Origin of the sequence: Streptomyces sp. NPDC048295, assembly GCF_040652135.1 — a bacterium.
GTDB lineage: Bacteria > Actinomycetota > Actinomycetes > Streptomycetales > Streptomycetaceae > Streptomyces.
Genome location: NZ_JBEZLL010000043.1, coordinates 1 through 54,393, shown reverse-complemented (window position 1 = coordinate 54,393; position 54,393 = coordinate 1). Strand labels below are relative to the sequence as shown.

44 protein-coding genes and 1 pseudogene are annotated in these 54,393 nt (G+C 70.8%); 19 read left to right on the top strand and 26 right to left on the bottom strand.

Features of this window, described 5'->3' with window-relative positions; all coding sequences use genetic code 11:
• Positions 1-274: 274 nt before the first annotated feature.
• The 3 genes from AB0D53_RS38985 to thyX form a co-directional block, all read right to left on the bottom strand.
• Positions 275-1,960, bottom strand: coding sequence for a ribonuclease J (locus AB0D53_RS38985; protein WP_362454108.1), 1,686 nt, complete (start codon positions 1,958-1,960; stop codon positions 275-277).
• Between the two features lie 129 nt (positions 1,961-2,089).
• Positions 2,090-2,989: a 4-hydroxy-tetrahydrodipicolinate synthase gene (gene dapA / locus AB0D53_RS38980; protein WP_362454107.1), complete on the bottom strand. Its 900-nt coding sequence runs from the start codon at positions 2,987-2,989 to the stop codon at positions 2,090-2,092.
• Between the two features lie 152 nt (positions 2,990-3,141).
• Positions 3,142-3,879 carry an FAD-dependent thymidylate synthase gene (thyX, locus tag AB0D53_RS38975; RefSeq protein WP_072489299.1) on the bottom strand — a complete coding sequence of 246 codons (738 nt, stop codon included), beginning with the start codon at positions 3,877-3,879 and terminating at the stop codon, positions 3,142-3,144.
• 186 nt (positions 3,880-4,065) lie between these two features.
• Here thyX and AB0D53_RS38970 point away from each other — a divergent pair, with 186 nt between their 5' ends.
• Positions 4,066-4,305 (top strand): hypothetical protein, encoded by a 240-nt coding sequence (locus tag AB0D53_RS38970; RefSeq protein ID WP_329813684.1) that lies wholly within the window; start codon positions 4,066-4,068, stop codon positions 4,303-4,305.
• A 94-nt stretch (positions 4,306-4,399) separates the two neighbouring features.
• On the top strand, positions 4,400-4,951 hold the full coding sequence (locus AB0D53_RS38965; RefSeq protein WP_362454106.1) for a hypothetical protein: 552 nt from the start codon (positions 4,400-4,402) through the stop codon (positions 4,949-4,951).
• Positions 4,952-4,993: 42 nt separating this feature from the next.
• Here AB0D53_RS38965 and AB0D53_RS38960 read toward each other — a convergent pair whose 3' ends face one another.
• The 6 genes from AB0D53_RS38960 to eccD all read right to left on the bottom strand — a co-directional run bounded on the left by AB0D53_RS38960 (position 4,994) and on the right by eccD (position 12,099).
• On the bottom strand, positions 4,994-5,452 hold the full coding sequence (locus AB0D53_RS38960) for a tetratricopeptide repeat protein (protein ID WP_072489302.1): 459 nt from the start codon (positions 5,450-5,452) through the stop codon (positions 4,994-4,996).
• 12 nt (positions 5,453-5,464) lie between these two features.
• The gene (gene dapB, locus AB0D53_RS38955; protein WP_362454105.1) at positions 5,465-6,217 is read right to left on the bottom strand and encodes a 4-hydroxy-tetrahydrodipicolinate reductase; all 753 of its coding nucleotides are present in this window, start codon (positions 6,215-6,217) and stop codon (positions 5,465-5,467) included.
• Positions 6,218-6,241: 24 nt separating this feature from the next.
• Positions 6,242-7,621, bottom strand: a complete 1,380-nt coding sequence (locus AB0D53_RS38950) for a pitrilysin family protein (protein ID WP_362454104.1) — start codon at positions 7,619-7,621, stop codon at positions 6,242-6,244.
• Positions 7,618-9,831, bottom strand: coding sequence for a polyribonucleotide nucleotidyltransferase (locus AB0D53_RS38945; protein ID WP_362454103.1), 2,214 nt, complete (start codon positions 9,829-9,831; stop codon positions 7,618-7,620). Before AB0D53_RS38945 ends, AB0D53_RS38950 begins: the two co-directional genes overlap by 4 nt.
• Positions 9,832-10,166: 335 nt before the next feature.
• Positions 10,167-10,457 (bottom strand): 30S ribosomal protein S15, encoded by a 291-nt coding sequence (gene rpsO / locus AB0D53_RS38940; RefSeq protein ID WP_003965855.1) that lies wholly within the window; start codon positions 10,455-10,457, stop codon positions 10,167-10,169.
• Between the two features lie 160 nt (positions 10,458-10,617).
• Positions 10,618-12,099 carry a type VII secretion integral membrane protein EccD gene (gene eccD / locus AB0D53_RS38935; protein ID WP_362454102.1) on the bottom strand — a complete coding sequence of 494 codons (1,482 nt, stop codon included), beginning with the start codon at positions 12,097-12,099 and terminating at the stop codon, positions 10,618-10,620.
• Between the two features lie 186 nt (positions 12,100-12,285).
• Between eccD and eccCa the strand changes: the two genes are divergently transcribed.
• From eccCa to AB0D53_RS38905, 6 genes are all read left to right on the top strand, one after another.
• Positions 12,286-16,245 (top strand): type VII secretion protein EccCa, encoded by a 3,960-nt coding sequence (gene eccCa / locus AB0D53_RS38930; RefSeq protein WP_362454101.1) that lies wholly within the window; start codon positions 12,286-12,288, stop codon positions 16,243-16,245.
• A 139-nt stretch (positions 16,246-16,384) separates the two neighbouring features.
• Positions 16,385-16,837: a hypothetical protein gene (locus AB0D53_RS38925; RefSeq protein ID WP_362454100.1), complete on the top strand. Its 453-nt coding sequence runs from the start codon at positions 16,385-16,387 to the stop codon at positions 16,835-16,837.
• 78 nt (positions 16,838-16,915) lie between these two features.
• Positions 16,916-17,257 (top strand): hypothetical protein, encoded by a 342-nt coding sequence (locus tag AB0D53_RS38920; RefSeq protein ID WP_362454099.1) that lies wholly within the window; start codon positions 16,916-16,918, stop codon positions 17,255-17,257.
• A 35-nt stretch (positions 17,258-17,292) separates the two neighbouring features.
• Positions 17,293-19,593 carry a DUF6571 family protein gene (locus AB0D53_RS38915; RefSeq protein ID WP_362454098.1) on the top strand — a complete coding sequence of 767 codons (2,301 nt, stop codon included), beginning with the start codon at positions 17,293-17,295 and terminating at the stop codon, positions 19,591-19,593.
• Between the two features lie 81 nt (positions 19,594-19,674).
• The gene (locus tag AB0D53_RS38910) at positions 19,675-20,685 is read left to right on the top strand and encodes a hypothetical protein (RefSeq protein WP_362454097.1); all 1,011 of its coding nucleotides are present in this window, start codon (positions 19,675-19,677) and stop codon (positions 20,683-20,685) included.
• A gap of 265 nt (positions 20,686-20,950) precedes the next feature.
• Complete coding sequence (locus tag AB0D53_RS38905; RefSeq protein ID WP_329813693.1) at positions 20,951-21,184, top strand: DUF397 domain-containing protein; 234 nt, start codon at positions 20,951-20,953, stop codon at positions 21,182-21,184.
• 69 nt (positions 21,185-21,253) lie between these two features.
• Here the strand turns inward: AB0D53_RS38905 and AB0D53_RS38900 are convergent, their stop codons facing one another.
• The 4 genes from AB0D53_RS38900 to eccB all read right to left on the bottom strand — a co-directional run bounded on the left by AB0D53_RS38900 (position 21,254) and on the right by eccB (position 25,041).
• Entirely contained in the window at positions 21,254-21,559 is a 306-nt protein-coding gene (locus AB0D53_RS38900) for a WXG100 family type VII secretion target (RefSeq protein ID WP_362454096.1), read from the bottom strand.
• Positions 21,560-21,609: 50 nt separating this feature from the next.
• A complete protein-coding gene (locus tag AB0D53_RS38895; RefSeq protein WP_362454095.1) occupies positions 21,610-21,960 on the bottom strand; it encodes a hypothetical protein in 351 nt (116 codons plus the stop codon).
• A gap of 259 nt (positions 21,961-22,219) precedes the next feature.
• Positions 22,220-23,443, bottom strand: coding sequence for a type VII secretion-associated serine protease mycosin (gene mycP, locus AB0D53_RS38890; RefSeq protein ID WP_362454094.1), 1,224 nt, complete (start codon positions 23,441-23,443; stop codon positions 22,220-22,222).
• A 47-nt stretch (positions 23,444-23,490) separates the two neighbouring features.
• Positions 23,491-25,041 (bottom strand): type VII secretion protein EccB, encoded by a 1,551-nt coding sequence (gene eccB / locus AB0D53_RS38885; RefSeq protein ID WP_362454093.1) that lies wholly within the window; start codon positions 25,039-25,041, stop codon positions 23,491-23,493.
• A 219-nt stretch (positions 25,042-25,260) separates the two neighbouring features.
• On the opposite strand from eccB, the gene eccE reads away from it, so the two are divergent.
• The 8 genes from eccE to AB0D53_RS38845 all read left to right on the top strand — a co-directional run bounded on the left by eccE (position 25,261) and on the right by AB0D53_RS38845 (position 36,613).
• A complete protein-coding gene (gene eccE, locus AB0D53_RS38880; protein WP_362454092.1) occupies positions 25,261-26,592 on the top strand; it encodes a type VII secretion protein EccE in 1,332 nt (443 codons plus the stop codon).
• Complete coding sequence (locus AB0D53_RS38875; RefSeq protein WP_362454091.1) at positions 26,592-27,314, top strand: hypothetical protein; 723 nt, start codon at positions 26,592-26,594, stop codon at positions 27,312-27,314. The genes eccE and AB0D53_RS38875 overlap by 1 nt, the downstream gene beginning before the upstream one ends.
• Before the next feature lie 320 nt (positions 27,315-27,634).
• Entirely contained in the window at positions 27,635-30,421 is a 2,787-nt protein-coding gene (locus AB0D53_RS38870; protein ID WP_362454090.1) for an SCO5717 family growth-regulating ATPase, read from the top strand.
• Between the two features lie 197 nt (positions 30,422-30,618).
• Positions 30,619-32,490 (top strand): ABC transporter substrate-binding protein, encoded by a 1,872-nt coding sequence (locus AB0D53_RS38865; RefSeq protein WP_362454089.1) that lies wholly within the window; start codon positions 30,619-30,621, stop codon positions 32,488-32,490.
• Between the two features lie 91 nt (positions 32,491-32,581).
• Positions 32,582-33,664, top strand: a complete 1,083-nt coding sequence (locus tag AB0D53_RS38860; RefSeq protein ID WP_362454088.1) for an ABC transporter permease — start codon at positions 32,582-32,584, stop codon at positions 33,662-33,664.
• Complete coding sequence (locus tag AB0D53_RS38855; protein WP_362454087.1) at positions 33,661-34,596, top strand: ABC transporter permease; 936 nt, start codon at positions 33,661-33,663, stop codon at positions 34,594-34,596. The genes AB0D53_RS38860 and AB0D53_RS38855 overlap by 4 nt, the downstream gene beginning before the upstream one ends.
• Complete coding sequence (locus AB0D53_RS38850) at positions 34,593-35,621, top strand: ABC transporter ATP-binding protein (protein ID WP_362454086.1); 1,029 nt, start codon at positions 34,593-34,595, stop codon at positions 35,619-35,621. Before AB0D53_RS38855 ends, AB0D53_RS38850 begins: the two co-directional genes overlap by 4 nt.
• On the top strand, positions 35,618-36,613 hold the full coding sequence (locus tag AB0D53_RS38845; RefSeq protein WP_362454085.1) for an ABC transporter ATP-binding protein: 996 nt from the start codon (positions 35,618-35,620) through the stop codon (positions 36,611-36,613). Before AB0D53_RS38850 ends, AB0D53_RS38845 begins: the two co-directional genes overlap by 4 nt.
• A 74-nt stretch (positions 36,614-36,687) precedes the next feature.
• Here AB0D53_RS38845 and AB0D53_RS38840 read toward each other — a convergent pair whose 3' ends face one another.
• The 9 genes from AB0D53_RS38840 to rimP all read right to left on the bottom strand — a co-directional run bounded on the left by AB0D53_RS38840 (position 36,688) and on the right by rimP (position 48,572).
• On the bottom strand, positions 36,688-37,641 hold the full coding sequence (locus AB0D53_RS38840; protein ID WP_362454084.1) for a bifunctional riboflavin kinase/FAD synthetase: 954 nt from the start codon (positions 37,639-37,641) through the stop codon (positions 36,688-36,690).
• Positions 37,642-37,684: 43 nt separating this feature from the next.
• Positions 37,685-41,338 carry a serine protease gene (locus AB0D53_RS38835; protein ID WP_362454083.1) on the bottom strand — a complete coding sequence of 1,218 codons (3,654 nt, stop codon included), beginning with the start codon at positions 41,336-41,338 and terminating at the stop codon, positions 37,685-37,687.
• A gap of 215 nt (positions 41,339-41,553) precedes the next feature.
• Entirely contained in the window at positions 41,554-42,450 is an 897-nt protein-coding gene (gene truB / locus AB0D53_RS38830; protein WP_362454082.1) for a tRNA pseudouridine(55) synthase TruB, read from the bottom strand.
• Complete coding sequence (gene rbfA / locus AB0D53_RS38825; protein WP_362454081.1) at positions 42,447-42,899, bottom strand: 30S ribosome-binding factor RbfA; 453 nt, start codon at positions 42,897-42,899, stop codon at positions 42,447-42,449. Before rbfA ends, truB begins: the two co-directional genes overlap by 4 nt.
• Before the next feature lie 25 nt (positions 42,900-42,924).
• The gene (locus tag AB0D53_RS38820; RefSeq protein WP_362454080.1) at positions 42,925-43,221 is read right to left on the bottom strand and encodes a DUF503 domain-containing protein; all 297 of its coding nucleotides are present in this window, start codon (positions 43,219-43,221) and stop codon (positions 42,925-42,927) included.
• A gap of 167 nt (positions 43,222-43,388) precedes the next feature.
• Positions 43,389-46,481, bottom strand: coding sequence for a translation initiation factor IF-2 (infB, locus tag AB0D53_RS38815; RefSeq protein WP_362454079.1), 3,093 nt, complete (start codon positions 46,479-46,481; stop codon positions 43,389-43,391).
• 147 nt (positions 46,482-46,628) lie between these two features.
• The gene (locus AB0D53_RS38810; RefSeq protein WP_362454078.1) at positions 46,629-46,907 is read right to left on the bottom strand and encodes a YlxR family protein; all 279 of its coding nucleotides are present in this window, start codon (positions 46,905-46,907) and stop codon (positions 46,629-46,631) included.
• Positions 46,908-47,031: 124 nt separating this feature from the next.
• Positions 47,032-48,072 carry a transcription termination factor NusA gene (nusA, locus tag AB0D53_RS38805; RefSeq protein ID WP_329813711.1) on the bottom strand — a complete coding sequence of 347 codons (1,041 nt, stop codon included), beginning with the start codon at positions 48,070-48,072 and terminating at the stop codon, positions 47,032-47,034.
• 2 nt (positions 48,073-48,074) lie between these two features.
• Positions 48,075-48,572 carry a ribosome maturation factor RimP gene (gene rimP / locus AB0D53_RS38800; RefSeq protein WP_362454077.1) on the bottom strand — a complete coding sequence of 166 codons (498 nt, stop codon included), beginning with the start codon at positions 48,570-48,572 and terminating at the stop codon, positions 48,075-48,077.
• Between the two features lie 178 nt (positions 48,573-48,750).
• On the opposite strand from rimP, the gene AB0D53_RS38795 reads away from it, so the two are divergent.
• The 3 genes from AB0D53_RS38795 to AB0D53_RS38785 are packed head-to-tail and all read left to right on the top strand — an operon-like array spanning position 48,751 to position 50,724.
• Entirely contained in the window at positions 48,751-49,278 is a 528-nt protein-coding gene (locus AB0D53_RS38795; RefSeq protein WP_362454076.1) for a hypothetical protein, read from the top strand.
• The gene (locus AB0D53_RS38790) at positions 49,275-49,793 is read left to right on the top strand and encodes a ferritin-like domain-containing protein (RefSeq protein WP_362454075.1); all 519 of its coding nucleotides are present in this window, start codon (positions 49,275-49,277) and stop codon (positions 49,791-49,793) included. The genes AB0D53_RS38795 and AB0D53_RS38790 overlap by 4 nt, the downstream gene beginning before the upstream one ends.
• Positions 49,794-49,821: 28 nt before the next feature.
• Positions 49,822-50,724 carry an aminoglycoside phosphotransferase family protein gene (locus AB0D53_RS38785; RefSeq protein ID WP_362454074.1) on the top strand — a complete coding sequence of 301 codons (903 nt, stop codon included), beginning with the start codon at positions 49,822-49,824 and terminating at the stop codon, positions 50,722-50,724.
• Between the two features lie 74 nt (positions 50,725-50,798).
• On the opposite strand, the gene AB0D53_RS38780 is transcribed toward AB0D53_RS38785, so the two are convergent.
• The 4 genes and pseudogenes from AB0D53_RS38780 to AB0D53_RS38765 form a co-directional block, all read right to left on the bottom strand.
• Entirely contained in the window at positions 50,799-52,493 is a 1,695-nt protein-coding gene (locus AB0D53_RS38780) for a proline--tRNA ligase (RefSeq protein WP_362454073.1), read from the bottom strand.
• 81 nt (positions 52,494-52,574) lie between these two features.
• Positions 52,575-53,144 carry a GNAT family N-acetyltransferase gene (locus tag AB0D53_RS38775; protein ID WP_362454072.1) on the bottom strand — a complete coding sequence of 190 codons (570 nt, stop codon included), beginning with the start codon at positions 53,142-53,144 and terminating at the stop codon, positions 52,575-52,577.
• 64 nt (positions 53,145-53,208) lie between these two features.
• Complete coding sequence (locus AB0D53_RS38770; RefSeq protein WP_362454071.1) at positions 53,209-54,054, bottom strand: GNAT family N-acetyltransferase; 846 nt, start codon at positions 54,052-54,054, stop codon at positions 53,209-53,211.
• A gap of 168 nt (positions 54,055-54,222) precedes the next feature.
• Positions 54,223-54,393 (bottom strand): annotated as a pseudogene (locus AB0D53_RS38765) (4-hydroxy-3-methylbut-2-en-1-yl diphosphate synthase); the annotation flags it as partial.

The following is a 54,393-nucleotide window of genomic DNA, read 5'->3' as shown; positions in this document are numbered from 1 at the left end:
CGCGTTTCCCTTTCCGGCGGTTCCAACCTTACCAGACTCTTTTTCGTTCCGTTTCCGGTCCGAATTTGAATTCCGGTGGCCTTTGGATTGGCCTTTGCCTTTCGGCGAACCCGACTTTATCAGAAGTTCTGAGTCGGAATTCCCGCCCCGTGGGGAGGCTCGCGGCACACAGGTGTGCGCGGCGCTTCCCGGTCAGGCGGAGCCGTAAACGTACTGGAGCGGGGCGCCCCGATGCAAATCGGGGGCCCCGCTCCTCAGTTCACGCCTGGCGGTGTCAGACCTCGACGACCACCGGGAGGATCATCGGGCGCCGGCGGTAGGTGTCGGAGACCCACTTGCCCACCGTGCGACGGACCAGTTGCTGGAGCTGGTGGGGCTCCAGCACGCCGTCCTGGGCGGACTTGTTGATCGCGTCCTCGATCTTCGGCACGACGGCGCCGAATGCCGAGTCGTCGATGCCGGAGCCACGAGCGTGGATGTCCGGGCCGCCCACGATCTTGCCGGTGGAGCTGTCGACCACGATGAAGACCGAGATGATGCCCTCGTCACCGAGGATGCGGCGGTCCTTGAGCGAGGTCTCGGTGACATCGCCGACCGAGAGGCCGTCGACATACACATAGCCCGCCTGGACCTTGCCGACGATCTTGGCCTTGCCGTCGACGAGGTCGACGACAACGCCGTCCTCGGCGATGACGATGTGGTCCTTGGGTACACCGGTGAGTGCGCCGAGTTCGGCGTTGGCCCGCAGGTGGCGCCATTCGCCGTGGACCGGCATCAGGTTCTTCGGCTTGCAGATGTTGTAGAAGTACAGCAGCTCGCCGGCCGAGGCGTGGCCCGAGACATGGACCTTGGCGTTGCCCTTGTGGACGACGTTGGCGCCCCAGCGGGTCAGACCGTTGATCACGCGGTAGACCGCGTTCTCGTTGCCCGGGATCAGGGACGACGCGAGGATCACCGTGTCGCCCTGGACGATCCGGATCTGGTGGTCGCGGTTGGCCATCCGGGACAGCGCGGCCATCGGCTCGCCCTGGGATCCCGTGCAGACCAGCACGACCTCGTCGTCCGGCAGGTCGTCGAGGGTCTTCACGTCGACGACCAGGCCCGCGGGAACCTTCAGATAGCCGAGGTCACGGGCGATGCCCATGTTGCGGACCATCGAGCGGCCGACGAAGGCGACCCTGCGGCCGTACTCGTGTGCCGCGTCGAGGATCTGCTGGATGCGGTGGACGTGGCTGGCGAAGCTCGCCACGATGATGCGCTTCTGGGCGTTGGCGAAGACCGTGCGCAGGACGTTGGAGATGTCCCGCTCCGGCGGTACGAAGCCGGGGACCTCGGCGTTCGTCGAGTCGGAGAGGAGGAGGTCGATGCCTTCCTCGCTCAGCCGGGCGAACGCGTGCAGGTCGGTGAGCCGGCCGTCCAGCGGGAGTTGGTCCATCTTGAAGTCGCCGGTCGCGACGGCCATGCCCGCGGGGGTGCGGATGGCGACCGCGAGGGCGTCCGGGATGGAGTGGTTGACCGCGACGAACTCGCAGTCGAACACGCCGATGCGCTCGCGCTGGCCCTCCGCCACTTCGAGGGTGTACGGACGGATGCGGTGCTCCTGGAGCTTCGCCTCGATCAGCGCGAGGGTCAGCTTGGAGCCGATGAGCGGGATGTCCGGCTTCAGGCGCAGCAGGTACGGGACACCACCGATGTGGTCCTCGTGGCCGTGCGTGAGGACGATTCCCTCGATGTCGTCGAGACGGTCCCGGATCGTGGTGAAGTCCGGCAGGATCAGGTCGATTCCGGGCTGCTCCTCCTCGGGGAAGAGAACGCCGCAGTCGACGATGAGCAGGCGGCCGCCGTACTCGAAGACCGTCATGTTGCGGCCGATTTCGCCGAGGCCGCCGAGCGGGGTGACGCGGAGGCCGCCCTTCGGGAGCTTCGGCGGGGTGCCGAGTTCGGGATGCGGATGACTCAAAAGACTCTCCTTACCACGCACGCCACGTACCGCTTGGGCACGTGGCGCGCATGTCATTCGTGCACTTGCTGTTGTCTGTGATGTCGCTCTTGCGAGTGTTCTTCGCTTATTCAGTTGTGAAGTCTGTGGTTACAGCTCTACCCCGCCGGCCGCGAGATCGATCTTGAGCTGTGCCGTTTCCTGTGCGGTGAGCTCCACCAGGGGGAGGCGCAGCGGGCCCGCGGGGAGGCCCTGGAGGGCCAGTGCGGCCTTGGTGGTGATCACACCCTGGGTTCGGAACATCCCGGTGAAGACCGGCAGGAGCTTCTGGTGGATCTCCGTGGCCTTCTGGATGTCTCCGCCGGTGTACGCCTCGATGAGGGCACGCAGGTCGGGAGTGACGACGTGGCCGACGACGGAGACGAATCCGACGGCGCCGACCGAGAGCAGCGGAAGGTTCAGCATGTCGTCGCCGGAATACCAGGCGAGGCCGGAGCGGGCGATGGCCCAGCTGGCGCGGCCGAGATCGCCCTTGGCGTCCTTGTTGGCGACGATGCGCGGGTGCTCGGCCAGCCGGACCAGCGTCTCCGTGTCGATCGGCACGCCGCTGCGGCCGGGGATGTCGTAGAGCATCACCGGCAGGCCGGTGGCGTCGGCGATGGCCGTGAAGTGGCGGAAGAGGCCTTCCTGCGGCGGCTTGTTGTAGTACGGCGTCACCGCGAGGAGTCCGTGGGCGCCGGAGCGTTCGGCCGTACGGGCGAGCTCGATGCTGTGACGGGTGTCATTGGTGCCGATGCCCGCGACGACATGGGCCCGGTCCCCCACGGCATCCAGTACCGCCCTTACGAGCTGGTCTTTCTCCGCGTCGCTGGTGGTCGGGGACTCGCCGGTGGTGCCATTGACGACCAGGCCGTCATTGCCTGCGTCCACGAGATGGGCGGCGAGCCGCTGGGCGCCGTCGAGGTCGAGTGCACCGTCCGCCGTGAAGGGCGTGACCATAGCGGTGAGGACCCGCCCGAAGGGGGTCTGCGGAGTGGAGATCGGAGCCATGGGTAACACGCTACTCGCTGCTCAGCGCCCAATGCCCCCTCGGGGGGACAAGCGATAGGAGCCCGGCACTGCCTGCTCGGGGGTTCAGGCAGTGCCGGGTCCGTTTGATCAGCCTAGATGAACTTCACGAAACGCCGCAATACGGACACCGCTTACGGGGCTACGCGTCCGTTCTTGTTGAAGGCTGCATGGGTGAGCGGCATGAGCCGGGCCCAGTGCTCCTCCATCTGCTGGCCCACCATCTCGATCTCGCGCTGCGGGAAGGACGGCACCTTCGCCAGCTCGTGCTGGGTACGCAGGCCGAGGAAGTGCATCAGCGAGCGGGCGTTGCACGTGGCGTACATCGAGGAGAAGAGGCCTACGGGGAGCACGGCGCGGGCGACCTCGCGGGCCACTCCCGCGGCGAGCATCTCCTGGTACGCCTCGTACGCCTGGCGGTAGGAGTCCTCCATGACGCGGCCGGTGAGCTCCTGCTGGGCCTGGGTGCCCTCGACGAACTCGTACTTGCCGGGGCGGCCCTGCTGGACGAGCTTGCGGGACGCGTCGGGGACGTAGAAGACCGGCTCCAGCTCCCGGTAGCGGCCCGATTCCTCGTTGTACGACCAGCCGACGCGGTGCCGCATGAACTCGCGGAACACGAAGATCGGGGCACTGATGAAGAAGGTCATCGAGTTGTGCTCGAACGGGCTGCCGTGGCGGTCGCGCATGAGGAAGTTGATCAGCCCCTTGGAGCGCTCGGGGTCCTTGGTGACCTCCTCCAGGGACTGCTCACCGGCCGTGGAGACACGGGCCGCGAACAGGACGTCGGAGTCGCCCGCGGCGTGTTTCACCAGCTCAACGGTCACATCGCTGCGGAAGCTGGGCTTTGCGGGCTCGGGGGTCTCGGTCACCGGCGGGGTCCTTCCAGTTGCGTCGCTCGGGCGGCGCCCACTCTACGGGCCACCACTGACAACCGGGTCGGGAAGGGCCTTCCAGGGATTTCTTCGACGAATTCGGCGATTCGGGGCACCTATCGGGCCTGTTCTGCGTCTGACTCAATAGCAGCATCCGAAACAGAGTTCAAGGAGACCTTCCTCATGTTCCGCCGGCGTGAAGCCGTCCCGTTCTCGTTCGTGGCCGAGAGCGACCGATTCCGCAGCAACGTCACACCGCCCCCGCGGGAGCGCGCCAGCGTCTCCCAGCTGGCCGGCCGCTCCCTCGTCGGGCTGACCATCGTCGCCGGCCTCGTAGGGGCGCTGATCCTCGGCCTGCCGGCGCTCAGCCCCGCCCAGAGCCCCTCGCACGCCGAGCAGACCGAGGCCGCCCACGGGCACTGACTCGTACGGGGCCCCTGGGGTGGTCGGGGCGGTGATCTCCTCGGTAGCCTCACCGGGCACAGCAATCGAGCGTGTTTGTGAGTGAGGATCAGTCGTGCCCCTGCCCTTCCTGACGGCCGACCGCGCGTTTGACGCCAGCGCCGAGGACATCGCGCTGCCGTTCGACGACCATGACAGCTGGCGGCGTCCGTACCGTCCCGGCCCCTGGCGGGTCGCGGCCGCCGCCTTCCTGCTGCTGCTCGCGTCCTTCGTCCTGCTCGCGGGAATGATCATCGCGTTCGCCGGGGCGCTGTCGGGCGCGGTCGTATGCCTGGCGGTCGCCGCCGCGGTCATCGTCTGCGCACTGCGGCTGCTGCGGGTCGGTGCCTGGGTCAGCCGGCACGGCGTACGCCGGGTGGGCTTCTTCGCGACGACGACCGTGCCGTGGAGCCAGGTCACGGCCGTCCGCACGGTGCAGCAGCCCGTGAAGTGGCTCGGGCTCCCCCGCACCGTGCAGGGGCAGGCGCTGATCGTCGTACGCCAGGGTGGCGAGGCGACTGCGCCGCTGCTCACCGACAGCAACGCCGATTTCCTGACGCGGGCCGAGGCCTTCGACCGCGCGGCCGACACGGTGGAGGCGTGGGGAGACGAGTACCGGCGGGTCTGAGCCCCCTTCGTACGACCGGGACGCCCGGTCCGGCACGCCCGTTCAGGACGTGCTGGGCCGGGCGTCCTTCATGTGCAGGGCGATGGCCCGCTGCATGGCCTTCCGGGCCCGCGGGGTGTCCCTGGCGTCCTGGTAGGCGACCGCGAGGCGGAACCAGCAGCGCCAGTCGTCCGGGGAGTCCTCGGTCTCCTCGCGGCGACGGGCGAACACCGCGTCGGCCGAGTCCCGGTCGATACGGCCGGACGGGGTACGGACCAGTTCGTCGACCGGCAGGCCGCCCTCCGCGTCGAGTTCCGCGGCCAGCGCGTTCGCCCGCGACACGAACTGGGTGTTCTTCCAGAGGAACCAGACCCCGATCACCGGCAGGATCAGCACCGCGACCCCGAAGGTGACCGTCAGCAGTGTGCCGTGCCGGATGAGCAGCACGCCACGGCTGCCGACCAGGACGAAGTAGAAGACCAGGACGGCGGCGGTGACGAAGTAAGTGATCTTTGCGCGCATGGCAGGGCTCAGTCAGTTCAGGTCGAGGAAGTGTTCCAGGCCGAACGTGAGGCCCGGAGTGGTCACCACACGGCGTGCGCCGAGCAGGATGCCCGGCATGAAGCTGCTGTGGTGCAGGGAGTCGTGGCGGATGGTGAGGGTCTCGCCCTCGCCGCCGAGCAGCACTTCCTGGTGGGCGAGGAGGCCGCGGAGCCGGATCGCGTGGACCGGGACCCCGTCGACGTCCGCGCCGCGGGCGCCGTCCAGGGCCGTGGTGGTGGCGTCCGGCTGCGGGGCGCAGCCTGCCTTCCTGCGGGCCTCGGCGATCAGCTGGGCGGTGCGGGTGGCGGTGCCCGAGGGGGCGTCGACCTTGTTGGGGTGGTGCAGTTCGACGACCTCGACGGACTCGAAGTAGCGGGCGGCCTGCTCCGCGAACTTCATCGTGAGGACGGCGCCGATGGAGAAGTTCGGCGCGATGAGCACACCGGTCTCCGGGGAGCCGGCGAGCCAGGTGTTCAGCTGCGCGAGCCGTTCCTCGGACCATCCCGTCGTGCCGACGACGGCGTGGATGCCGTGCCGGACGCAGAAGCCGAGGTTGTCCATCACGGACGCGGGGGTGGTGAGCTCGACGACGACCTGGGCGCCGGATTCCGTGAGGGTCTCCAGCCCGTCGCCGCGGCCCAGTGCTGCCACCAGCTCCATGTCGTCGGCGGCCTCGACGGCTCGTACCGCCTCGGATCCGATCCGGCCCTTGGCGCCGAGAACGGCCACGCGCAGCTTGCTCATTGCTCTGCTTCCTTAACGGTGGAGTTAGGAGACCGCTTCTTCGAGGCGGTCGGCCTGCTTGTCCTTGAGCGGCCCGATGACGGAGAGGGAGGGGCGGTGTCCGAGCACCTCGGCCGCGACGGCGCGGACGTCGTCGGGGGTGACCTGAGCCATCCGGGCCAGCATGTCGTCGACCGACATCTGGTCGCCCCAGCACAGCTCGCTCTTGCCGATGCGGTTCATCAGCGCGCCGGTGTCCTCCAGGCCGAGGACCGTGGAGCCGCAGAGCTGCCCGATGGCGCGGCCGATCTCCTCGTCGCTCAGCCCCTCGGACGCCACCCGGTCGAGTTCGTCCCGGCAGATCTTGAGGACGTCGTGGACCTGGCTGGGCCGGCAGCCCGCGTACACCCCGAAGAGCCCGCAGTCGGCGAAGCCCGAGGTGTACGAGTACACGCTGTAGGCGAGGCCACGCTTCTCCCGTACCTCCTGGAAGAGGCGTGAGCTCATGCCGCCGCCGAGGGCCGCGTTGAGGACGCCCAGTGCCCAGCGGCGGTCGTCGGTGCGGGCCAGGCCGGGCACGCCGAGGACGACGTGGGCCTGCTCGGTCTTGCGGTTCAGGAGCTCCACCCGGCCCGCGGTGCGCAGCTTGCGGGAGCCGTGGCGCGGGGCGACCGGGACGGCGTCGGTGCGGGACAGGGCGCCCGCCCGCTCGAACGCCCTGCGGACCTGGCGCACCACCGTGGCGTGGTCGATGTTGCCGGCGGCGGCGACGACCAGGTGCGTGGGGTCGTAGTGCTTCTTGTAGAAGCGGGCGATCCGGCCGCGGTCGAGCGCGTTGATGGTGTCGACGGTGCCGAGGACCGGGCGGCCGAGGGGGGTGTCGCCGAGCATGGTGTGCGCGAACAGGTCGTGCACGCAGTCGCCCGGGTCGTCCTCGGTCATCGCGATCTCTTCGAGGATGACGCCGCGCTCGGCGTCGACGTCCTCGGCGGTGATCAGCGAGCCGGTCAGCATGTCGCAGACGACGTCGATGGCCAGCGGCAGGTCGGTGTCGAGGACCCGCGCGTAGTAGCAGGTGTACTCCTTCGCCGTGAAGGCGTTCATCTCGCCGCCGACCGCGTCGATCGCGGCGGAGATGTCGAGGGCGCTGCGCTTGGCGGTGCCCTTGAAGAGGAGGTGTTCGAGGTAGTGCGTCGCGCCGTTCAGCGTGGGGGTCTCGTCGCGTGATCCGACGTTGGCCCAGATGCCGAAGGTGGCGGAGCGTACGGAGGGCAGGGTCTCGGTGACGACCCGGAGGCCGCCGGGCAGGACGGTGCGGCGGACCGTACCGATGCCGTTGGTGCCCTTGAGAAGCGTTTGGGTACGGGCGACGGCCCGCGCCTCGGAGGAGGCGCGGGCCGTCGTCACGGAACTACGGGACGTCACTTGTCGGCGTCGTCCTTCTTCTCGTCCTCTTCACCCTCGATGACCGGGATCAGGGAGAGCTTGCCGCGGGAGTCGATCTCGGCGATCTCGACCTGCACCTTGGTGCCGACGCCGAGCACGTCCTCGACGTTCTCCACGCGCTTGCCACCGGCGAGCTTGCGGATCTGCGAGATGTGCAGCAGGCCGTCCTTGCCCGGCATCAGGGAGACGAACGCACCGAAGGTGGTGGTCTTGACGACCGTACCCAGGTAGCGCTCGCCGACCTCCGGCATGGTCGGGTTGGCGATCGAGTTGATCGTGGCACGGGCGGCCTCGGCGGCCGGTCCGTCGGCGGCACCGATGTAGATGGTGCCGTCGTCCTCGATCGTGATGTCGGCGCCGGTGTCCTCCTGGATCTGGTTGATCATCTTGCCCTTCGGGCCGATGACCTCACCGATCTTGTCCACCGGGATCTTGACGGTGATGATCCGCGGGGCGTTCGGGGACATCTCGTCCGGGACGTCGATGGCCTCGTTCATCACGTCGAGGATGTGGAGGCGGGCGTCGCGGGCCTGCTTCAGCGCGGCGGCCAGGACCGAGGCGGGGATGCCGTCGAGCTTGGTGTCGAGCTGGAGCGCGGTGACGAACTGCTTCGTACCGGCGACCTTGAAGTCCATGTCGCCGAAGGCGTCCTCCGCACCGAGGATGTCGGTGAGGGCGACGTAGTGGGTCTTGCCGTCGATCTCCTGGGAGATCAGGCCCATGGCGATACCGGCGACGGCGGCCTTGAGCGGCACACCGGCGTTCAGCAGCGACATGGTGGAGGCACAGACCGAGCCCATGGACGTCGAGCCGTTGGAGCCCAGCGCCTCGGAGACCTGGCGGATCGCGTAGGGGAACTCCTCGCGCGTCGGCAGCACCGGCACGATGGCGCGCTCGGCGAGCGCTCCGTGGCCGATCTCGCGGCGCTTGGGCGAGCCCACGCGGCCGGTCTCACCGACGGAGTACGGCGGGAAGTTGTAGTTGTGCATGTAGCGCTTGCGGGTCACCGGGGAGAGGGTGTCCAGCTGCTGCTCCATGCGGAGCATGTTGAGGGTGGTGACGCCCAGGATCTGGGTCTCGCCACGCTCGAACAGCGCCGAGCCGTGCACCCGCGGGATGGCCTCGACCTCGGCGGCGAGCGTACGGATGTCCGTGACGCCGCGGCCGTCGATGCGGACCTTGTCCTTGATGACGCGCTCGCGGACCAGCTTCTTGGTCAGCGCGCGGTACGCGGCGGAGATCTCCTTCTCGCGGCCCTCGAAGGCCGGGAGGAGCTTCTCGGCGGCGATCTCCTTGACGCGGTCCAGCTCGGCCTCGCGGTCCTGCTTGCCCGCGATGGTGAGCGCCTGGGCCAGCTCGGACGTCACGGCGGCGGCGAGCGCCTCGAAGACGTCGTCCTGGTAGTCCAGGAAGACCGGGAAGTCGCCGGTGGGCTTGGCGGCCTTGGCGGCGAGGTCCGACTGGGCCTTGCAGAGGACCTTGATGAAGGGCTTCGCGGCTTCCAGACCGGCGGCGACTACCTCCTCGGTGGGGGCCTCGGCGCCGTCCTTGACGAGCTGGATGGTCTTCTCGGTGGCCTCGGCCTCGACCATCATGATCGCGACGTCGCCGTCCTCCAGGACGCGACCGGCGACGACCATGTCGAAGACGGCGTCCTCGAGCTCGGTGTGCGTCGGGAAGGCGACCCACTGGCCCTTGATCAGGGCGACACGGGTGCCGCCGACCGGGCCGGAGAAGGGCAGGCCGGCCAGCTGCGTGGAGCAGGAGGCGGCGTTGATCGCGACCACGTCGTACAGGTGGTCGGGGTTGAGCGCCATGATCGTCTCGACGATCTGGATCTCGTTGCGCAGGCCCTTCTTGAAGGAGGGGCGCAGCGGGCGGTCGATCAGGCGGCAGGTGAGGATCGCGTCCTCGGAGGGCCGGCCCTCACGACGGAAGAAGGAGCCGGGGATCTTGCCGGCGGCGTACTGCCGCTCCTCGACGTCCACCGTGAGGGGGAAGAAGTCGAGCTGGTCCTTGGGCTTCTTGGAAGCGGTGGTGGCCGACAGCACCATGGTGTCGTCGTCCAGGTACGCCACGGCGGAGCCGGCGGCCTGCTTGGCCAGGCGGCCCGTCTCGAAGCGGATGGTGCGGGTGCCGAAGGTTCCGTTGTCGATAACGGCCTCGGCGTAGTGGGTCTCGTTCTCCACTAGCGTTTTCTCCGATACATAGCGTCTTCGCGCCCCCACGCCCGTGTGGCGGGGGACGGTAGCGGAGAAGCCCTCCATCGGCGGGCCGGTCTTCGATCGAAGCACCCGGGTCGATGAGTCCGGGGGCCACTACCGAGGACCGGCGGCGGGGAGGTCTGCTTCTCGCTCGTCTGTCGGTCGTTCTCCGACCAGGTTACTGAGATTCGGTTCTGCTTGGCATTCCGGCCGTGCGGGCGGGCCCGTCACGTCCCGTACATGCGCGCGTACGCACCATCGTACGTACAGCAAAGGGAGCGGCCCCCCTCAGTGGTGGGAACCGCTCCCTTCACGGCGAACTACTTGGCGCCGCCGGCCGCACCGCGGCGGATGCCGAGGCGGTCGACCAGGGCACGGAAGCGCTGGATGTCCTTCTTGGCCAGGTACTGAAGGAGGCGGCGACGCTGGCCGACCAGGATCAGCAGACCACGACGGGAGTGGTGGTCGTGCTTGTGCGTCTTGAGGTGCTCCGTCAGGTCCGAGATCCGGCGGGAGAGCATCGCGACCTGGACCTCGGGGGATCCGGTGTCACCCTCCTTCTGGGCGAACTCGGACATGATCTGCTTCTTCGTAGCGGCGTCGAGCGGCACGCGTACTCCTCTTGATGTTCGATGCGCCCACGAGTGCCCCTGGTCTTGATCGCAGGGGAGCTTCCATGACTCGGAGGCGAAGGTCCGATGAGCGCAGCTCCCAGCATGATCCGGGAGGGCGTACACAAACGGCCGTCACACAGCGTACCAGCCCCGCGGCTCAGCTCGTCAGGGCCCTTGCCCTGGCGAAGACGTCCAGTACCGCCAGGCAGAGCGGGACCAGCGAGAGCAGGACGGCGCTCTCGGTCAGGTCGAGCAGCCTGCCCCAGAACGGGGAGAGGCCCTTGCGCGGAATGATCAGGCCGATCGCGGTGAGCAGCGCGGCCCCGGCGGCGACGGCCGCGGAGAGCCAGATCGTGCGGATGTCCAGGGAGCTGCGGTCCCCGTACCTGACCAGGTCGAAGAGCAGGTCGGTCGGCGGGTTCAGGGAGAGGCCGAGGACCAGCAGGGCGACCGTGCCGAGGCCCGCCACCAGTACGCAGGCGACCTGTGAGGTGTAGCGGAACAGCCGGGCGCGCAGCAGCATCGCGAGTCCGGCGGCCAGGGCCAGGAGCTGGCCCCAGACGTTGTCCGAGAAGCCGAGCACGGCCCCGCATCCGACGACGACCGCCGCGCAGCCCCCGACCAGGCCGAGCAGCATCTCGTGGCCCCGGCGGGCCTGGGCCGCGATGCGCTCGGCGTCGACGGGGGTGCTCTGGGCGGACGGCTCGGCGTACGGGTCGGCGAGGCTGTCGTCGTAGCCGCCGGGGGCGGTGCGCGGCGACGCGTAGCCGATGGGCAGCCGGGCGAAGCGGGCGGAGAGGCCGGGAAGGAAGGCGACCAGACCGAGGGCGGCCGGGGCGCAGACGGCGGCCGTCTGCGTGGCCGATGCCTCGGTGAGGATGGCGACGAAGGTGGCCAGGGTGCCGACGGTGGCGAGGAAGGTGGCCGCGACGAACGGGGCGTCGCCGCTCGGGGTGAGGGCGACCAGGGCGACCGAGGCGATCAGGACGGCGACGCAGCCGAGCAGGAACTGGAGCCGGCCCGGGCCCTGGCCGGCGTCCGGGCCGATGATGCCGGAGCCCGCGATGAGTACGAGGGGCAGTGCGCCGAGACCGAGGGCGACGGCGGTGGAGCGGTCGGTGTAGACCCGGGCGCGTACCCCCGCGAACGCGGTCAGCAGCAGGCCCGCGGAGCCCGCGATGATGCCGGGCAGGCTGTGCATGTCGTGCCTGAGCGGGTCGGCGAACCAGAGCACGAAGCCCATCAGTACGAGCAGCAGCACACCGCCGACCAGGCCCGCGCCGCGCAGCAGTTCGTCGCTCCACAGGTGACGGTCGCGGGTGACGGCCGAGGCGACGGCGTCGGAGACGTCGTCGAAGACCGCGGGCGGCAGGGACTGGGCGAAGGGGCGCAGGCTGAGGAGTTCGCCGTCGAGGACCTGCTGGGCCGCGAGGGTGCGCGCGCCGTCGAGGACCGTGCCGTCGCGGCGTACGAGGTGGTATCCGGTGGGGCTTCCGGCTGTCTGGGTCTGGCCGGTGAGGCGGAGGATCTCCGGGTAGACGTCGGCGACGGCGATGTCCTCCGGCAGGGCCACATCGATACGGCTGTCGGGTGCCACGACGGTCACCCGGCAGAAGCCCGTCGCTGCAGTCGAACTCACGTGTCTGGTCCCCCTGATTCGCGGTTGCGCACGGTGCGCGCGCCACCCTACCGGGAGGGGGGCAGGTCATCTGCAAGTAGGATCGCCGTCGCGCGGAGTGACGTCCGCGAGCAATGGCAGCCACGGGGGCTTCGGTGCGTATTCGGCCGGTCTTGTGCCCGTCCGTACCGAGGGATTGGTGTTTCGGTGAGCCAGATCGTCGTGAAGCGACCTCCGAGGGCACTGCCACCGGAAGTCCCCATTGACGAGTTGACGTTGGAGTCCCCTCCGGAACTGCCCCGCGGGCAGCAGGAGGGCATGCTGATGCAGATCCTGCCGGTGCTCGGCATGGGGTCGTCGGTGGTCTTCTTCTTCTCGCCGCAGGCACCTCCGTTCATGCGGATCATGGGTGTGCTGATGCTCGTCTCGACCGTCGGGATGGTGGTCGCGCAGCTGGTCCGTCATCGCCGCGGTACGCAGGGGCAAATAGCCGATGTGCGGCGCGACTACCTCAAGTACCTGGCGCAGACCCGGCGTACGGTGCGCCGGACGGCGCGCACCCAGCGGGATGTGCAGCTGTATCTGCAGCCGGCCCCGGAGCAGTTGTGGTCGGTGGTCGCCGAGGGCAGCCGGGTGTGGGAACGGCGCGTCGGTGACAAGGACTTCGGGCAGGTCCGGGTGGGGCTCGGGGCGCAGCAGCTGGCCACTCCGCTGATCGCTCCCGACACCGCTCCGGTGGACGAGCTGGAGCCGATGTGCGCGGGTGCGATGCAGCGGTTCCTCGCCGTGCACGGGTCCTTGGACGGGCTGCCGATGGCCGTGTCGATGCGGGCGTTCTACCACGTGACGGTCTCCGGCCGGCCGGAGGAGGCGCAGTCGGCCGCGCGGGCGCTGGTCGCCCAGCTGGTGACGCTGCACTCCCCCGAGGACCTGATGGTCGCGGTGGTGGCGGCGCGGGGTGCGGTGGAGCGGTGGGACTGGACGAAGTGGCTGCCGCATCTGCAGCTGCCGGGACAGGTCGACGGGGCCGGTACGAAGCGGCTGTTCGGGGACGACCTGGGTGAGCTGGAGCAGTTGCTGGCGGGCCGGCTGGAGGGGCGGCCGCGGTTCGGCCGGGAGAGCCAGCCGCTGCTGGACCAGCCGCACATCGTGGTGGTGCTGGACGGTGGGATGGTGCCGCCCGACTCGCTGTTCGCGGCGGCCGAGGGCATCCAGGGCGTGACGATCGTCGAGGTGGTGCCGGGCGAGCTCGACGAGCCGCGCGGCGGCCTGTCGGTGGTGGCGCGGCCGGGGCTGCTGCGGCTGGAGTCGGGTGCGGGGATGGCCTACGAGGGTGTGCCGGACGGGATGTCGCTGCCCGCGGCCGAGGCGTTGGCCCGGCAGCTGGCGCCGCTGCGGATGGGCGGGGGCGACGACGACGAGCCGCTGCTGGCCAATCTGGACTTCACGGATCTGCTGAACCTGGGCGACGCGGCCGCGGTGGATGTGGCGCGGACCTGGCGGCCGCGGTCGGTCTCCGAGCGGCTGCGGGTGCCGATCGGGATCGGCGAGGACGGTCAGCCGGTGATGCTGGACCTGAAGGAGGCCGCGCAGGACGGCATGGGTCCGCACGGGCTGTGTGTCGGTGCCACGGGTTCCGGCAAGTCCGAGCTGCTGCGGACGCTGGTGCTGGGGCTCGCGGTCACGCACTCCTCGGAGACGCTGAACTTCGTGCTCGCGGACTTCAAGGGCGGGGCGACCTTCGCCGGGATGTCGCACATGCCGCATGTCGCGGCCGTCATCACCAACCTCGCGGACGACCTGACGCTGGTCGACCGCATGGGGGACGCGATCCGCGGTGAGCTCCAGCGCCGGCAGGAGCTGCTGCGCTCGGCCGGGAACTACGCCAACATCCACGACTACGAGAAGGCGCGGGCGGCGGGTGCGGCGCTGGAGCCGCTGGCCTCGCTGGTCCTGGTCATCGACGAGTTCTCCGAACTGCTCACCGCCAAGCCCGACTTCATCGACATGTTCATCCAGATCGGCCGGATCGGGCGTTCGCTGGGGGTGCATCTGCTGCTGGCCTCGCAGCGTCTGGAGGAGGGCAAGCTGCGCGGCCTCGACACCTATCTCTCGTACCGGATCGGGCTGCGGACCTTCTCCGCCGCCGAGTCGCGAACGGCGCTCGGCGTGCCGGACGCGTACCACCTGCCGTCGGTGCCCGGTTCGGGCTATCTGAAGTTCGGTACGGACGAGATGACCCGGTTCAAGGCGGCCTACGTGTCGGGGACGTACCGCACGGGCGTCCCGGATCTTCCGGTGGGGGCGCTGCCGATCGAGCGTCGGCCCGCGCTGTTCAGCGCCCTTGAGGTGCCGGTGGTGTACGCGGCGCCCGACCCGGCGCATCTGACGGCCGCGCGGGCCGGCGCGGACGACGACGCGCTCGCCGACACGGTGCTCGATGTGATCGTGCGCCGGCTGGAGGGGCAGGGGGTGCCCGCCCATCAGGTGTGGCTGCCGCCGCTGGACCGGGCGCCGACGCTGGACCAGTTGCTGCCGGGGCTGGCGCCGACCGCCGAGCGGGGCTTCACGGCCACCGAGTACACCCGTCCGGGCGGGCTGACCGTGCCGCTCGGGCTGATCGACAAGCCCTTCGAGCAGCGGCGCGAGGTGCTGTACCGGGACTTCTCGGGCGCGGCGGGCCACATGATGGTGGTCGGCGGCCCGCAGTCGGGCAAGTCGACGCTGGTGCGTACGCTCATCTCGTCGTTCGCGCTCACCCACACCCCGCACGAAGTGCAGTTCTACGGGCTGGACTTCGGTGGTGGCGGTCTGGTCTCGCTGGCGGATCTGCCGCATGTCGGCGGGATGGCCTCGCGGCTGGACCCGGAGCGGGTGCGGCGTACGGTCGCCGAGGTCGCGGGCGTGCTGAACCGGCGCGAGGAGTTCTTCCGCGCCCACTCCATCGATTCCATCGCCACCTACCGGCGCAGGCGCGCCCTGGGCGATCTGCCCGGCGAGCCCTGGGGCGATGTCTTCCTGGTGGTGGACGGCTGGGGCGGCTTCCGGTCCGAGTACGAGATGCTGGAGCAGGTCGTCACCGACATCGCGTCGCGCGGGCTCGGTTACGGCATCCACGTCGTGATCACGGCCGCGCGTTACATGGAGGTGCGGGCCGCGCTGAAGGACCAGATGCTGGGCCGTCTCGAACTGCGGCTCGGCGACGTCATGGACTCCGAGTTCGACCGGAAGGTCGCGGCCAATGTGCCGGCCGGTGTCCCGGGCCGGGGTCAGGTGGCGCAGAAGCTGCACTTCATGGGTGCGCTGCCGCGTATCGACGGTTCCAGCAGCGCCGCGGATCTCTCCGACGGCACGGCCGCGTTCGTCGCGGCGGTGAAGGCGAACTGGGCGGGTCCCGCCGCGCCGCCCGTGCGGTTGCTGCCGCGCAAGCTGCCGGCCGATCAGCTGCCGAAGGGCTTCGAGTTCCCGCAGCGGGGCATCGCGATCGGTATCGACGAGACCGATCTGGAGCCGGTGTTCGTCGACTTCGAGACCGATCCGTTCTTCCTGGTCTTCGGGGAGAGCGAGTCGGGCAAGACCAACCTGCTGCGGCTGATCGCGAAGCAGATCTCGGAGCGCTACTCCCCCGACGAGGCGAAGCTCGTCGTCGGTGACTACCGGCGGGGTCTGCTGGGTGCGCTGCCGGAGGACCATCTGCTGGAGTACGCGCCGATGGCGAGCTCGATGCAGATGCACATGGAGGCGCTGGCGGGTGTCTTCGCGCGCCGGCAGCCGCCGACCGATGTCACTCCGCAGCAGCTGCGCGACCGCAGTTGGTGGACCGGGCCGCAGATCTTCATCATCGTCGACGACTACGACCTGGTGGCGACGAACGCGGGCAATCCGCTGGCCCCGCTGGCGGAGTACCTGCCGTTCGCCCGGGACACCGGGGTCCGCTTCGTCATCGCGCGGAACTCCGCCGGGGCCTCGCGGTCGATGTACGAGGCGTTCATGCAGCGCATCAAGGAGCTGGGCGCGCAGGGGGTCGTCCTTTCCGGCGACCCGGGCGAGGGCGATCTGATCGGTACGGTGCGCGGGCACGCGATGCCGCCGGGGCGCGGGTACTTCGCCTCGCGGCGCCGGGGCAACCCACTGGTGCAGATCGGGCGGCTGCCGGAGCAGCGCTGAGCGAGGGGAGCCGGGGCGGGATTCTCCCGCACCCCGGCTCCTTGGGTGCGCACAGGTGTACTAGCGTCTACCGGTGTGATCTTCACGCCTTCGGGCAGGGGTCACCAGGTGTACGACAGTCGCTGTTACGGGGAATCTCATGGGTTTTGACGAGGAATGGGGTCTGCTGCGCGGGCAGGCCGCGGAGCGGCAGAGCACCCACATGCAGCTGAACGGTACGGGTGACGGCCCTTTGTCCGGCCCCGGCGGCAAGGACTTCGCCTCGACACCGGCGCAGAAGGCGGCCGCGGCGAACACGATCGAGACCGAGCTGGAGCCGAACACCAAGAAGGCCACCGACCGGGCGGACGAGACATCCGCCGCGGCGGTCAAGGAGTTCGACGGCTGGGACACCGGGGCGGGGCTCAAGAAGGTGATGGAGACCTGGGACAAGCAGGTGAAGGTCCTGATGGGCCGGCTGTCCATGGAGAAGGGAGCGCTGCGCGGCGCGTCCAGTCTCTTCGCCGGCAACGACCAGCTGATCAAGTCCCAGTTCACTCCGTTGCTCAAGCCGCAGCCCGGCCCGTACGCCTCCGGGCTCGACGGACTGTAGAGCCGCAACCGGCGACGTCCGCATCGCGGCCCCGCCTGGAGGCCGCACCGATGGGCTGAGGAAAGGATCTCGACGAGCATGCGCGGGGCCCTGGTCAGCTGCGCCTTCCCTATCGGTGACGAGGCCGTCGAGGTCCATGCGGTCGTCACCGGGAGGCTTCGGGCGGAGCCCGCGCTCACACCGGTGATCACGAGCGCCGGACGGTTGCCGCCGGACGGCGTCGCCTCATGTCCGGAGCGCACCGCCGCCGGGCGAGCCGGTGGTCACCGATTCGGGTGCCTGCGCCACCGTACGGCTGGATCCCGTGAGGCCGGCGATGCCGCCCTCCTGCTGGTGACGGCCGGGGCCGCAGGACGCACCACGTTCACCGCGCGACAGGTCACCGCGCCGGCCCGAGCGCTCCACGCACAGACCGCCTGACGGTACGAGAACCGAACAAGCCACGGGGGACACACATGCTCACCTACCACGACGTGATGACCACCGATCTCAGTCAGTTGACCACGGCCGCGGGCAAGTGGGACGAGATGGCTGCGGAGATCAAGAAGGTGGCTGACCGCTACAAGGACAGCGTCCAGAAGATCACGCTCGGGTCCTCCTGGGCGGGCGTGAGTGCCCAGACCGCCCACACCAACTTCGCGGCCACCCAGTACGAGTACACGGCCGCCCAGACGGAGGCGAAGGCCATAGCCTCGCTGCTGCGCGACGCGCACGAGGACTTCGTGCGGCTCAAGAAGAACCTGGAGTCCAAGCGCGCGGAGGCCGTCAAGGCGGGGATGCGCATCTCCGAGAGCGGAGTGGTCAGTTACGACTACGACAAGCTCACGCCCGGAGAACGTTCCGCCATGCACCACGACCCGGACTTCGCACAGAGCGTCAGCAAGGCAGCGGCGTCGTGGACCGAGGCGATCGACGCGTGCGTCAAGGCGGTGGACGACGCCGACCAGGGGGTGAGGGTCGCACTCGACGCGGTCACCAAGGACGGCTACGGCGACAAGAACGACGAGACCCTGGGTGTCGGCTTCAACAATCACGCGTACGGCGACATCGAGAAGTACGAGGCGGAGAACACGGCGGACATCGCCACCCGGCTCAACAACGGCGAGAAGGTCTCCGCCGCCGACATGGCCGAGTTCCAGCGTGCGGTGCGGGACAACCACGGCGACAAGGCGTTCTCGCAGACACTGCTGAACAGATTGGGTCCGGACGGCCTGATCAAGGTCACCAACCGGCTCAACGACCGCGCCTACGACTCCGACAAGAAGCACAAGGGCCAGTACCTGGAGATCGAGAAGAACCTCGGGAACACGATCGCCACCGCGACCAAGGTGCCCGGTAGTGTCCGGGACGCCCCGCCCGGATCGGCCGCGTTCAAGAAGTGGGTGGACAGCGGGGACGGGAAGTTCTACCGGGAGTGGATGGAGGGGATCGACAAAACCGGCGGCAAGGACTATGGGAACGAGGTCGGCAACCCGCTCTACGGCTATCAGGCCGTCGTCAGCGTGATGCAGCGGGCCGATACGCCGTTCGACGACCAGTTTCTCTACGACATGGGCGACAAGCTCATCGAGGCCGAGAAGAACCACCCCGGGATCTTCGAGAAATGGGGTCACGGTCACGACGGGATCGAGACGGACGCCATCGACGGTGTGTTGGACGTGATGAGCCGGAACCCTGACGCGGCCACCGCGTTCTTCGACCCGGACGGCAACGGGACCGACCCGAACCACGTCAAGAACGACCACCTGAAGTACCTCGCGGGCAGTGGCGACGATTCCCGCGCCTGGCCCCGGAACACCATCACGGGCGTGGCCGTGACCACGATGGACGACCCGACGAGCCGCATGGGTCTCGGCGCTGCGCTCGAAGCCGCCGCCACCGGTCACGTGCCGCTGGGCGCCGGGCAGGACCCGTGGCCGGAGGCCGAGCACAGCGAGGCGCAGGCCCGGGTCATGAACGGCATCCTGGAACAGCTCGCGCCGGGCGAGGGCGAGGGCAACGATGCCACTGTTCCCGACAACATGCGGCAGCCCGTCGCCAATGCGCTGGCCGAGTACGCATCGGACACGCACGAGATCATCGGCGAGACGTCGAGCGACTACATCGACCATTGGGCGGAAGGGCACTTCGCCGACGCGGACGGCCGAGCGCATCTGTCGACGAACCCGAAGGACCTCATACAGGTGATGCGTGGACTCTCCGAGGACGCAGACGCCTATGCCGCGCTGCACAAGGCCGAGGCGCGTCATCTCAACGTTCTGCTCGACGAGATCCCGAACGGGCAGACGGACTTCGAGCACAGCGGCCGCTGGCGGGACGCGGGGTCAGTCCTGGGCGCGTACACGGCGATCCGGGAGGACGTGATCAACGACGAGCGGATGACCGAGTACAACAAGGCCGACTGGAAATCCAAGATCGCGTACCACGTGGTCGGCGGGGCCGTCACACCGCTCACCCTGCCTATAGGCGGTAGGGCGTTGCCTGTTGGTGACATGCTGCAGCGCGGGGTGGACACCTGGGCCTGGCAGTGGGGCAACGAAATGAAGGGGGAGGCCGATGCGAAAGCCGACGCCGCGATTGCCGACAGGTATCTCGACTCGGCCCTGCAGGTCAGCAAAACCGTCGACGGCTGGGCCGCAGGCCGCAGCGACATCGACACAAGTACCGACGACGGCAAGAAGATGGTCGGAACACTGAAGGGGCTCATTCGCGACAGCCACACATCGGGCAGCACCCACGCCCACAAGTACATGTGACCACCCCGGCCAATGGCCGCACGAAGAGACACAGCTCCCAGCCGTTCGACCGCTCACTCACGCACTGAAGAGGACCACCGCATGTCCGGACCATCTGCCGACGCGCCGCGCAGCCGCCGCCTGCTCTACGGGGTCACCGCCTCGTTGATCGCCGTGGCCCTGGCCGGAGGGGCGTGGTTTCTCTTCGGCCGGGGGCAAGCGGCGGTCGGCTGTGACGCGCTCGTCAAGGATCAGCGCGTCAGGTCTGCACTCGGCACGCACTACTCGTCCGGCATGAGCTGCTCGGAGCTCGGCGCGGCGGTGAGGACGAGCACCACAGGCAGCGGTGCCGGGCCGCGCACCAAGGCCCAGGCCGACAGCATGAAGCAGATCCTGCTAGCCGTTAATGAAAGTCTTGACGGGACCGGCCAGTCCATCGCCGCGGACCTCCGGAGACCGCTCGCCGAGTCACTGGCCGGTTACGCGAACGACGTTCAAGAGATTCTGGACGGTCTCACTTCGGCGTACTTCGACGCGGACGGCCAGGACGATCCCGCGTGGCAGGACGAGGCGGGTTACCACTTCTCGGTGTCCTACGGCGACCTCGTCAGCGTACTGCGGGCTGTCTCGCAGGACCCGGCAGCGTACGTGGTGCTGCGCAACGCCCAGACCGAATGGGGGGCAGCTCAGCTCGCCTCACTGCTCAGGGAGAAAATGAACGACACCCTGTTGGTGGCACCCACGCACAACGCATCGGCACTCGGGAACTATGACGCGATCGCGGCCGATGTAGTGCGGCACAAGGGGGCATCGTCCGGAGCACGGTGGGCGGACACGGTGAACACGGAGCTGCGCAGGCCCGCGACAGTCGCACCGGTGACTCCTCGGTCCGCGCTGTCCGACCGGATCACCCGCAGTTGGCGGGCGTCACTGGTGTCGGTGCCTGCCGCCCGGCGGACGGACGAGCTGCGCAATCAGGGACCGTTCATGTTCACCACCTGGGCCGAGGCCGTGGGGTTGAGCCAGGAACGGACGAAGGCCGTGGAAGGTTTGTACCGCAGTAGCAACGAGAGCGGGTACGGCCGGCTGATGGAGCACCTGAAAATGTCATGACAGGACCTGCAAAGGTGCTCGCGGGAATCGGGATGAACGTCATGACGTCATCGTTCCTTTCCCGGAACAGGTGGCTCCGCACTCGGAGAGCGTGCACATGGCCCGGCACCGATCCGAGGCCGTGGGGCGGTGGCGGTGGCGGTGGCGGGGATCGATACCACCGCGACACGGAAGCTGTAAACACCGGGACCGCCGTGCGCGGTGGCGGGGATAGTCTGCTCGCGGGCGACGAACACGTTCCGCCACAGGAGAGGAAAGGCACCTGATGGGCACGCAAGCGGAGAAGGACGAGCTGTACGCACTCGACATCTCGGGGGTGGAGTGGCTGAGCGCGCCCGGCACCGAGGAGGCCGAGGAGCGCGTCGAGATCGCGCATCTGCCGGGCGGTGCGGTGGCGATGCGGTCCTCGCTGGATCCCGGGACGGTGCTGCGGTACACCGAGGCCGAGTGGCGGGCCTTCGTCCTGGGCGCGCGGGACGGCGAATTCGACCTGAAGTAGACGGTGCATACGGCAAGGAGGGGCACGCTCGGGCGAGCGTGCCCCTCCTTGCCGTATGTGTGAGTGCGGTCAGTACGCCTCGGTGAAGCCGAGCGAGGCCTTGTGGTCGGTGGCGCGGTAGCTGTCCTTGCCGTTCTCGACGATCCTCGCGACCTGCTCCAGGCGGTCCTTCATGTGTTCCGCCCGGCTCTTGTACTTGCCCTGCAGGCTCACGTACTTGCCGTGGGCCTCACCGTCCCAGGTGTCGGTGACGACCTTGAGGGCGGCGTCCATCTCCTCGAGGTCCGTGACGATGTTCTTGGACACCGTGCGGATGCGGTTGGCCATCTCCTGGACGGTCTCGTACTTGACCTTGGTGTTCGGGTCGTGCCCCATGTGTGTTCTCCTCGGTGCTCGGCGGTGCGGAAGGCGTGGTGCGGCGCCGGTCAGACGTTGTTGAGTCCGGAGGTGTTGGCGCTCGGCGCCGAGTCCTTGACCGCGTTGAAGGCCGCACGGACCTCTTCGTCGTTGGCGTTGCTGAGGTTCTTGGTGGCTCCCACCGCGTTGAGCAGGACATCGAGGAGCCGACGGATCTGGTCGTGGTCCTCGTTGATCATCAGCTGCGCGGACTTGAACCCCGAGGCGCCGACGCCCGTCCATCCGGCGCCGACCGTCTCCAGGATGTCGGCCAGTTCCCTGGACTGACGGGACACCGCACGGCCCGTCTCGATGATCTTGTTCTTCGCCTGGACGATCGGATCGTCGGCAAGTCCGAAACCGCCTGAGGGGCTGGTCATCCGCAAGTCCTATCTCTCGGTTGCCTGGCCTGTCCGTCCGTCACGGTCAGGATCCTTCCGTTCCCATGTGCTCCGGCAAAGGAATAGGGAAGGTCCGGGCCGGGAAAGCACCGTCTCGGCACACCCGTGGCTCGAACTCGGCGCAGGCCACTTCTCGTTCCCCCGTCACACACGTGAAGTCTGTTACCACCCTAGCCACTTCGCGGCCTCTCCCCAACCGCTCTTCACCGGTGGCCGGCCGCCTCGCCGGGCGGCCGTGTCATCGTGCGGCGCGCCTTCGGCGCGCGTCCCGGACCACCGTCGCGGCCCCGCCGATCACCCCGACCAGGACGGCAGCCGTGGCCAGCGCGTAGGTGGCGTACCGCTCGCTGCGCTCCTGCGGCGTCTCCGACAGGGAGAGCTGTGCGGGCTCGGGGGCCGGTGCCTTCGGCGGCGCCGGGTCCGGATGCGGGGCATCCTGCGGGAGGTCGTCCCCGGACAGGGCACGGACCGGGTCCACGACGCCCCAGCCGACGTAGTCGTCATGGCCGGTGACGGAGCGTTCGGCGGTCTGCTCGATCCGGGCGACGATCTGGGCCGCCGTCCACTTCGGGTACTTGGCCCGCATCAGGGCGGCGACCCCGGCGACGTAGGGCGCCGAGAAGCTGGTGCCGTTGTCGGTGCACTGGCCGTATCCGGGGACGGTGGAGACGATGTCGACGCCCGGGGCGGCGACCCCGACGAAATCGCCGGCCTGGGAGAACGGGGCGCGCTCGTTGTTGCGGTCGGACGAGGCGACGGCGAGGACTCCGTCGAAGGCGGCGGGGTAGGTGCGTTTCAGCCTGCCGTCCATGCCGTCGTTGCCCGCGGAGGCGACCACGACGATGTTCTTGGCGAGCGCCCTGGCCACCGCCCGGCCCAGCGTGGAGGTCTCCTCCAGGGCCTTGGTCGTGTCCTGGGAGATGTTGATGACCTGGGCGCCCTTGGCGATCGCGTGGTCGATCGCGGTGGCCATCGTGGTGTCCTTGCCGCTGTTCTTCTCGTCGTTCTGGCGGATCGGGATGATCGTGGCCTCGGGGGCCAGTCCGACGAATCCGGTGCCCTTGCGGGGGCGGGCGGCGATGATGCCGGCGACCTTGGTGCCGTGGCCGACCTCGTCGACCGTGCCGTCGCTCTTGCCGCCCTTGAGGTAGTCGGCGCCCGCCGATGCGTCGACAGCCGTTTCGAGCTGCGGGTTGTCGTTGTCGACGCCGGTGTCGATGACAGCGACGCGTACGCCCTTGCCCTTGGTGTCCTGCCAGAGTTCGTCCAGCAGGACGCGTTGCAGCGGCCAGGGGCGGCCCTCGTACTGCTGCTTCATCGGGAAGGTGCACTCGCCGCCGCCGTCCAGGCCCGTGTCGCCGGGTTCCCGGGCGCCCTCGGCGGCGTACGCGGCCCCCGGCGCCGCCAGTGCGGTCAGTACGGCGGTGACCGCCATCGCGCGGACCGTCCTGCGGTACCCCATCCGTGTTCCTCCCCCGCGCCGTGCGCCGCCCGCCGTCCTCCGCAACGTCATGAACCCTGGGGCTGACGGGCGCTGTTGGTGTCCAGCCTGGGGCCCTTGGACAGGAAGTCCGACCATTCGATCGGTACGAGGGCGGGCATCACCTTCTCGTATCCGAGTCTGCTCTGCGCCTGGCTGGGCTCGGGGCGGCCGTCCGACTGCTGCTGCTGGTCGCCGGTGCCGATGTCGGAGCGCCTGGCGTCGCTGTCGCCGTTCGCCTGGACCGCGTAGCGCAGTCCGGTGTCGGTCACCAGGAAGAGTGATCCGTCGGGCCTGGTCTGCCGGCCCCGGACCTGGGTGTAGAGCAGGCCGCTGCCGGGCGTGACATAGGTGCTGGTGCCGCCGACGGCGATGGAGGCGGGATACGCGGTGCCCGCCCAGGTGCTCAGGGTGGTCCGGCCCGAGCCGTCCACCTTGCGCAGCACACTGCACACGGTGTCGCGGCCGGTGCCGCCGCTCTCGGCGGAGTTGACCTGCTGGGTCCGGTTCGCCGGCCAGTGTGCGGCCTGGCCGGCGAAGGCGGCGGTGTCGGGCACGAAGTCCTGGAGGCCGACGGCACGTGCCTGGCCCTCCAGGTTGAGCACGGCGGTCTGCGGTGAGCTGATCAGCAGCCAGGCGGTGAACCCGGAGACGCGCTGGACCTTTCCTTCGAGCACCACGTAGTAACTGGTGCCCTCACCGGTCCTGGTCCGCAGGACCGTGCCGATCTTGTTCTCCTCGTCGGAGAGCTGCCCCGCGACGTGTGCCGGGGCGCCGACGTCGCCGGGGATCGCCGGGAAGGCGATCGGGCTGCCGTCGTGCAGGGTGGCCAGCCAGTCGTCGGTGACGGACTGCGGCTGCCTGCTCCCGACCAGTGCGTTGGTCAGATGGCCGCTGTCGGCGGCGGTCTCGGCGATGCGGTACTTGGTGCCTTTCGCATCGACGAGGTAGCGGGCCCGGTCCTGGCCCTGGACGTAGAGCACCTGGTCGCCGCCGAGCTTCTGCCTGCCCTCGGTCAGCCTGTTGTCACGTGCGCCGAAAACGAAGGCGGCCTTCTGCACGGTGTTGCCCTTGCCGCCGGGCTGTACGCAGACGGCCCACCGCTTCGCCGTCCCGGCGTCCGCGGCCTCGGGCAGCCGGTCGGGGGCGTACGGAATGCCGAGGATCGGTCCGCGCGGGGGCTTGCCCGCGTCCAGGACGTCGTCCGCGACCTGGATCACGTCGTACTCGGCCGGGTTGAGCAGCAGCCGGGCCGAGGCGAGGTTGAGCACGGGGTGCAGCAGGGTCTTTTTCTTGTTGCCCTTGCCGGTGGTGAGCACGACGTACCGGGTGGTGGACTTCTTGCCGACGATCACCTTGGTGGCGGGCTTGTCCCAGTCCTTGGGAGCGGTGGGCTTGAACATGCCGACGGCACCGAAGCCCGCGAGGATCAGGGCTCCGACGACCATGCTCGGCAGGACCGCGCGCAAGGGGCGCGGGGCGCCCTCCTCGGTGCCGCTGGACGAGGGTTGGAGGAATGCCGCCACCGTGCGTTTCTTCGCGAAGGTGTATGCGTTGAGCTCATCCCGCCGTGATGCCATGTGTCGCTTCGTCTCCCCGTGTCTCCCCGCGCGGCACCGGAGCGTTCGCGTCGCCGGCCGGGCCGCGATGCCGGACCTCGGTGCCGGACCGGCCCCCTACTATGCCTGCTGACCGCGGGCGGTGGTGGGGCGGGTAGGGTGATCCGGCCGCCAGGGACCCGACCGGGTCGGGCTGCGTACGGGTGGAGTTGGGGACCGATGAACGGGGGGAACGCCGCGATGACGGCTTCCACGACACGGGCACGTCCGGCCGGGAACACACTGGGCCCCGCAGCTCCCGGAGCCGGTGGTCCAGCTGTTCCGCACGGCCCCGCGCAGCGCTTGGCCGGACCGGCCTCCGGCCGCGCCAACGGGCGGGTCGGGAAGCTCGGTTCGTTCCGACTGCAACAACTCGTACTGCTGGAGATCGCGGCCGCGCTGCTGCTCGCGGCATGGGTGGTCGACCCCCTGCTGCTGGCGCCGGCCGTCGTGATCGCCGCGCTGCTGGTGCTGCTGGCCGTCGTACGCCGGCACCGCCGCTCACTGCCGGAGTTGCTGGGCACGGTCCTCTCACTGCGCGCGCGTGCCCGCAGGGCCGCCGCGCTGGAGCTGCCGCCGGGCACGGAGCCGGGGATCGCGCCGGCGGTCGAGTGCGATCCGGCGCTGCGTACGTACTCGTTCAGCGACCGTGACCGGCGGCCGGTCGGCATGATCGGTGACGGTACGTTCGTCACGGCCGTCCTCCAGGTGGAGTCGGACGTCTCGGCGCTCAGGCCGGACCGGTCCGCGCAGCCGCTGCCCCTGGCGCTCGTACGGGATGTGCTCGAAGTCGACGGAATCCGGCTGGAGTCGGCGCAGATCGTGCAGCACACCCAGCCCGCGCCCGCCCCGCATCTGCCCCAGCAGTCCATCGCCGCACGCAACTACGCGCCGCTGCAGGCCCAGACGGGTTCGCCCGCCCTCCGGATCACCTGGATCGCGCTCAAACTGGACCCGGAGCTGTGCCCGGAGGCCGTGCAGGCGCGCGGCGGTGGCATCACGGGGGCGCAGAAGTGCCTGGTGCGCGCGGCCGACCAGCTGTCCAGCAGGCTGACCGGGGCCGGTTTCCGTGCGACGGTGCTGACCGAGCAGGAGCTGACGTCCGCGATCGCGACCTCGGTCTGCGCCAGCGCACCGGCCATGACGCAGGCCGGTCTGAGCGGTACGCCGGCCCGGCGTACCGAGGAGAGCGCGCGAACCTGGCGCTGCGACGACCGGTGGCACACCACCTACTGGGTGGCCCGCTGGCCGCAGTTCGGCGCCGGCGGTGCCGCGATGCCGCAGCTCGTGGCCCTGCTCACCTCGCTCCCGGCGCTCGCCACGACCTTCAGCCTCACACTGGGGCACGGTGAGCGGCAGGGCGCCTCGATCACCGGGCACATCCGGATCACCGGCCGCAGCGACGAGGAACTGCTGGGCGCCCGCCACGAGTTGGAGCGCACCGCCCGCGGGGTCAGGACCTCGCTGGTACGGCTCGACCGCGAGCAGCTGCCCGGCGTGCTCGCCACACTGCCGCTCGGGGGTACCCGCTGATGTCCGCACCCACCAACACGGGGAGCCGGCTCGGCTTCGGGCTGATCGGTCCGCGACGGGCACGGCAGTCGGTCTCGCTCGACCAGCTGGAGTCGCTGGCCCTGCCGGTCGGCGACGACGGCGTGGTGATCGGCGTGGACGCCCACGGCCGGCCCGCCGTGCTGGGGGTCAACCGGCCGACTCCGTACGAGGTCACGCTGATCGGCGGGGTGTGGACGGCACAGGTGCTCGCGCTGCGGGCGGCCGCCACCGGTGCGCGGATCGTCGTGGAGACGGGCCGGGCCCAGACCTGGACGGCCCTCGCGCACGCGGCGGGCGGCGGTCAGCCGTGCATCACGCTGCACGATGTCGGACGGGTGCCGCCGCAGGGGCCGTCGGCCGGTTCACCGGTGGTCGTGGTGCGGGACTGCGGCATGCGGCCACCGCGTGGGCGGGTGGTGTCCGGGCCCTGGCAGTCGGTGCTGACGCTGCTGCCGTACCTCAGCCCGGTGGCACCGAGGCTGATCGAGAAATCGGCCCTGGTCGGCATCCAGCGGGTATCCCCAGATGAAGCGGCACAGATCGGCCGCATACTGCACCTTCCGGTCGCCGAGACCCAGGCGCTGTCCACCCTGGCGGACGGGGTCACGCTGTGGTGCGCGGGGCGCGACCGGCAGTTCGTGATGACTCAGGCGACCGACGCCGAGACCGGACTCCTGGGCGGCGCGCGCAGGATGGACTGACGGGCGCGGCCCGCTCACGGCCGTCCGTACGGAACGTTCGGCTTTCCGTACGCAGATGTACATGTTTGACCGCTTCGCCCTTCACGCTGTGCCGTACTCGGTCCACTTGAGGGCGGCACGTGATGCACGGGACAGCTCTTGCGGTGCCTTACGGCCTGCCGGAGCAAGCCCCATGACGATTAGGGTGGGTCCGGGCGCGGCAGAAGAACCTGCGGGCAGGCAATGCGTGTCCCAGGGGGAGAGCCGGGCGGTCAGGCAGACGGAAACGGTCGCCCCCACCCACTACGGCACAAGGGTGCTCGACCACACCAGGAGGCAAAGTGAACGGCGATCGGGACGAGATCCGCGGGGGCTGGAACAAGCCCGTCGACGAGTCGTCCGACGCGGAGCCCGCCGAGATGACGGGTGAGTTCACCATCGACTACACCCCGCCCGCCTGGTACACGCAGAACGCGCCGGGGGACTCGTCGGGCGGTGCCGGAACGCATCTGGCGCCGCCTCCGCCGCCCAGCGGAGCACCGCTGTCCGTACCCGCGCCCGCGCCGTCGGCCGGGGGCGGTTTCGACTCCGACTGGACTCCGGCGCCGCCCGCGCCCGCACCGGCACCGGCACCGGCACCCATTCCCGCTCCCCTTCCCGCCCAGTCGTCGGCCGGCGACGCGACGACGGGGGACGCCACGCCCGCTCCCGCGGCGAGCGCGGCTGATTCCGGAGGTGCGTCGGACCCGTTCGGGAGCGGCGATGTGGAGAGCGGCACGACCATGCGGTTCTCCCCGGCCTCGCTGAAGCGGCAGATCGCGGAGATCGAGGGGCGTCCGGCGGACGCGGCGGGGGACGGCCCGGTGGCGGATTCGGCCCCGGTCCCGGACTCGGGTTCGGCAGCGACCGACGCCGGTGCCGGTGGTACGGGCGTGGGCGAGGCGCCCGCTTCCGACTCCGCGCAGGCGGCGGACGCCTCCGCCGGTGAGCCCGACGACGCGGCCGTCACGGACTCGGCCCACGGTGCCCGGCCGGATGCCCCGGGCATTGGCGCCGACGGGCCGCAGGACTCGGCCCCCTCCGACGCCGTCCCGGACGCGGCGCCCGGCCACGCGCCGCAGAACGCCCCGGCACCCGCCACACCGAACCCCTGGGCCCCCGCGCCGCCGCAGGGCGGTGGGCTGCCGCAGGGTGCGCTGCCGCCGCTGCCGCCCGCCTTCCAGCCCGCCGCTCCGCAGTCGGCCCCGCAGTGGCCGGCGCCCGGCCCGGCCGGCCAGGCACCCGGCGGTTACGGATTCCCGCAGGCCGGGGCTGCCCAGCCGCAGCAGCCGCAGGCGCCTCAGCCGCCCCAGGGCGGCTACGGCTTCCCGCAGCAGCCCACTCCCCCGGCACAACAGACACCGGCCCAGGGCGGCTACGGATTCCCGCAGCAGCCCACTCCCCCGGCACAGCAGACACCGGCTCAGAGCGGTTACGGATTCCCGCAGGCGCCTCAGCAGCCTCAGGCACCCCAGCCGCCCCAGCAGTCCCAGACGCCTCAGTGGCCCGCACAGCAGGGCGCCCCGCTGCCGCAGCAGGTCCCCAACGGGCCCCAGGCACCGCAGACGCCTCAGCCTCCGGCCCAGGCCACGCCCCATCTGCCCGCCCAGGTGACCCCGCAGCTGCCCGCCCAGCCCCAGCCTCCCCAGCAACAGCAGCAACAGCAGCAGCCGCAGAGCCAGCCCGGACATCCGGGCCAGCCGGGCCAGCCGCCGCAGGGCCAGGCCGTCGACCCCCGCACCGGGGGCGCCTGGCCCACCCCCGTCACTCACGACCAGCGCGAGCGTTCCGTGCCCGGCGCCCCGCTCGGGTACACGGCCGCCGTGGAGCTCTCCTCCGACCGGCTGGTCCGGGGCAAGCAGAAGGCGAAGAGCAGCCGCACCCCCTCCGCCGCGTCCCGCTTCAAGCTGGGCGGCAAGAAGGAGGAGGCCGAGCGGCAGCGCAAGCTCGACCTGATCCGTACGCCCGTGCTGTCCTGCTACCGGATCGCGGTCATCAGTCTCAAGGGCGGCGTCGGCAAGACCACGACGACCACCGCTCTCGGTGCGACGCTCGCCACCGAGCGGCAGGACAAGATCCTGGCCATCGACGCCAACCCGGACGCGGGCACGCTCGGCCGCCGGGTGCGCCGCGAGACCGGTGCCACCATCCGTGACCTGGTGCAGGCGATCCCGTACCTCAACTCGTACATGGACATCCGCCGGTTCACCTCGCAGGCGCCCTCCGGTCTGGAGATCATCGCCAACGACGTGGACCCGGCGGTCTCCACGACGTTCAACGACGAGGACTACCGGCGCGCGATCGACGTGCTGGGCAAGCAGTACCCGATCATCCTCACCGACTCGGGCACCGGTCTGCTCTACAGCGCGATGCGCGGGGTGCTGGACCTCGCCGACCAGCTGATCATCATCTCGACGCCCTCGGTCGACGGCGCGTCCAGCGCGTCCACCACCCTGGACTGGCTCTCGGCGCACGGGTACGCGGAGCTCGTGCAGCGCTCCATCACGGTGATCTCGGGGGTCCGCGAGACCGGCAAGATGATCAAGGTCGACGACATCGTGCAGCACTTCGAGACGCGCTGCCGCGGCGTGGTGGTCGTCCCGTTCGACGAGCACCTGTCGGCCGGTGCCGAGGTCGACCTCGACATGATGCGCCCCAAGACCCGCGAGGCGTACTTCAACCTCTCCGCGATGGTCGCCGAGGACTTCGCCCGCGCCCAGCAGCAGCAGGGACTCTGGACGTCCAGCGGCTCCACCCCGCCTCCGCAGTACGCCCCGCCGATGCCCGGCCAGCAGCAGTACCCCCCGCAGCAGGGGTACCCGCAGCAGCAGCCGTACGGCGGCCAGCAGCCCCCTCAGCCGTATCCGCCGCAGCCCGGTCCCGGGGCACAACAGAACAGCTGGCAGCAGCCGTTGCCCCCGCAGGCCCCTTCCGCCACGGCTCCGGCCGGCCCGCTCCCGCCCCACCAGCAGCAGCCCGCCCTGCCTGGTCAGCCGGGTCAGCCCGGGCAACCGGTCCCGCCCGAGCTCCAGGGGCCCGTTCCGCCCGCGGGATGGCAGCAGCAGCCGCCGTCAGCGCCTCAGCAGTAAGGCGTCAGAGGTCTAAACCAATGAGGGTCCGCACCGTCTCCACGGTGCGGGCCCTCTGCGCATTCCCGCAGACCACACGCCGTTTCGATGACCGTTGACGTGGCTCGACCCCCGCTGATAAACCTTCGCTTCACCAGCTGGCGAACCACAGATCAACCCGCCTTCTCCGTGCGAGTCATGACGCGAGGTCCCTGACCATGGTCGAAAGAGTTCCACCACGCTCCGCCCAGCCACGCTCACGTCTGCGTGTCCTCCTGGCCTCCGGTGCCGCCGCACTGGCGCTGGCCGCCGGGTCCGTCGTCCCGGGTGTGCCGCTCGGCGCCGCGCCCCAGCAGGCGCAGGCCGCCGACAGCGGAAAGTCGACACTGACCGTCGCCGTCGCACAGAGCGTCGACTCGTTGAGCCCGTTCCTCGCTCAGCGGCTCATGAGCACCAGCATCTCCCGGCTCATGTACGACTTCCTCACCAACTACGACCCCAAGGACAACCACGCGATCCCCGGCCTCGCCACCAAGTGGGAGCCGTCCGCGGACAAGTTGACCTGGACGTACACCATCCGGTCCGACTCCAAGTGGTCGGACGGGCAGCAGGCCACCGCCGAGGACGCGGCCTGGACGTTCAACAAGATGATGACGGACGAGGCCGCCGCGCAGGCCAACGGCAACTTCGTCGCGAACTTCAAGAAGGTGACGGCTCCCAGCCCCACGCAGCTGGTCATCGAGCTCAAGGAGCCTCAGGCCACCATGGCGGCACTCGATGTGCCGATCGTGCCGAAGCACGTCTGGGAGAAGGTCGGCGACTTCTCCAAGTTCAACAACGACAAGACGTTCCCGATCGTCGGCAACGGGCCGTTCGTCGTCACCGACTACAAGGTCGACCAGTATGTGAAGCTCAAGGCCAACAAGGACTTCTGGCGCGGCAAGCCCAAGTTCGACGAGCTGGTCTTCAAGACGTACAAGGACCAGGACGCGGCGGTCGCCGCACTGCGCAAGGGCGAGGTCTCTTTCGTCGCCGGCTCCCCCGCGCTGACGCCCGCCCAGGCCGCGTCGCTCAAGGGCGAGAAGAACATCAAGGTCAACGAGGGTCCGGGCCGCCGCTTCTTCGCGCTGGCCACCAACCCGGGCGCGCAGACCAAGGACGGCAAGAAGTTCGGCAACGGCAACAAGGCCCTTCTCGACCAGAAGGTGCGCCAGGCCCTCTTCCTGTCCATCGACCGCAAGACCATCATCGACAAGGTCTTCCAGGGCCACGCCGTCGAGGGCCAGGGCTACATCCCGCCGCGCTTCTCCGCGTACCACTGGCAGCCGACCGCCGAGCAGAGCCTGGCGTACGACCCGGCCAAGGCGGCCAAGCTGCTAGACGAGGCGGGCTACGCACTCAAGGGCGGCCAGCGGGTCGGCAAGGACGGCAAGCCGCTGGACCTGCGCATCCTGTGCCACGCCACGGACCCCAACGACAAGGCGATCGGCAAGTACCTCAAGGAGTGGTGGGGCAAGCTCGGCATCGGCCTGAAGGTCGACTGCCTCGACGACGTCTCGGTGCCCTGGTACGCCGGTGAGTACGACCTCGCCTTCGACGGCTGGTCCGTCAACCCGGATCCCGACTTCGTCCTCGGCATCCACACCTGCGCAGCGCTGCCGGCCAAGGCGAAGGACAGCGCCTCCACCGACAACTTCATCTGCGACAAGCAGTACGACGAGCTCTACAAGAAGCAGCTCGCCGAGTACGACCCGGCCAAGCGCGCCGAGATCGTCAACCAGATGCAGTCGTGGCTCTACGACTCCGGGTACATGAGCGTCATCGCATACCCGAACGCGGTCGAGGCCTACCGCACCGACCAGATCAAGTCGATCACGACCATGCCCGAGGCGGCCGGCAACATCTACGGCCAGGACGGTTACTGGAGCTGGTGGTCCGCGGCTCCTGCGTCCGGCGACAGTTCGGACGGCTCCGGCGGGTCGGGCTCGACCGGCGTCGTCATCGGCATCATCGTGGTGGTCGTGGTGCTCGCCGGTGGCGGGCTGTTCATCGCGAGGCGCCGCCGCGACACGGCGGACGACCGCGAGTAACCACTCGGACGGGTCGAGAGAGAGACCGGCCGGTGAACGCGCAGCTCACCGGCCGGCCCTCCACGTGCAGCACGAGTAACGAGAGTTCCCCATGACAGCTGACAGCACTCCGGCGCTCGTGCAGGTCGCGGACGCGGACACCGACGGCCCGGCTCAGGCCGGCCCGTCGGCCGCCCGCGGTCCACGGGCGCGCAACACCAAGGCATACCTCCAATACGTGGCGGCCAAGATCGCGGGAGCGGCGGTCTCGCTCTTCGCCGTTCTGGTCACCAGCTTCTTCCTCTTCCGGCTCATTCCCAGCGACCCGGTGAAGCAGATGACGGGTGGCCGACCCGTCTCCGCCGAACAACTCCAGTCGCTCCGGCACCAGTTCGGGCTCGACCAGCCGATGTGGCAGCAGTTCACGTCGTATGTGGGAGACGCCCTCACGGGCGACTTCGGCACCTCGTTCCAGTTCCACGCGCCGGTCATCGACAAGATCACCGAGGCGCTTCCGGCGACCCTGCTCCTCACCGGCACGTCGTACGTCCTCTACACCGCGCTCGGCATCTGGCTCGGCACCCGTACCGCCTGGCGCAACGGCTCCACGAGCGACCGCTTCAACACCGCGTTCGCCCTCACGCTCTACTCGGTGCCGTCGTTCTGGCTGGGTCTGCTCCTGATCATCGTCTTCGCGGTGGGTATCGGACCGATCCCCGGAATGTTCCCGACGGGCGGTCTGGAGTCGGGCACCGAGACCGGGTTCGCCTACATCCTCGACGTGGCGCACCATCTGGTCCTGCCGGTGATCACACTGGTGGCGGTCGGGTACGCGCAGACGCTCCTGGTGATGCGTTCCTCGCTGCTCGACGAGATGGGCAGCGACTATCTGACGACGGCCCGCGCGAAGGGGCTGCGGGACGACGTCGTACGCCGCAAGCACGCCGTGCCGAACGCGATGCTGCCGACTTTCACACTGATGTTCGTGAACCTCGGGCATGTGGTCGCCGGACAGATCCTGGTCGAGACGGTGTTCTCCTGGCCGGGCCTCGGCGGCCTCTTCTACCAGGCGCTCAGCGTGCCCGATCTCCCGCTCGTGCAAGGGCTGTTCTTCGTCTTCGCCACCGCTGTGATCCTGGCGAACACCCTTGCCGATGTGCTCTATCCGCTGCTCGATCCCCGGGTGGGCCGATGACTACCGAATCCATGCCCACGCCCACGAAGGCGGAGACCGCGCAGAATCCGCGCGCCCTGGCACGCGCGCGCAAACGGCGGTCCATGGCCCGCTTCTGGCGGGAGTACCGGGGCCACCGGAGCGGCCTGTGGGGTCTGGGCGGGCTCGTCCTGATCGCGCTGGTCGCCGTGTTCGCGCCGCAACTCGTCGGCGCCGACTCGCAGAGCGTCACCGGCGCCCCGGGCGGCGCGCTGGAGTCGCCGAGCGGCGAATTCCCGCTCGGTACGGACCAGTTCGGGCGCAGTGTGCTGGCGCTGCTGGTGTGGGGCACCCGGGTGTCACTGACGGTCGGCCTGCTCGCGGCGTTCCTGTGTGTCGCCATCGGTACGGTCGTCGGCATCGTCGCCGGCCACTTCCACGGCTGGTACTCGACGGTTCTGATGCGGATCACCGACTGGTTCCTGGTGATGCCCACGCTGGTGCTCGCCATCGCGCTCGCCACGGTGATGGACCGCTCGATGTGGACGGTCATCATCGCGATCGGGGTCACGACCTGGCCGACCACGGCCCGGCTGGTCCGGGCCCAGACGCTCGCCGTGGAGTCCCGCCCGTACATCGAGCGCGCCCGCGCGCTGGGCGGCGGCCACGGGCACATCATGGTCCGGCACGTGCTGCCGAACGTGATGCCGCTGGTGCTCGCGCAGACCACGCTGGTGATCTCCAGCGCGATCCTCACCGAGGCCACCCTGGCCTTCCTCGGTCTCAGCGACCCGACCACCACCTCCTGGGGCGGCATGCTCCAGGACGCCCGCGAGGCGGGTGCGGTCAGCGCGGGCGACTGGTGGTACCTGGCACCGCCCGGCATCGCCATCGCCCTGGTGGCCCTGGCGTTCACGCTGTGCGGCCGCGCCATCGAGTCCGTCCTCAATCCCAAGCTGGGGGTGGCCCGTTGAGCACGACGAGCATCCAGAAGACGCCGCTTCTCGACGTACGGGACCTCACGGTGACGTACGCCGGCGGGGCACAGGCCGTCCGTGGTGTGAACCTCTCGGTCGACGCGGGGCAGAAGCTCGGCATCGCCGGTGAGTCGGGCTGCGGGAAGTCGACGCTGGCGCTCGCGCTGCTGCGGCTGCTGCCCGCCGGTACGAAGGTCTCCGGCGAGATCCTGCTGAACGGCGAGGATGTCCTCGCCATGAAGTGGGGCCAGGTCCGGGCGGTGCGCTGGGCCGGGGCGTCGATCGTCTTCCAGGGCGCGATGCACTCGCTGAACGCGGTGCACCGCGTCGGGGACCAGATCGCCGAACCGATTCTGCTGCACAAGAAGGCGACGCAGGCCGGGGCCGCGAAGAGGGCCGGCGAGCTGCTGGAGCAGGTGGGGCTGCCCGCGGCCCGCGCCGCCGCCTATCCGCACGAGCTCTCCGGCGGGCAGCGGCAGCGCGTGATGATCGCGATGGCGCTGGCCTGCGCCCCGGGGCTGATCATCGCGGACGAGCCGACCACGGCTCTCGACGTGATGATCCAGGCCCAGATCCTCCGGCTGATCGAACAACTGGTGTCCGAGCAGGACCTCGGCCTGATCATGATCAGCCATGACCTCGCGGTGCTCTCGGACACCTGCGACCGGCTCGCGGTGATGTACGCGGGCCGGGTCGTCGAGGAGGGCCCGGCGTCCGAGGTCTACGAGAACGCGCACCACCCGTACGGCAAGGCCCTGTCCGGCGCGTTCCCGCGCATCGGCGACCCGGCCTCCCGGTTCGCGCCCCGCGGGCTGCCCGGCGATCCGCCGGACCCGTCGGCGCTGCCCGGCGGCTGCACCTTCCACCCGCGCTGCCCGGTGGCCCTGGAGTCCTGCACGACCGAGGACCAGGAGCTGCGGGCCGCGGGGCCGGAGCGGCGGGCCGCCTGTGTGCTGGTGGAGCCGGGGGCTTTCGCGGCCCCGGCCCTGCCGGGCGCCGAGGAAGCAAGGAGCACACCATGAGCACCACCACTCCCCTGCTCAGCGCCGAGGGGCTGAAGATCACCTTCCCCGGCCGGCGCGGGGCCGCCCCGGCGCGCGCCGTGGACAGCGTCGACCTGGACATCCGGCCAGGCGAGATCGTCGCGCTGGTCGGCGAGTCCGGCTGCGGCAAGACGACGCTGGCGCGCTCACTGCTGGGCCTGGTCCCGCCGACGTCCGGACGGGTCACCTTCGGCGGCAAGCCGCTCGACTATGCGAGCCGGGCGCTGAAGACGTACCGCAAGCGGGTCCAGCTGGTGCTCCAGGACCCCAGCGGCTCGCTCAACCCGCGGCACACGGTGTACGACGCCGTCGCCGAGGGGCTGCGGATCCACGGGTACGCCGGGGACGAGCGGGAGGCGGTGGCCGGGGCGCTGTCCCGGGCCGGGCTGCGGCCCCCGGAGCGGTTCTTCCTGCGGTATCCGCACGAGCTGTCCGGCGGTCAGCGTCAGCGGGTCGTGATCGCGGGCGCGCTGGTGCTGGAGCCCGAGCTGATCGTGGCCGACGAGCCGGTGGCCTCGCTGGACGCCTCGGTGCGCGGCGAGATCCTGGCCCTGATGCTGCGGCTGCGGGACGAGCTGGGCCTGTCCGCGCTGGTGGTGACGCACGACCTCGGGCTGGCGTGGAACATCGCGGACCGGGTCGCGGTGATGTACCTCGGCCGGATCGTGGAGACGGGCAAGGTCGAGGAGATCCTGACGGCTCCCCAGCACCCGTACACCCAGGCACTGTTGTCGGTGCTCCCGGAGTCCGGGGCGGAGCCGGTGATCCTGACCGGTGAGCCGCCGGACCCGTCCAGGGTGCCGTCCGGCTGCCGGTTCCACGCCCGCTGCCAGGTGCTGGCCTCGGGCGAGGCGGAACGGGCGGGCGTCGCGGATGCCTGCCGCACGAAGGATCTGCCGGTGCTCGCGGGCGGCGGGCAGACCCAGGTGGCGTGCCACTGGGCGGCCGCGGCCGCGAAGGCCCGGGCGTAGGACAGGCTACGACGCGGGGCCGGGACCGTCTCCTCGACGGTTCCGGCCCCGCGTCGTCCCGTACGGGAAGAGGTTCAGCCGCGCTCGTACGCGGAGATCAGCTCGCCGCACCGCTTCACATCGGCGGCCATCGCCACGAGCAGGTCGTCGATCGAGTCGAACTTCAGCATCCCGCGCACGTACGCGAGGAAGTCCACCGCGACATGGAGCCCGTACAGATCGAGGCCGACGCGGTCGATCGCGTACGCCTCCACCGTCCGCTCCGTGGCGTCGAACTGCGGGTTCGTGCCGACCGAGATCGCGGCGGGCATCGCCTCGCCGTTCACGTTCAGCCAGCCCGCGTAGACGCCGTCGGCGGGGATCGCGGTGTGCGGCAGGGTCTCCACGTTGGCCGTGGGGAAGCCGAGCTCACGGCCGCGCTGCGCACCGCGGACGACGATGCCCTCGACCCGGTGCGGGCGGCCCAGGATCTCGGCGGCACCCGCGACATCGCCCTCGGCCACCAGCCGCCGGGTCAGGGTGGAGGAGAACGGCTCGCCGCCGCCCGCCTCGCCGCTCACGTACAGGTCGATGACCTCGACGCGGTAGTCGTAGGTCTCACCGAACTCGGTGAGCAGCTGCACGTTCCCGGCGGCCCTGTGGCCGAAGCGGAAGTTCGGGCCCTCGATGACCAGCTGCGCGTGCAGCTTGTCGACGAGCACCTTCACGATGAAGTCGGTCGGTGCCAGCTTCGAGAACTCGCTGGTGAACGGCAGGATGAGCACCGCGTCCACGCCCAGCTCCGCCATCAGCTCGGCGCGCCGGTGGTGCGGGGCGAGCAGCGGCGGGTGGCTGCCGGGCCGTACGACCTCGCTGGGATGCGGGTCGAAGGTGACCACGACCGACGGCACGCCCAGCTCACGGGCGCGCTCCACGGCCCGCCCGATGATCAGCTGGTGTCCGCGGTGCACCCCGTCATAGGAGCCGATGGTGACGACGCTGCGTCCCCAGTCCTGGGGGATGTCCTCCAAGCCACGCCAGCGCTGCACTCTGACCGCTCCTCGCCCGAACCTGTGTACGTGGGTTTGTCTCTTACGCAGGTCTAAGACTGCCATGCTCACGCCGCGCGGCCTGCATCGGCATCGCCTTCGCGCTGCCCAGCGCCTCCACCGTCCGCCGCGCGCTCGGGCCGACGAGCGTCGCCCATTCCTGCGGGGCGCCGGCCAGCCACCCGTTGATCAGGGCGGCGAATCCGGGCACCTCACGGGCGAGTTCGACCAGCCGGCGGTCGAAGCGGACCGCACCCTCGGGGGTCCGGACCAGCAGGGTCGCCGTGCGGTGGACCAGGGCACGGGTGCGGGCGGGGGCGCGGGTGCCGGAGCCGGTCGCGGCGGCCCGCAGCAACGCGTCGAGCACGGCCGGATCGCGGTGGGCCTCCTGCTCGAAATCCAGCAGGACCTCCAGCAGCTGCTCCCGCAGCGGCCCGGAGGCGGGGCTCCCGGGTGCGGCCAGCACTCCGGCGAGCGCTCCGCGTACCGGTGGCGGGACGGGGCGGTCCCGCAGCAGCCCGGTCACCAGGGGCAGCAGCAGGGCACGGGCGGCGGGGCCGCTCTCCAGTCTCCGGTCGATGTACGAGGCGGGGTGCACGGCGTCGTCCGGGTGGCTGTCGATGTAGGCGCGCACCAGCCCGGCGGTGTGCAGGGCGAGCGCGGGGGCGTCGATCCCGGCCAGTGAGCACAGCGCCTCGCCCGCCCCGTCGTCCGGCCGGGTGAGCCGCTCCCGGAACGCGGCGAGCACCACCTCCGGGTGGGAGGGCAGCGCGACGGCGAGCGCCTGTGCGGACGGCCCGCACTCCCCCGCGACGAAGGCCCGGAGCGCCTGCGGGAGGTGGCGGTCCCGGGTCCGCGGATCCTGTACGAGGAGGGCGAGCGCGGCCCCGTGCAGGGTGGCGTCCGCCGGACGGGCCAGCAGGGCCAGGGCGGATCCGCGCAGCAGCTCGCGGTCGGCGTCCAGGGTGGCGTGTGGAGAGGTGACCAGCGCGTACGTGGCGGCGGCGGTGCGGCGGTCCCCGCGGTCCTCGTCGTGGGCCCAGCGGTGGACGGCCCGGCACAGCGCGGAGGGCTCGTCCTCGGCCAGCGCGGCGAGCAGTTCCCCGGCCCTGGGGTGGGGTGTCGAGACCAGCGCGTCGGTCAGCTCGTCGACGGCCAGGTCCCGGCGGGCGTAGAGGAGCGCCTGGGCGGCGGCCGCCACGGTCGGCCGCATCGCGTCCCCGTCCCCGGCGGGGAGCGGGCGCTCGTCGGTGAACCAGCCGCAGAGCAGGGGCAGTACGGTCCGCGGCCGGTCGGCGAGGCGGCGCGCCACGGCGTCCAGGAACCGTTCGCCGCCGTCGGGACATGTGCCTGTGGAGCGGTCGTCGGCACGGGTTTCGCCGGGGGGCGGGCCGTCGGCGGGGACGAGGCGACGGAACAGATCCATCCGGTCCTCCTCGGACAGCCTGAGCCGCCACCAGAACCACGGCCCGAACGCGGCGTACGTCCCCGGGCCGCCCGGCGCGCCCGTGGCCGCCCGGCGCACGACCCGGCCGGCCAGGAGGCGCAGCACGCCGAGGTGCGGCCGGGCGTCGGGCACCCGGAGCAGGGTCTGGGAGAGCAGCCGGACCGCCCACCAGCGGGCGTCGTGGCGCGGTCCCGGGTTCGCCACCGCCTCGGACCCCGCCTCCATGGACAGCCGGTCCAGCGCCTCGATGAGATCGGCCAGCTGGTGGGAGAGGGCGGCGGGGCCGTGCCGTCGGCCCAGGAGCAGCAGGGCCTGGATCACCGGCCCGATGCGGTGGCGCGGTACGGGCAGGGTGCGCGTACCGGTCGCCGCAGGCGGCCTCCTCGGCTGCGGGACCCGGCCTTCGGCGGCCGGCGCCCCCGGCTCTCCGCCCGGCCCCTGCTGGGCGTGCCAGCGATGGACCAGCGCGTGCAGCGCCGCGTCGACGTCCAGGTGGGCGCCCTGCACCCAGTCCCCGAGCTCCTCGTGCGCGAAGCGGTAGCCGGCGCCCGCCGGGACGAGCAGGCCCTCGGTGAGGACGGCCGAGGCCCAGCCCGTGCGCCAGGGGAAGACCTCCTCGAACGCCGCCCGGTCCAGCTCCCCCTGCCCGGGGCCCAGACAGCGCCGCGCCGCCTCGTGGACCTGCCCCGCCACCCGGGCGGCCAGCCCGCGCACCGCGCCGCCCCCGGGCGGCCGGCCGGACGCGGCGGCGATGCGGACCGCGACGCGCAGGCACATCAGGTCCAGATGGGCGCCGAAGACCTCCTCGGTCCCGGGCTGCCCGGCGACGTCCCCCGGCAGCGCGGCGCGCACCTCCGCGAGCAGGCGCAGGGTGAGCGGGTGCCGGTCGTGCCCGGGGGCGAGCCCCTCCGGCGGGATGGCGTACCGCTCCTTGGCCTGTCCGGCCTGGCCTGCGGTGAAGTCGCCCAGGCGGACCGCGGGAGGCAGCCGCCTGGCCGGTCTGGCGGGGCGGTGCAGCGCCCCGGGCGGACAGAACGCACCGGCCGTCTCCCAGTGCTCGGGGCCGCAGGCGATCACCAGCCGCGCCCCGTTGTCCCGCAGCCACTCGACGGTGGCGGTGGTCCACCGGGCCGGCTCGTGGGCCAGCGCGGGAGGCATCTCCTCGGGGCCGTCCAGCAGCACGAGCAGGGGGCTCCCGGACTCCTCGGCCAGCCGGGCCACCCGCTCGGGGGTGGCGCTCGCCATGTCGCCCCGGGCGCCGGCCGCGGTGACGATCCGGCCTGCCCGGCGCAGTGCGCGGGCGACGGCGTCGGCGACCGAGGTGTCGTCGGCCAGCAGATCGGCGCCGCGCAGCCAGAGGGTGGGGGCGGGCACCGGGCCGCGCGCCCGGCGTGCGGTGAGCGCGGCCAGTTCGGTGGTGCGGCCGGTGCCCGGCGCTCCGACGAGACCGAGGACGACGGCGGGGCCTTCCGGTGCCGATCCGGCGCGGACCGGGCCCGCGAAGGCGTCGAACTCCGCGGTGACGTCCGGGCGTTCGACCGGATCGGGGCAGGCGGCCGGTCCGTCCGCCGAGCCGAGCGAGGTCGCGGTGAGGTGCAGGGCGCCCGCGAGGTTCAGATCGCGTCCGTATCCGGGGACACTCGTGGCGTTGCGCCGCAGCAAGGCGCCGAGCGGGCCCTCGGCGCTCCCCGCCCGGAGCGGCACGGCGAACCCCGCCCCCGTGTGCCCGGCGCGCAGCGCACTGCCCAGCACGGCGATGACCGCGCCGCTCTCCGGGTCGAAAACGGGTCCGCCCACGGCCGCCCCGCCGAGCCGCAGGGCGTCCCTGCCGTCCGTGCCGAGCGCCAGCTCCAGCGCCGCGCCGATCCGGTGGGTGCGGCCGTTCGCGGTGTACGTCACGGGGGCGGTGCCGAGCACTCTGGCCTCGCGCCAGCCGCACGCGGCGATCGTCACGTACGTACCGGCGTCGATCCGCTCCCGCAGGGCGATCGGGACCGGCTCCACGCCCAGCTCGCCCGGCCCCGCGGTGTGCAGCAGGGCGAGATCCAGCTCGGGCAGCGCGGTGATGTCGCCGGCCTCCAGGGCGCGGCTGCGGCCGTCCGGTCCGTGCAGGACCAGCCCGGTGGGGCCGTCCACGGCTTCATGACTGGTCAGTACCGTGCCCCGGTCGTCCGCGACGAATCCGGTGCCCCTCGGCCGGCCGGCCGGATCGCAGATACGTACCAGCGCTGCCCGGTCCCCGCTTCCCATGATCCGAACGTTAGGTCCGATGATCAGCGCGTGTACCACTCGGAGTAAAAGCGCCCCCGAATGCACCCCCTATTCACTCCGAGCGCCTGCCCATTGGGGTGAATTGGCGGCGTCCGGTGGACAGAACAAATGGGGGACCGTGGAGCGGGCGCCGGGAACTGCCCCGCCCGCTCCACGATGAGCATCCCGGAGAACCGGCCCGCCCACGGAGCCCGTCAGACGAATACGGCGAGGCTCTTGGCCTTGCCCTTCTGCTCCTCGACGAGCACCAGGAAACGCCCGTCGGGCCCGAAGACACCGACCGGTCCCGGTGGGAAGGCCGGCATGTCCAGCCGGACGCCGTTCAGCAGCAGCTTGGCGCGCTTCTCGTCCACGTCCCAGCGGGGGAAGGCCGAGGCGGCGGCCTCGGCCACCGGCATCACGGTCAGCTCCTGCTGGTGCTGGTCGAGCGTCCGCGCCGCGTCGAGGCCGTAGGGCCCGACGCGGGTGCGCCGCAGTGCGGTCAGATGCCCGCCGACGCCGAGCCCGGCACCGAGGTCCCGGGCGATCGCGCGGATGTACGTGCCCGAGGAGCAGACCACCGAGACGACCAGATCGACGACCGGCGTGCCGTCCTCGGCGACCTCCGGGCGGACGTCGTAGACGTGGAAGGACGAGATCGTCACCGGCCGGGCCGGGATCTCGAACTCCTCGCCGCCGCGCACCCGCGCGTAGGACCGCTTGCCGTCGATCTTGATGGCGCTGACCTTGGACGGCACCTGCATGATCGGTCCCGTCAGGGCCGCGACCCCGGCGTCGATGCCTTCGCGGGTCACACCGGAGGCGTCGGTGGACGAGGTGATCTCGCCCTCCGCGTCGTCCGTGACGGTGTTCTGGCCGAGCCGGATCGTGCCGAGGTACTCCTTCTCGGTCAGTGCGAGATGGCCCAGCAGCTTGGTGGCCTTCTCGACACCGAGCACGAGAACGCCCGTGGCCATCGGGTCCAGCGTGCCGGCGTGACCGACCCTGCGGGTCCGGGCGATGCCGCGCATCTTGGCGACGACGTCGTGCGAAGTGAAGCCGGACGGCTTGTCGACGATGACAAGGCCGTCCGGCGTTTTCTGCGATGTCATTCGGAGGCGGCGTCCTCGTCGTTGTCGTCGTCCGCCTTGCGGTACGGGTCGGCACCACCGGCGTACGTGGCGCCCGAGGACGCCTCGCGCACCCGTGCGTCCGAGGCACGCGCCCGGTCGAGGAGGTCCTCGATCGCCTTGGCGTTGCCCGGCAGGGCGTCTGCCACGAAGGCCAGCGTGGGGGTGAACTTCGTCCCCGCCGCCGCTCCGACCGCCGAGCGCAGGATGCCCTTGGCGCTCTCCAGACCGGCCGCGGCGCTGGCCCGCTCCTCGTCGTCGCCGTAGACCGTGTAGAAGACCGTGGCCTCCCGCAGGTCACCGGTGACCCGGGTGTCCGTGATGGTCACGTGCGTACCCAGACGCGGGTCCTTGATGCCGCGCTGCAGTTTCTCGGCGACCACCTCCTGGATGAGGTCCGCCAGCTTCTTCGCCCGCGCGTTGTCGGCCACTGGTCCGTCTCCTTCTTCGCCTTGCTCAATCGTCTTCGTCGCTGTGTACCCGCCGTCGTACGGACAGCAGCTCCACTTCCGGGCGTGCGGCCACCAGCCGCTCGCACCGGTCCAGAACATCTGTGAGGTGTCCGGTGTCCCCGGAGACCACGGCAAGACCGATCTCGGCCCTGCGATGGAGATCCTGACCGCCCACCTCCGCCGCGCTCACCGCGAATTTGCGCTGGAGTTCGGCGACGATCGGGCGGACGACGGAGCGTTTCTCCTTCAACGACCGTACGTCGCCGAGAAGCAGATCGAAGGACAGTGTCCCCACATACATGTATGTCCGGATGTCCCGCCGGTTCGGGTTCGCGCCCTGCCAGTGCTTGGCAGGGACACCAGAACCGTACACGGAACGGCCGGGGCCGATCGACGGAAATACGACCCGTCGACCGGCCCCGACTGTTGAAGAGAGGTCCGGGGGTCTCCCCCCGGAATTCCCGTGGATCAGCCTCGCGGCTTCTCGCGCATCTCGTACGTCGCGATGACGTCGTCGATCTTGATGTCGTTGAAGTTTCCGAGGTTGATACCGCCCTCGAAGCCTTCGCGGATCTCGGTGACGTCGTCCTTGAAGCGGCGCAGACCGGAGATGTTGAGGTTCTCCGCGATGACCTTGCCATCGCGCAGCAGGCGCGCCTTGGTGTTGCGCTTGACCTCGCCGGAGCGGACCAGCACACCGGCGATGTTGCCCAGCTTGGACGAGCGGAAGATCTCGCGGATCTCCGCCGTACCGAGCTCGACCTCTTCGTACTCCGGCTTGAGCATGCCCTTGAGGGCCGCCTCGATCTCCTCGATGGCCTGGTAGATCACCGAGTAGTAGCGGACGTCGACGCCCTCGCGCTCCGCCATCTGCTGGGCACGCCCGGCAGCGCGGACGTTGAAGCCGATGACGATGGCGTCGGAGCCGGTCGCCAGGTCGATGTCCGACTCGGTGACCGCACCCACACCGCGGTGCAGGACCCGGATGTCGACCTCGTCGCCGACGTCGAGCTGGAGCAGCGAGGACTCGAGAGCCTCCACCGAACCGGACGCGTCGCCCTTGATGATGAGGTTGAGCTCCTGGACCAGACCGGCCTTGAGCGCCTCGTCCAGGTTCTCCAGGGAGAACCGGACACCCTTGCGGGCGAAGTTGGCGTTGCGCTCACGGGCGGCACGCTTCTCGGCGATCTGACGGGCCGTACGGTCCTCGTCGACCACCAGGAAGTTGTCGCCGGCACCCGGGACGTTGGTGAGACCGAGCACGAGGACGGGGGTCGACGGACCCGCTTCCTCGACGTTGTTGCCGTTGTCGTCGAGCATCGCCCGGACACGGCCGTACGCGTCGCCGACCACCATCGTGTCGCCGATGCGCAGCGTGCCGCGCTGGACCAGGACGGTCGAAACGGCACCGCGGCCGCGGTCGAGGTGGGACTCGATCGCAATACCCTGCGCGTCCTGCTCCGGGTTGGCCCGCAGGTCGAGCGAGGCGTCGGCGGTGAGGACGACGGCCTCCAGAAGGGACTCGATGTTGAGGCCCTGCTTGGCGGAGATGTCGACGAACATCGTGTCGCCGCCGTACTCCTCGGCCACCAGACCGAACTCGGTGAGCTGACCGCGCACCTTGGTCGGGTCGGCGCCCTCGACGTCGATCTTGTTGACCGCGACCACGATCGGCACCTCGGCCGCCTTGGCGTGGTTCAGCGCCTCGATCGTCTGGGGCATCACACCGTCGTTCGCCGCCACCACGAGGATCGCGATGTCGGTGGACTTCGCACCACGGGCACGCATGGCGGTGAACGCCTCGTGACCCGGGGTGTCGATGAAGGTGATGCGGCGGTCCTCGCCGTTGACCTCGGAGGAGACCTGGTACGCACCGATGTGCTGCGTGATGCCGCCGGCCTCGCCCGCGACGACGTTCGTCTTGCGGATCGCGTCCAGCAGTCGGGTCTTGCCGTGGTCGACGTGACCCATGACGGTCACGACCGGCGGACGGGAGACCAGAGCCTCTTCGCCGCCCTCGTCCTCGCCGAACTCGATGTCGAAGGACTCGAGCAGCTCGCGGTCCTCCTCCTCGGGGCTGACGATCTCGAGGACGTAGTTCATCTCGTCCGCGAGCAGCCTGAGGGTGTCGTCGGAGACGGACTGCGTCGCCGTGACCATCTCGCCGAGGTTCATCATCACGGCGACGAGCGACGCCGGGTTGGCGTTGATCTTCTCCGCGAAGTCGGTGAGGGAGGCACCGCGCGACAGACGGACGGACTGTCCGTTGCCGCGAGGCAGCATGACGCCGCCCACCGACGGGGCCTGCATGGCCTCGTACTCCTGGCGCCTCTGCCGCTTCGACTTGCGGCCGCGACGCGCGGGGCCGCCGGGACGGCCGAACGCACCCTGCGTGCCACCACGGCCGCCGGGGCCGCCGGGACGACCGCCGAAGCCGGGACGACCGCCGAAGCCGCCGCCGCCACCACCGGGACGACCCGCACCGCCGCCACCGCCGCCACCGGGACGGCCGGCGAAGCCGCCGCCACCGCCACCGGGACCGGCCGGACGGCCTGCGAAGCCACCGCCACCGGGACGGCCCGCGCCGCCACCGGGACGACCGCCGCCACCGGGACCACGGCCACCGCCGGGGCCACCACCGGGACGCGGGCCGGCAGCGGGACGCTGCGGCATCATGCCCGGGTTCGGACGGTTACCACCGGGGGCACCGCCCGGACGGGGAGCCTGCGGACGGGGCATGCCGCCCGGAGTCGGACGGGCACCACCCTGGCCCTGCGGGCGCGGAGCGCCACCGGGGCCGCCCTGCGGACGCGGGGCGCCCGGACGGTCCTGGCCGCCACCGGGACGCGGGGCGCCGCCGGGACGGGGCGCCTGCGGACGGGCCATGCCCGTCGAGCCACCGGAGGTGAAGGGGTTGTTGCCCGGACGGGGACCGGCCGGACGGGCGCCGGGGCGCGGTGCGCCCTGGCCCGCGGGACGTGCGGGGCGGTCGCCGCCGCGCTCGCCACCACGGCCGCCGTCGCGCTGGCCACCGTCGCGCTGACCGCCGGCCGGGGCCGGGCGGGCGGGACGGGGACCGGGGGTGGCACCCGCGGGACGAGGGGCCTGCTGCTGCGGGGCAGCCTGCTGGGCCGGAGCCGGAGCCGAGAACTCGGCAGCGGGCACCGGGGTCACCGGAGCGGGCTTGGGCGCGGGCTTCGGGCCCGGACGGGGGCCGGGAGCCGGCGCGGAAGGCGCTGCGGGGGTGCTGCTCGCCGGGGCGGCGGGGGCCGGCTTGGGGGCCGGGGCGCCGGGCTTCGGGGCAGCGGGACGTGCCGCAGCGGCCGGGGAGGGCGCTGCGGGCTTTGCGGGCGCCTTGCGGGGCGCGCCAGGCTTTGCAGCGGACTTGCCGGCGTTGCCGCCGGGCCCCTGCAGTGCGTCAGTCAACTTGCGTACAACCGGCGCCTCGATCGTCGAGGACGCCGAACGGACGAATTCACCGAGTTCTTGGAGCTTGGCCATGACGACCTTGCTCTCGACGCCGAACTCCTTGGCGAGTTCGTATACCCGGACCTTAGCCACTTCGCTCCTTTTAGGTCCGGGTTACCGCCGGACCGTCGCTACTTCATGGGCGTACTCATCGCGTACTCATCGAGTGCTCATCGCAATCTCGACCTACTTCCAACTCGCGAGGTACCTGACCGCACGGGGTCCCGTGCCGTTCATTTCTTACGGTGTCGCCCGTTCGACGAACCGCTGCACTGCGGCGGGGTCGAACGGCCCCTTGGCCTTGAAGGCCCGGGGGAAGGCCCGGCGGCGAACCGCCAGGTCCAGACAGACGGAGGCGGGGTGTACATAGGCACCCCGGCCGGGCAGCGTACCGCGAGGATCGGGGACGCAGTCGTCCCCGTCCGCGACGATGCGCAGCAGCTCGCTCTTGGCCGCCCGCTCCCGGCATCCCACACAGGTTCGCTCAGGGCAAGCACGGGCGTGCGTCCGGCCAGACACGGCTAAGTCTACCTCCCCGCACCGACCTCACCCCTTTGGGGCAAAAATCGAACGGATGTTGTCGTGATCTCAGCGGCTTGCCGCTCAGATGTATTCCCCGCGGGGTGTGATTCCCGCGGCCGGCTCAGCGGCGCTCGGACCGCTCGCGGGCCCGCTCGGCCCGCTCCCGGTCGGCCACGTCGCGCTCGGCGTCGGTCTCGGTGTCCGGGCGGATGTCGATGCGCCAGCCGGTGAGACGGGCGGCGAGGCGGGCATTCTGCCCCTCCTTGCCGATCGCCAGCGAGAGCTGGTAGTCCGGCACGGTGACCCGGGCGGACCGGGCACCGAGGTCGACCACCTCGACCTCGCTCACCCTTGCGGGCGACAGGGCGTTGGCGACCATCTCGGCCGGGTTGTCCGACCAGTCCACGATGTCGATCTTCTCGCCGTGCAGCTCGGCCATGACATTGCGCACCCGGCCGCCCATCGGGCCGATGCAGGCGCCCTTGGCGTTCAGCCCGGAGCGGGTCGAACGGACCGCGATCTTGGTGCGGTGACCGGCCTCGCGGGCGATCGCGCAGATCTCGACGGAACCGTCGGCGATCTCCGGCACCTCCAGCGCGAAGAGCTTCTTCACCAGGTTGGGGTGGGTCCGCGACAGCGTCACGGACGGACCGCGCACACCCTTGGCGACCCGTACGACGTAGGTACGCAGCCGCAGGCCGTGGGTGTACTCCTCGCCCGGCACCTGCTCCTGCACCGGCAGAATCGCTTCCAGCTTGCCGATGTCGACCAGGACGTTCTTCGGGTCCTTGCCCTGCTGGACGACGCCGGTGACGACATCGCCCTCGTGGCCCGCGTACTCGCCGAACGTCTTGTCGTCCTCGGCGTCGCGCAGCCGCTGCAGGATGACCTGCTTGGCGGTGGTCGCGGCGATCCGGCCGAAACCGGACGGGGTGTCGTCGAACTCCTTGGGCTCCTGGCCCTCTTCCAGGTCGGCCGGGTCCTCCTTCGCCCACACCGTCACATGGCCGCGCTCGTCGAGCTTCACTCGCGCGCGGCGGTGGCTTCCGTCGGTACGGTGGTAGGCGATGAGGAGGGCCGACTCGATCGCCTCGACGAGCACGTCGAAGGGGATCTCCTTGTCCTGTGCCAAGCCCTTCAAGAGCTTCACATCGATGTCCACGGCTACGCCTCCTCTTCCTTCTTGTCCTTGCGGCTGAATTCGATCTCCACGCGCGCCTTGGCGATCTCGTCGAAGGCGACCCGGCGGGACGTGGGCTTGCGGCCCTTGACGCCCGGCACTTCGAGGTCGAGGCCCTCCTCGTCCACGGCGAGGATGCGGGCCACCAGCTCGCCGCCCTCGTGCAGGTGGAACTTGGCCAGGCGGCCCGTGGCACGTACGTAGTGGCGGTGCTCCGTCAGCGGACGGTCGGCACCGGGGGAACTGACTTCGAGGACGTACTCGCCGTCGCCCATCGCGTCGGTCTCGTCCAGCTTCTCGGAGATGGCGCGGCTCAGCTCGGCGCAGGCGTCCAGCTCGACGCCCTCTTCGGAGTCCACCACGATGCGCAGCACATGGCGGCGGCCGGCCCGGGACACCTCGATCTCTTCGAGGTCCAGCTGTTCGGCGCTGACGAGCGGTTCGAGCAGCCCGCGCAGCCTCTCGCTCTGGGTGGTGCTCATCCGGGTGACTCCTCGGCCGCGTGTGCTGTTGTGGGGGATCGTCGCGTGTCAGGTCAAAGGGTATCCGGTCCCGAGGGGTGTTGCCGTCCGCCGGCTCCCCGGCCGCAGGTACGCTCGCCTGCGGTGATCACTTCAGGACAGATCCAGTCAAGTCAGGTACAAGCCCGAAGGAGAACAGGTGCGGCGCACGGGGACGACGCGCAGAGGTGTGTTCACCGCGACGGGAGCGATCGCCCTGGGGGCGGTGCTGGCCGGCTGTGGTGACGGGCCCGGTGGCGGGAAGGACTCCGGCCGCTCCGCGGCGGCGACCGCGGCCGAGCAAGCCTCCGCGGCGCGGGCGGAGAAGCGGATCCGGGCGGCCGCCGCGCGGACCGGTCTGGAACTGCTCGGCAACTACGAACACGTGATCAGGACCCATCCGGCGACCGCCGCCGGGCTCTCCCCGCTGCGAAACGCCGTACGGGCCCACACCAAGGCGCTGGTACCGGCCGGCGGGCAGGCGCCCGCCCTCTCGCGGCCGCGGGCCACCGATGCCGGGACCGCCGTCAGGGAACTGGCCGCGGCGGAGCGCCGCGCCGCGGACACACATCTGGCGGCCCTCATGGAGGCCCCACCGGAGCTGGCCCGGCTGCTGGCGTCGATCGCGGCGGCGGGCGCGGCCCACGCCTATCTGCTGACCGAACTGGCCAAGGAGGCCTCGTCATGAGCGCCGGAACGCAGAAGGCCGCCCAGGCGGCCCTGGCCGCCGAGCACGCGGCGGTGTACGGGTACGGCGTGGTCGGCGGCCGGGTCGCCGAGGGCCGCCGGGCCGAGGCCAGAGCCGCCTACTACGCGCACCGGGCCCGGCGCGACGCGTTGGTGCGGACGGTGCGCGGGCTGGGCGGTGAGCCGGTCGCGGCGCAGGCGGCGTACGCTCTGCCGTTCGCGGTGCCGGACCCGGCCGCGGCGGTGCGGCTGGCGGCCGTGCTGGAGGACCGGGTCGCGGGCGTGTACTCCGATCTCGTCCGGGCCGCCGAGGGGCCGCTCAGGCGGGAGGCCGCCGACGCGCTGCGGGAGGCCGCGGTCCGCGCGGTCCGCTGGCGGGGCAGCGGCGTACCCTTTCCCGGGCTCGCCGAGCGGACCGCCGACGGCACCGCCGCGAAGGCGGGGACCGCCGCGCACGCCGGGTCCGGTGCGAAGAGCGGGGCCGATGTGACGAACGGGTCCGGCGCGGCGCACTGAAAAAGCTCTGAAAGGGAACAAAGCACGTATGGGTTTCGAACCGCCGCAGCGTCTGGTGCGGGCGCTGGGCGAGTCGTACGGGGACGCGGCCGCCGCCGACTGGCTGGCGCGGCTTCCCGCACTGACCGAGGAAGCGCTGTCCGCCACCGGAGGGCCGGCCGTGGAGCGGGTCGCCGCCCCGGGGGGCCGCAGCAGTCTGGTCCTGCTGGTGACGTGTGCCGACGGCACCCCGGCCGCGCTGAAGATCGCACCGCCCGGGGCCGCACCCGAGCTGGAGCGGGCGGCGCTGGCCCACTGGAACGGCTGGGGCTCGGTGCAGCTCGTCGCCGCCGGACCCGGCGCACTGCTGCTGGAACGGCTGCACCCTGAGGTGTCGCTGCGCTCGCTGCCGGAGGCCAAGGCGCTGCTCGAAGCGGCGGGGACGGTGCGCCGGCTGTGGGTCGAGCCGCCGGCCGTCCACGGTTTCGAGACGGTCACCGAGCGGACCGGGCGCCGCATCGAGCCGATGCGCGCCTGCGCGGCGGCCGACCCGGCTCTGGAGCCCCTGGTCGCCGCGGCGCTCGCGGCGCGCGAGGAGCTGGTCGCCCACTCCCCCGAACTTCTGCTGCTGCACGGCAATTTCCGCCAGAGCAAGGTGCTGGCCGGGGAGCGGGTGCCGTGGCTGACGGTCGGTCCCGAGCCGCTGGTCGGTGAGCGCGCCTACGACCTGGCACGCCTGGTGCGCGACCGCGTCGAGGACCTGATCGCCTCGCCCGGCGGCCCGGTGACGGCCCGGCGGCGGATCAGGAAGCTCGCCGATTCGCTGGACGTGGACCGGGAGCGGCTGCACGGCTGGACGCTCTTCCGTGCGGTGGAGTCGGGAACCCGGGCGCTGGCGGCCGGCCGCCGCCAGGAGGGCGAGCTGTCGCTGGAGTTCGCCGGCTGGCTCTGAGCGCCTGTCGGACTCGGGCCCGGAAAAGGCCGCAGGCCCCGCGCGGTGCGCGGGGCCTGCGGCTTTCCGCGGTGTCAGGCGGTGAGGCGGGCGATCGCCTCGTCGACGGTGAGCTCCTCGCGCTCGCCGGTGCGGCGGTCCTTCAGCTCCAGGACGCCCTCGGCCGAGCGGCGGCCGGCGACCAGGATCTTCGGGACGCCGATGAGCTCGGAGTCGGTGAACTTGACGCCGGGCGAGACGCCCGCGCGGTCGTCGACCAGGACGCGCAGGCCCGCGGCGTTCAGCTTCTCGGAGACGTCCAGCGCCAGCTCGGTCTGGAGCGCCTTGCCCGCCGCGACGACGTGCACGTCGGCCGGGGCGATCTCACGGGGCCAGCACAGGCCCTTGTCGTCGGCGGTCTGCTCGGCGAGTGCGGCCACCGCGCGGGAGACGCCGATGCCGTACGAGCCCATCGTGACGCGGACCGGCTTGCCCTGCTGGCCGAGGACGTCGAGGGAGAAGATGTCGGCGTACTTGCGGCCGAGCTGGAAGATGTGTCCGATCTCGATGGCGCGGTCCACCTGGAGGCCGGTGCCGCACTCGGGGCAGGGGTCGCCCGCCTCGACGACGACGACGTCGAGGTGGTCGGCGACCTCGAAGTCGCGGCCCGCGACGACGTTCTTCGCGTGCTTGCCCTCCTTGTTGGCGCCGGTGATCCAGGCGGTGCCGGGGGCGACACGCGGGTCGGCGATGTAGCGGACCTTCTCCAGACCCTGCGGGCCGACATAGCCGCGTACCAGGTCGGGGCGGCCCTCGAAGTCCTCGGCGGTGACCAGTTCGACGACGGCGGGGGCGAGGTGCTCGCCGAGCTTGCCGAGGTCGACCTCGCGGTCGCCCGGCACGCCCACGGCCACGATCTCGCCGTCGACCTTGACCAGCAGGTTCTTCAGGGTGGCGGAGGCCGGGACGCCGAGGTGCGCGGCGAGCGTCTCGATGGTCGGGGTGTCGGGGGTGTCCAGCTCCTCGACGGGGCCGTGCGCCGAGCCGTCCGCGGGGGTGGCCTTGAAGGTCACGGCCTCGGTGTTGGCGGCGTAGTCGCAGGCGGGGCAGTCGACGAAGGTGTCCTCACCGGCCGGGGCGGGCGCGAGGAACTCCTCGGACGCCGAGCCGCCCATGGCGCCGGAGACGGCGGAGACGATGCGGTGGTCGAGGCCGAGCCGCTCGAAGATCCGGATGTAGGCGGCGCGGTGGAGCCGGTACGCCTCGGCGAGACCCTCGTCGGTGGTGTCGAAGGAGTACGAGTCCTTCATCTGGAACTCGCGGCCGCGCAGCACGCCGGCCCGGGGGCGGGCCTCGTCGCGGTACTTGGTCTGGATCTGGTACAGGATCACGGGCAGGTCCTTGTAGGACGAACACATGTCCTTGACGACCTGGGTGAAGATCTCCTCGTGGGTGGGGCCGAGGAGGTAGTCGGCGCCCTTGCGGTCCTTGAGCCGGAACAGCAGGTCGCCGTACTCGTCGTACCGCCCGCTCGCCTCGTACGCCTCCTTGGGCAGCAGCGCGGGGAGCAGCACCTCCTGGCCGCCGATGGCGTCCATCTCCTCGCGGACGACGCGGGTGATGTTCTCCAGGACCTTCTTGCCGAGCGGCAGCCAGGTCCAGATTCCGGCCGCGGTGCGACGTACGTAACCGGCCCGGACGAGCAGCTTGTGGTTGAGCGTCTCGGCGTCGGCCGGGTCGTCGCGCAGTGTCTTGATCATCAATCGGGACATGCGCTGGACCTGGGCCATGGTGAACTCCTGCTCGGAAAGGGTGATGTGCAGGAGGTTAGCCGGGCGGCCCGGGTGGGCGGAAATCCATTGACCGCGGTCTCAGCCCCTGCGACGCAGCGGGAGCGGGGCTCCCATCACGGCGTACGGCTTGGGAGCGCTGGGAAAGAGCACCTGACGTGCCAGGTCCTGGTAGCCGAGACTGCGGTACAGGCCACGTGCCGGACTCTCGGTGTCGATGGCGGAGAGGATGGACCGTGGGTGGTCGACGGCGTCGGTGATGGCGGTGATCAGGGTGCGCCCGATGCCCCGGTTCTGGAATCTCGGCAGGACGTGCAGCTCGGTGATGACGAAGGAGTCGTCGAGCCAGTGCACGCAGCCGGTGGCGCGGAGGTAGGGCTCGACGACGGTGGACCACCACTGGCCGCGTTCGTTCGGCATGCCGTAGACGAAGCCGACGAGCCGCTCGTCGGCGGTGGTGGCGCCGAGGGCGCGTGCGTGCGGGTGGTCGAGGTGTCTGAGGACGATGTGGCGCCGTACCTCGATCTCTTCGGGGCCCAGGCCGAAGGCGACGGCCTGCACGGCGAGCGCCTCGTCCACGCGAGCGGCGAGATCGACGGGCCCGATCCGGACGCTGGGAGTGCGGGGGCCGCCCCCGGAAACTGCTGCCATGCGCCGACCCTACTGGCCGCGGCGGGGTACGGGGTACGGGTCGGTGGCGCCGATGGCCGGAGGGTCAGAACAGCACGCTCATGAACGCGCCGGTCTCCCGGAAGCCGACCCGGGCGTAGGCCCGGCGTGCGGGGGTGTTGTAGTCGTTCACGTAGAGGCTGACTACGGGGGCGACATCGGCCAGCGCGTAGCGCAGGACCGCCGCCATGCCGGTCTCGGAGAGTCCGCGGCCGCGGTGTTCGGGGGCGACCCAGACGCCCTGGATCTGGCAGGCCTGCGGGGTCGCGGCGCCGATCTCCGCCTTGAAGACGACCTTGCCGTCCTCGATCCGGGCGAAGGACCGGCCGGATCCGACGAGTTCGGCGACGCGTGCCTGGTAGAGCAGTCCGCCGTCGCCCGCGAGCGGGGAGATGCCGACCTCCTCGGTGAACATCGCCACGCAGGCCGGCATCAGGACGTCCATCTCGTCCTTGCGGATCCGGCGGACCAGCGGGTCGGGGGCGATATCGGCGGAGGGGCTCTCGGTGACCATCAGCGGCTGGTTGGCCCGGACTTCGCGGGCGGGTCCCCAGCCCGGTTCGAGGAGCCGCCACAGCCGGGAGGTGGGCTCGGCGGGGCCGACGATCGAGGAGCAGCGGCGGCCGGCCCGGCGGGCCCGGTCGGCGAAGGCCCGGACGGCCTCGGGGGTGGCGCAGATGGGGACGAGGTTGGCGCCCGAGTAGCAGAGCGAGCGGAGCCTGCCGTCGGCGTACCAGCCCCACATCTCGCCGCCGAGGCGCCAGGGATCGAGACCCGCGATCTGGACCCGGGACGTCACGAAGGCGTTGGCGACGGGCTCGCTCTCCAGGACGGCGAGAGCGGCACCGAGATCGCCGGGTTCGAGGACCCGGGTGGTGGTCTGCGTCAACACGAGGGGGCCTCACCATACGGTCTGCTGATTTCCGCACTGTAACCGACGCGGCTGATCCGTGCCGCCCGCGCCTGCGAACAGGGTCCGCGGTGCTTCGTGAGGTCGCTCACGGCAGCGCCCCGCCGGTCGGTGTCCGTCCGGCGGGGCGCTGGGATGCGGGTCGTGGGTTCAGCTGACGGAGACCTCGGGCTCGCCCGAGGCGATGCCGTCCTTCTCCATCTGCTCGGCGATCTTCATGGCTTCTTCGATCAGCGTCTCGACGATCTTCGACTCCGGCACGGTCTTGATGACCTCGCCCTTCACGAAGATCTGCCCCTTGCCATTGCCCGACGCCACACC

What these genes read in the sequence shown, in the direction of transcription:
- dapA (WP_362454107.1), bottom strand. Translation starts at nt 2,989, where the DNA reads ATGGCTCCGATCTCCACTCCGCAGACCCCCTTCGGGCGGGTCCTCACC.
- AB0D53_RS38970 (WP_329813684.1), top strand. Translation starts at nt 4,066, where the DNA reads ATGTTCCGCCGGCGTGAAGCCGTCCCGTTCTCGTTCGTGGCCGAGAGC.
- AB0D53_RS38960 (WP_072489302.1), bottom strand. Translation starts at nt 5,452, where the DNA reads ATGCGCGCAAAGATCACTTACTTCGTCACCGCCGCCGTCCTGGTCTTC.
- dapB (WP_362454105.1), bottom strand. Translation starts at nt 6,217, where the DNA reads ATGAGCAAGCTGCGCGTGGCCGTTCTCGGCGCCAAGGGCCGGATCGGA.
- AB0D53_RS38925 (WP_362454100.1), top strand. Translation starts at nt 16,385, where the DNA reads ATGGGTTTTGACGAGGAATGGGGTCTGCTGCGCGGGCAGGCCGCGGAG.
- AB0D53_RS38920 (WP_362454099.1), top strand. Translation starts at nt 16,916, where the DNA reads ATGCGCGGGGCCCTGGTCAGCTGCGCCTTCCCTATCGGTGACGAGGCC.
- AB0D53_RS38915 (WP_362454098.1), top strand. Translation starts at nt 17,293, where the DNA reads ATGCTCACCTACCACGACGTGATGACCACCGATCTCAGTCAGTTGACC.
- AB0D53_RS38910 (WP_362454097.1), top strand. Translation starts at nt 19,675, where the DNA reads ATGTCCGGACCATCTGCCGACGCGCCGCGCAGCCGCCGCCTGCTCTAC.
- AB0D53_RS38905 (WP_329813693.1), top strand. Translation starts at nt 20,951, where the DNA reads ATGGGCACGCAAGCGGAGAAGGACGAGCTGTACGCACTCGACATCTCG.
- AB0D53_RS38900 (WP_362454096.1), bottom strand. Translation starts at nt 21,559, where the DNA reads ATGGGGCACGACCCGAACACCAAGGTCAAGTACGAGACCGTCCAGGAG.
- AB0D53_RS38895 (WP_362454095.1), bottom strand. Translation starts at nt 21,960, where the DNA reads ATGACCAGCCCCTCAGGCGGTTTCGGACTTGCCGACGATCCGATCGTC.
- mycP (WP_362454094.1), bottom strand. Translation starts at nt 23,443, where the DNA reads ATGGGGTACCGCAGGACGGTCCGCGCGATGGCGGTCACCGCCGTACTG.
- eccB (WP_362454093.1), bottom strand. Translation starts at nt 25,041, where the DNA reads ATGGCATCACGGCGGGATGAGCTCAACGCATACACCTTCGCGAAGAAA.
- eccE (WP_362454092.1), top strand. Translation starts at nt 25,261, where the DNA reads ATGACGGCTTCCACGACACGGGCACGTCCGGCCGGGAACACACTGGGC.
- AB0D53_RS38875 (WP_362454091.1), top strand. Translation starts at nt 26,592, where the DNA reads ATGTCCGCACCCACCAACACGGGGAGCCGGCTCGGCTTCGGGCTGATC.
- AB0D53_RS38865 (WP_362454089.1), top strand. Translation starts at nt 30,619, where the DNA reads ATGGTCGAAAGAGTTCCACCACGCTCCGCCCAGCCACGCTCACGTCTG.
- AB0D53_RS38860 (WP_362454088.1), top strand. Translation starts at nt 32,582, where the DNA reads ATGACAGCTGACAGCACTCCGGCGCTCGTGCAGGTCGCGGACGCGGAC.
- AB0D53_RS38855 (WP_362454087.1), top strand. Translation starts at nt 33,661, where the DNA reads ATGACTACCGAATCCATGCCCACGCCCACGAAGGCGGAGACCGCGCAG.
- AB0D53_RS38845 (WP_362454085.1), top strand. Translation starts at nt 35,618, where the DNA reads ATGAGCACCACCACTCCCCTGCTCAGCGCCGAGGGGCTGAAGATCACC.
- AB0D53_RS38835 (WP_362454083.1), bottom strand. Translation starts at nt 41,338, where the DNA reads ATGGGAAGCGGGGACCGGGCAGCGCTGGTACGTATCTGCGATCCGGCC.
- truB (WP_362454082.1), bottom strand. Translation starts at nt 42,450, where the DNA reads ATGACATCGCAGAAAACGCCGGACGGCCTTGTCATCGTCGACAAGCCG.
- AB0D53_RS38820 (WP_362454080.1), bottom strand. Translation starts at nt 43,221, where the DNA reads ATGTATGTGGGGACACTGTCCTTCGATCTGCTTCTCGGCGACGTACGG.
- rimP (WP_362454077.1), bottom strand. Translation starts at nt 48,572, where the DNA reads ATGAGCACCACCCAGAGCGAGAGGCTGCGCGGGCTGCTCGAACCGCTC.
- AB0D53_RS38790 (WP_362454075.1), top strand. Translation starts at nt 49,275, where the DNA reads ATGAGCGCCGGAACGCAGAAGGCCGCCCAGGCGGCCCTGGCCGCCGAG.
- AB0D53_RS38785 (WP_362454074.1), top strand. Translation starts at nt 49,822, where the DNA reads ATGGGTTTCGAACCGCCGCAGCGTCTGGTGCGGGCGCTGGGCGAGTCG.
- AB0D53_RS38780 (WP_362454073.1), bottom strand. Translation starts at nt 52,493, where the DNA reads ATGGCCCAGGTCCAGCGCATGTCCCGATTGATGATCAAGACACTGCGC.
- AB0D53_RS38775 (WP_362454072.1), bottom strand. Translation starts at nt 53,144, where the DNA reads ATGGCAGCAGTTTCCGGGGGCGGCCCCCGCACTCCCAGCGTCCGGATC.